Annotated in this window: 63 protein-coding genes and 1 riboswitch (2 of these 64 running past the window's edge); of the genes, 40 read left to right on the top strand and 23 right to left on the bottom strand. The window is 44.2% G+C overall.

Annotation, left to right across the window (positions count from 1 at the left end):
• A protein-coding gene (locus tag M1K46_RS17980) for a 4-hydroxyphenylacetate 3-hydroxylase family protein (RefSeq protein ID WP_256227114.1) crosses the window boundary here: on the bottom strand, positions 1-850 show its 5' portion. It extends 578 nt beyond the left edge of the window; 850 of the gene's 1,428 nt are visible here — the first part of the coding sequence; the start codon lies at positions 848-850; its stop codon lies beyond the left edge, outside the window.
• A 39-nt stretch (positions 851-889) separates the two neighbouring features.
• Positions 890-1,168 carry a hypothetical protein gene (locus M1K46_RS17975; protein WP_256227113.1) on the bottom strand — a complete coding sequence of 93 codons (279 nt, stop codon included), beginning with the start codon at positions 1,166-1,168 and terminating at the stop codon, positions 890-892.
• Positions 1,169-1,520: 352 nt separating this feature from the next.
• Between M1K46_RS17975 and pheA the strand changes: the two genes are divergently transcribed.
• The 3 genes from pheA (at position 1,521) to M1K46_RS17960 (ending at position 4,722) form a co-directional block, all read left to right on the top strand.
• On the top strand, positions 1,521-2,345 hold the full coding sequence (pheA, locus tag M1K46_RS17970; protein WP_256227112.1) for a prephenate dehydratase: 825 nt from the start codon (positions 1,521-1,523) through the stop codon (positions 2,343-2,345).
• Between the two features lie 33 nt (positions 2,346-2,378).
• Complete coding sequence (locus tag M1K46_RS17965; RefSeq protein ID WP_256227111.1) at positions 2,379-3,353, top strand: DUF1835 domain-containing protein; 975 nt, start codon at positions 2,379-2,381, stop codon at positions 3,351-3,353.
• A gap of 196 nt (positions 3,354-3,549) precedes the next feature.
• On the top strand, positions 3,550-4,722 hold the full coding sequence (locus tag M1K46_RS17960) for an endonuclease (protein WP_375162216.1): 1,173 nt from the start codon (positions 3,550-3,552) through the stop codon (positions 4,720-4,722).
• A 69-nt stretch (positions 4,723-4,791) separates the two neighbouring features.
• Here the strand turns inward: M1K46_RS17960 and M1K46_RS17955 are convergent, their stop codons facing one another.
• Positions 4,792-6,348 (bottom strand): ABC-F family ATP-binding cassette domain-containing protein, encoded by a 1,557-nt coding sequence (locus tag M1K46_RS17955; RefSeq protein ID WP_256227110.1) that lies wholly within the window; start codon positions 6,346-6,348, stop codon positions 4,792-4,794.
• Positions 6,349-6,505: 157 nt separating this feature from the next.
• Here M1K46_RS17955 and M1K46_RS17950 point away from each other — a divergent pair, with 157 nt between their 5' ends.
• Positions 6,506-6,703: a DUF2188 domain-containing protein gene (locus M1K46_RS17950; protein ID WP_091007802.1), complete on the top strand. Its 198-nt coding sequence runs from the start codon at positions 6,506-6,508 to the stop codon at positions 6,701-6,703.
• A 739-nt stretch (positions 6,704-7,442) separates the two neighbouring features.
• Here M1K46_RS17950 and M1K46_RS17945 read toward each other — a convergent pair.
• From M1K46_RS17945 to M1K46_RS17930, 4 genes are all read right to left on the bottom strand, one after another.
• Positions 7,443-8,054, bottom strand: coding sequence for a class I SAM-dependent methyltransferase (locus M1K46_RS17945; RefSeq protein WP_256227109.1), 612 nt, complete (start codon positions 8,052-8,054; stop codon positions 7,443-7,445).
• Between the two features lie 129 nt (positions 8,055-8,183).
• Entirely contained in the window at positions 8,184-8,834 is a 651-nt protein-coding gene (locus M1K46_RS17940) for an SdpI family protein (protein WP_053355741.1), read from the bottom strand.
• On the bottom strand, positions 8,831-9,118 hold the full coding sequence (locus tag M1K46_RS17935) for an autorepressor SdpR family transcription factor (protein ID WP_053355740.1): 288 nt from the start codon (positions 9,116-9,118) through the stop codon (positions 8,831-8,833). The genes M1K46_RS17940 and M1K46_RS17935 overlap by 4 nt, the downstream gene beginning before the upstream one ends.
• 142 nt (positions 9,119-9,260) lie before the next feature.
• On the bottom strand, positions 9,261-10,862 hold the full coding sequence (locus M1K46_RS17930; RefSeq protein ID WP_256227108.1) for an FMN-binding glutamate synthase family protein: 1,602 nt from the start codon (positions 10,860-10,862) through the stop codon (positions 9,261-9,263).
• Positions 10,863-11,158: 296 nt separating this feature from the next.
• Here M1K46_RS17930 and M1K46_RS17925 point away from each other — a divergent pair, with 296 nt between their 5' ends.
• Positions 11,159-11,383: a hypothetical protein gene (locus tag M1K46_RS17925; RefSeq protein WP_256227107.1), complete on the top strand. Its 225-nt coding sequence runs from the start codon at positions 11,159-11,161 to the stop codon at positions 11,381-11,383.
• A 516-nt stretch (positions 11,384-11,899) separates the two neighbouring features.
• Here M1K46_RS17925 and M1K46_RS17920 read toward each other — a convergent pair.
• Complete coding sequence (locus tag M1K46_RS17920) at positions 11,900-12,055, bottom strand: hypothetical protein (RefSeq protein WP_175501932.1); 156 nt, start codon at positions 12,053-12,055, stop codon at positions 11,900-11,902.
• Between the two features lie 67 nt (positions 12,056-12,122).
• Positions 12,123-12,407 carry a hypothetical protein gene (locus tag M1K46_RS17915; protein ID WP_053355737.1) on the bottom strand — a complete coding sequence of 95 codons (285 nt, stop codon included), beginning with the start codon at positions 12,405-12,407 and terminating at the stop codon, positions 12,123-12,125.
• Between the two features lie 182 nt (positions 12,408-12,589).
• Between M1K46_RS17915 and M1K46_RS17910 the strand changes: the two genes are divergently transcribed.
• On the top strand, positions 12,590-13,000 hold the full coding sequence (locus tag M1K46_RS17910) for an NUDIX domain-containing protein (RefSeq protein ID WP_256227171.1): 411 nt from the start codon (positions 12,590-12,592) through the stop codon (positions 12,998-13,000).
• A gap of 21 nt (positions 13,001-13,021) precedes the next feature.
• Here M1K46_RS17910 and M1K46_RS17905 read toward each other — a convergent pair whose 3' ends face one another.
• Positions 13,022-13,426 (bottom strand): hypothetical protein, encoded by a 405-nt coding sequence (locus M1K46_RS17905; protein WP_082316040.1) that lies wholly within the window; start codon positions 13,424-13,426, stop codon positions 13,022-13,024.
• Positions 13,427-13,540: 114 nt separating this feature from the next.
• Between M1K46_RS17905 and M1K46_RS17900 the strand changes: the two genes are divergently transcribed.
• Both M1K46_RS17900 and M1K46_RS17895 read left to right on the top strand, forming a co-directional pair.
• Complete coding sequence (locus M1K46_RS17900) at positions 13,541-13,909, top strand: DUF1992 domain-containing protein (RefSeq protein WP_053355735.1); 369 nt, start codon at positions 13,541-13,543, stop codon at positions 13,907-13,909.
• 83 nt (positions 13,910-13,992) lie between these two features.
• Positions 13,993-14,574 (top strand): GNAT family N-acetyltransferase, encoded by a 582-nt coding sequence (locus M1K46_RS17895; protein WP_256227098.1) that lies wholly within the window; start codon positions 13,993-13,995, stop codon positions 14,572-14,574.
• 202 nt (positions 14,575-14,776) lie between these two features.
• Here the strand turns inward: M1K46_RS17895 and bshB2 are convergent, their stop codons facing one another.
• From bshB2 to pdxK, 4 genes are all read right to left on the bottom strand, one after another.
• Positions 14,777-15,439, bottom strand: a complete 663-nt coding sequence (gene bshB2 / locus M1K46_RS17890) for a bacillithiol biosynthesis deacetylase BshB2 (protein WP_053355733.1) — start codon at positions 15,437-15,439, stop codon at positions 14,777-14,779.
• A gap of 11 nt (positions 15,440-15,450) precedes the next feature.
• Positions 15,451-15,801, bottom strand: coding sequence for a YojF family protein (locus M1K46_RS17885; RefSeq protein WP_062238658.1), 351 nt, complete (start codon positions 15,799-15,801; stop codon positions 15,451-15,453).
• A 140-nt stretch (positions 15,802-15,941) separates the two neighbouring features.
• Positions 15,942-16,139 (bottom strand): YfhD family protein, encoded by a 198-nt coding sequence (locus M1K46_RS17880; RefSeq protein WP_256227096.1) that lies wholly within the window; start codon positions 16,137-16,139, stop codon positions 15,942-15,944.
• 124 nt (positions 16,140-16,263) lie between these two features.
• Positions 16,264-17,076: a pyridoxine/pyridoxal/pyridoxamine kinase gene (gene pdxK, locus M1K46_RS17875; protein ID WP_256227094.1), complete on the bottom strand. Its 813-nt coding sequence runs from the start codon at positions 17,074-17,076 to the stop codon at positions 16,264-16,266.
• A gap of 214 nt (positions 17,077-17,290) precedes the next feature.
• Here pdxK and M1K46_RS17870 point away from each other — a divergent pair, with 214 nt between their 5' ends.
• Positions 17,291-17,797 (top strand): PTS sugar transporter subunit IIA, encoded by a 507-nt coding sequence (locus M1K46_RS17870; protein ID WP_256227093.1) that lies wholly within the window; start codon positions 17,291-17,293, stop codon positions 17,795-17,797.
• A 196-nt stretch (positions 17,798-17,993) separates the two neighbouring features.
• Here the strand turns inward: M1K46_RS17870 and metH are convergent, their stop codons facing one another.
• Positions 17,994-21,443, bottom strand: coding sequence for a methionine synthase (gene metH, locus M1K46_RS17865; RefSeq protein WP_256227091.1), 3,450 nt, complete (start codon positions 21,441-21,443; stop codon positions 17,994-17,996).
• The gene (locus tag M1K46_RS17860; protein WP_256227089.1) at positions 21,436-23,283 is read right to left on the bottom strand and encodes a bifunctional homocysteine S-methyltransferase/methylenetetrahydrofolate reductase; all 1,848 of its coding nucleotides are present in this window, start codon (positions 23,281-23,283) and stop codon (positions 21,436-21,438) included. The genes metH and M1K46_RS17860 overlap by 8 nt, the downstream gene beginning before the upstream one ends.
• A gap of 96 nt (positions 23,284-23,379) precedes the next feature.
• A riboswitch (SAM riboswitch) is annotated at positions 23,380-23,492 on the bottom strand.
• A 114-nt stretch (positions 23,493-23,606) separates the two neighbouring features.
• Between M1K46_RS17860 and M1K46_RS17855 the strand changes: the two genes are divergently transcribed.
• From M1K46_RS17855 to M1K46_RS17780, 16 genes are all read left to right on the top strand, one after another.
• A complete protein-coding gene (locus tag M1K46_RS17855) occupies positions 23,607-24,536 on the top strand; it encodes an MBL fold metallo-hydrolase (RefSeq protein ID WP_256227088.1) in 930 nt (309 codons plus the stop codon).
• A 74-nt stretch (positions 24,537-24,610) separates the two neighbouring features.
• Complete coding sequence (locus tag M1K46_RS17850) at positions 24,611-24,853, top strand: spore germination protein (protein WP_053355725.1); 243 nt, start codon at positions 24,611-24,613, stop codon at positions 24,851-24,853.
• A gap of 37 nt (positions 24,854-24,890) precedes the next feature.
• On the top strand, positions 24,891-25,133 hold the full coding sequence (locus M1K46_RS17845) for a spore germination protein (RefSeq protein ID WP_256227086.1): 243 nt from the start codon (positions 24,891-24,893) through the stop codon (positions 25,131-25,133).
• Between the two features lie 99 nt (positions 25,134-25,232).
• On the top strand, positions 25,233-25,466 hold the full coding sequence (locus M1K46_RS17840) for a spore germination protein (RefSeq protein ID WP_053355723.1): 234 nt from the start codon (positions 25,233-25,235) through the stop codon (positions 25,464-25,466).
• Between the two features lie 250 nt (positions 25,467-25,716).
• The gene (locus M1K46_RS17835; protein ID WP_256227085.1) at positions 25,717-26,511 is read left to right on the top strand and encodes a serine hydrolase; all 795 of its coding nucleotides are present in this window, start codon (positions 25,717-25,719) and stop codon (positions 26,509-26,511) included.
• Between the two features lie 90 nt (positions 26,512-26,601).
• A complete protein-coding gene (locus tag M1K46_RS17830; RefSeq protein WP_053355721.1) occupies positions 26,602-28,008 on the top strand; it encodes an amino acid permease in 1,407 nt (468 codons plus the stop codon).
• 329 nt (positions 28,009-28,337) lie between these two features.
• The gene (gene nhaC, locus M1K46_RS17825) at positions 28,338-29,735 is read left to right on the top strand and encodes a Na+/H+ antiporter NhaC (RefSeq protein WP_256227083.1); all 1,398 of its coding nucleotides are present in this window, start codon (positions 28,338-28,340) and stop codon (positions 29,733-29,735) included.
• 127 nt (positions 29,736-29,862) lie between these two features.
• Positions 29,863-30,915 carry a phosphotransferase gene (locus M1K46_RS17820; protein WP_256227081.1) on the top strand — a complete coding sequence of 351 codons (1,053 nt, stop codon included), beginning with the start codon at positions 29,863-29,865 and terminating at the stop codon, positions 30,913-30,915.
• Positions 30,912-31,562 carry a phosphatase PAP2 family protein gene (locus M1K46_RS25750; protein WP_256227079.1) on the top strand — a complete coding sequence of 217 codons (651 nt, stop codon included), beginning with the start codon at positions 30,912-30,914 and terminating at the stop codon, positions 31,560-31,562. The genes M1K46_RS17820 and M1K46_RS25750 overlap by 4 nt, the downstream gene beginning before the upstream one ends.
• A gap of 120 nt (positions 31,563-31,682) precedes the next feature.
• Positions 31,683-31,919 carry a hypothetical protein gene (locus tag M1K46_RS17810; RefSeq protein WP_256227078.1) on the top strand — a complete coding sequence of 79 codons (237 nt, stop codon included), beginning with the start codon at positions 31,683-31,685 and terminating at the stop codon, positions 31,917-31,919.
• Positions 31,919-32,188, top strand: coding sequence for a hypothetical protein (locus tag M1K46_RS17805; protein ID WP_256227076.1), 270 nt, complete (start codon positions 31,919-31,921; stop codon positions 32,186-32,188). Before M1K46_RS17810 ends, M1K46_RS17805 begins: the two co-directional genes overlap by 1 nt.
• 133 nt (positions 32,189-32,321) lie before the next feature.
• Positions 32,322-33,320: a LacI family DNA-binding transcriptional regulator gene (locus M1K46_RS17800; RefSeq protein ID WP_256227074.1), complete on the top strand. Its 999-nt coding sequence runs from the start codon at positions 32,322-32,324 to the stop codon at positions 33,318-33,320.
• Positions 33,321-33,399: 79 nt separating this feature from the next.
• Positions 33,400-34,629, top strand: a complete 1,230-nt coding sequence (locus M1K46_RS17795; RefSeq protein WP_256227073.1) for an ABC transporter substrate-binding protein — start codon at positions 33,400-33,402, stop codon at positions 34,627-34,629.
• Between the two features lie 25 nt (positions 34,630-34,654).
• On the top strand, positions 34,655-35,518 hold the full coding sequence (locus M1K46_RS17790) for a carbohydrate ABC transporter permease (protein ID WP_256227072.1): 864 nt from the start codon (positions 34,655-34,657) through the stop codon (positions 35,516-35,518).
• Positions 35,518-36,336, top strand: a complete 819-nt coding sequence (locus M1K46_RS17785; RefSeq protein WP_256227071.1) for a carbohydrate ABC transporter permease — start codon at positions 35,518-35,520, stop codon at positions 36,334-36,336. The genes M1K46_RS17790 and M1K46_RS17785 overlap by 1 nt, the downstream gene beginning before the upstream one ends.
• A gap of 41 nt (positions 36,337-36,377) precedes the next feature.
• On the top strand, positions 36,378-38,060 hold the full coding sequence (locus tag M1K46_RS17780; RefSeq protein ID WP_256227069.1) for a glycoside hydrolase family 13 protein: 1,683 nt from the start codon (positions 36,378-36,380) through the stop codon (positions 38,058-38,060).
• A 386-nt stretch (positions 38,061-38,446) separates the two neighbouring features.
• Here the strand turns inward: M1K46_RS17780 and M1K46_RS17775 are convergent, their stop codons facing one another.
• Positions 38,447-39,088 (bottom strand): peroxiredoxin, encoded by a 642-nt coding sequence (locus tag M1K46_RS17775; protein ID WP_256227068.1) that lies wholly within the window; start codon positions 39,086-39,088, stop codon positions 38,447-38,449.
• Positions 39,089-39,243: 155 nt separating this feature from the next.
• Between M1K46_RS17775 and M1K46_RS17770 the strand changes: the two genes are divergently transcribed.
• The gene (locus tag M1K46_RS17770; protein ID WP_256227067.1) at positions 39,244-40,053 is read left to right on the top strand and encodes an aminoglycoside N(3)-acetyltransferase; all 810 of its coding nucleotides are present in this window, start codon (positions 39,244-39,246) and stop codon (positions 40,051-40,053) included.
• A 33-nt stretch (positions 40,054-40,086) separates the two neighbouring features.
• Here the strand turns inward: M1K46_RS17770 and M1K46_RS17765 are convergent, their stop codons facing one another.
• The 3 genes from M1K46_RS17765 to M1K46_RS17755 form a co-directional block, all read right to left on the bottom strand.
• Positions 40,087-40,350, bottom strand: coding sequence for a hypothetical protein (locus M1K46_RS17765; protein ID WP_256227066.1), 264 nt, complete (start codon positions 40,348-40,350; stop codon positions 40,087-40,089).
• A 386-nt stretch (positions 40,351-40,736) separates the two neighbouring features.
• A complete protein-coding gene (locus M1K46_RS17760; RefSeq protein ID WP_053355711.1) occupies positions 40,737-41,198 on the bottom strand; it encodes an Hsp20/alpha crystallin family protein in 462 nt (153 codons plus the stop codon).
• Positions 41,199-41,223: 25 nt separating this feature from the next.
• Complete coding sequence (locus M1K46_RS17755) at positions 41,224-41,448, bottom strand: spore germination protein (RefSeq protein ID WP_053355710.1); 225 nt, start codon at positions 41,446-41,448, stop codon at positions 41,224-41,226.
• A 155-nt stretch (positions 41,449-41,603) separates the two neighbouring features.
• On the opposite strand from M1K46_RS17755, the gene M1K46_RS17750 reads away from it, so the two are divergent.
• From M1K46_RS17750 to abc-f, 7 genes are all read left to right on the top strand, one after another.
• Positions 41,604-41,825 (top strand): spore germination protein, encoded by a 222-nt coding sequence (locus tag M1K46_RS17750; RefSeq protein WP_053355709.1) that lies wholly within the window; start codon positions 41,604-41,606, stop codon positions 41,823-41,825.
• A gap of 65 nt (positions 41,826-41,890) precedes the next feature.
• A complete protein-coding gene (gene gerPC, locus M1K46_RS17745) occupies positions 41,891-42,529 on the top strand; it encodes a spore germination protein GerPC (protein ID WP_062238619.1) in 639 nt (212 codons plus the stop codon).
• Positions 42,504-42,680, top strand: coding sequence for a hypothetical protein (locus M1K46_RS17740; RefSeq protein ID WP_053355707.1), 177 nt, complete (start codon positions 42,504-42,506; stop codon positions 42,678-42,680). The genes gerPC and M1K46_RS17740 overlap by 26 nt, the downstream gene beginning before the upstream one ends.
• 1 nt (position 42,681) lies before the next feature.
• Entirely contained in the window at positions 42,682-43,140 is a 459-nt protein-coding gene (locus tag M1K46_RS17735; protein ID WP_091007890.1) for a spore germination protein GerPE, read from the top strand.
• 2 nt (positions 43,141-43,142) lie between these two features.
• Positions 43,143-43,337 carry a spore germination protein GerPB gene (locus M1K46_RS17730; RefSeq protein ID WP_062238614.1) on the top strand — a complete coding sequence of 65 codons (195 nt, stop codon included), beginning with the start codon at positions 43,143-43,145 and terminating at the stop codon, positions 43,335-43,337.
• A 38-nt stretch (positions 43,338-43,375) separates the two neighbouring features.
• Entirely contained in the window at positions 43,376-43,846 is a 471-nt protein-coding gene (locus M1K46_RS17725; protein WP_053355704.1) for an Hsp20/alpha crystallin family protein, read from the top strand.
• Between the two features lie 253 nt (positions 43,847-44,099).
• Positions 44,100-45,749, top strand: coding sequence for a ribosomal protection-like ABC-F family protein (gene abc-f, locus M1K46_RS17720; protein WP_256227059.1), 1,650 nt, complete (start codon positions 44,100-44,102; stop codon positions 45,747-45,749).
• A 250-nt stretch (positions 45,750-45,999) separates the two neighbouring features.
• Here abc-f and M1K46_RS17715 read toward each other — a convergent pair whose 3' ends face one another.
• Entirely contained in the window at positions 46,000-46,185 is a 186-nt protein-coding gene (locus tag M1K46_RS17715; RefSeq protein WP_053355702.1) for a hypothetical protein, read from the bottom strand.
• A gap of 116 nt (positions 46,186-46,301) precedes the next feature.
• Here M1K46_RS17715 and M1K46_RS17710 point away from each other — a divergent pair, with 116 nt between their 5' ends.
• Both M1K46_RS17710 and M1K46_RS17705 read left to right on the top strand, forming a co-directional pair.
• On the top strand, positions 46,302-46,466 hold the full coding sequence (locus tag M1K46_RS17710) for a hypothetical protein (RefSeq protein ID WP_156316262.1): 165 nt from the start codon (positions 46,302-46,304) through the stop codon (positions 46,464-46,466).
• A 169-nt stretch (positions 46,467-46,635) separates the two neighbouring features.
• The gene (locus M1K46_RS17705; protein WP_053355701.1) at positions 46,636-47,415 is read left to right on the top strand and encodes a TIGR00266 family protein; all 780 of its coding nucleotides are present in this window, start codon (positions 46,636-46,638) and stop codon (positions 47,413-47,415) included.
• Between the two features lie 66 nt (positions 47,416-47,481).
• Here M1K46_RS17705 and M1K46_RS17700 read toward each other — a convergent pair whose 3' ends face one another.
• Positions 47,482-47,709, bottom strand: coding sequence for a hypothetical protein (locus tag M1K46_RS17700; RefSeq protein WP_256227058.1), 228 nt, complete (start codon positions 47,707-47,709; stop codon positions 47,482-47,484).
• 181 nt (positions 47,710-47,890) lie between these two features.
• On the opposite strand from M1K46_RS17700, the gene M1K46_RS17695 reads away from it, so the two are divergent.
• A complete protein-coding gene (locus tag M1K46_RS17695) occupies positions 47,891-49,789 on the top strand; it encodes an ABC-F family ATP-binding cassette domain-containing protein (protein WP_256227170.1) in 1,899 nt (632 codons plus the stop codon).
• Positions 49,790-49,811: 22 nt separating this feature from the next.
• Here M1K46_RS17695 and M1K46_RS17690 read toward each other — a convergent pair whose 3' ends face one another.
• Positions 49,812-50,120 (bottom strand): Mpo1-like protein, encoded by a 309-nt coding sequence (locus tag M1K46_RS17690; protein WP_062238605.1) that lies wholly within the window; start codon positions 50,118-50,120, stop codon positions 49,812-49,814.
• Positions 50,121-50,281: 161 nt separating this feature from the next.
• Between M1K46_RS17690 and M1K46_RS17685 the strand changes: the two genes are divergently transcribed.
• The 4 genes from M1K46_RS17685 to M1K46_RS17670 all read left to right on the top strand — a co-directional run.
• Positions 50,282-51,148, top strand: a complete 867-nt coding sequence (locus M1K46_RS17685; protein WP_256227057.1) for a hypothetical protein — start codon at positions 50,282-50,284, stop codon at positions 51,146-51,148.
• Positions 51,149-51,190: 42 nt separating this feature from the next.
• The gene (locus M1K46_RS17680; RefSeq protein WP_256227055.1) at positions 51,191-52,096 is read left to right on the top strand and encodes a hypothetical protein; all 906 of its coding nucleotides are present in this window, start codon (positions 51,191-51,193) and stop codon (positions 52,094-52,096) included.
• 235 nt (positions 52,097-52,331) lie between these two features.
• On the top strand, positions 52,332-54,731 hold the full coding sequence (locus M1K46_RS17675) for an immune inhibitor A domain-containing protein (RefSeq protein WP_256227054.1): 2,400 nt from the start codon (positions 52,332-52,334) through the stop codon (positions 54,729-54,731).
• A gap of 251 nt (positions 54,732-54,982) precedes the next feature.
• Positions 54,983-56,928 carry the 5' portion of an immune inhibitor A domain-containing protein gene (locus tag M1K46_RS17670; RefSeq protein ID WP_256227169.1) on the top strand. It continues 412 nt past the right edge of the window, so 1,946 of the gene's 2,358 nt are visible here — the first part of the coding sequence; its start codon is at positions 54,983-54,985; its stop codon lies beyond the right edge, outside the window.

Raw genomic sequence — 56,928 nt, 5'->3', positions numbered from 1 at the left:
AAACGGGATCTGTATTAATCTTTGCGATGGCTTCAGGATTATCATAGAGCAGCACGCGCTCCCACGGTACAAACACGTTGTCAAAAAGCAGCAGGGCATCCATTTCGTCGTAACTTGCACTTAGCGGCGCATCTGCCTTGTTGAGCGGAGTGGCCGCATAGGATTCACGGCAGACCAGGTGCAGACCTGGGGAATGGGCGGCTACGATCAGCATATGGGCCAAAGGTTTATGCTCTTCTTTTAGATGTCCGACCGGATAAACAATGATGTCATTAGAATAAGGGGAGGCTGTACCAATCATTTTGGCACCGCTTAAAAAAACACCGTCGCTTGTCTTTTTAGTGATCCGAAGCAAGCCAAGATCTTCTATATTTTTGAGCTGTGAATCCGACCGGTTAATCTGCGGATCCCTCTGTACCAAACTTAAGAAAAGATGGCGGTCTCTTGCTTCTTCATAATAAGAACGGATCTTATCAGGGAAGGCTTTATTAAGCGCTCTGTAATCTTCCCTGGAAGCATACCAGCCTGTTAATCTCGATCGTGCATAATCGGACAGCCGGCTCATTACACCATCTGTAGATTGGCTCCATATTTCAAATGCGGTTCTCCGCTTTAGCAGGTCCTCATAGGATTCAGGGACATAGAAGGCCGAATGAACGTATTCCATTGTTTTAGGGCTTAAATAGCCCACCTTGTCCCTGAGCTTGGGATCACCGAACATGGCAAACAGTTCAGAAATGGCAGCCAGCGTCCCCGTGAAATTTTCGTCCTTTGTGATATCGATCTTTTTGCCGTCCAGCCATACGTTCCGGCCATCCTGCAAACTTTTAATGAACGGGTCTTTTTGCAAAGCATGATACTCTCCTTTGTGTTTAATAGGTTCAGCTTTTTATAAAGGGGAAACAATTCCTCCTCCCAGAGGCGGGGTATAGACATGGAATGTAACAACGGGAGAATCGGTAGGGTTGTACATCATATGAAAGGTGTCTCCTTCAATTGTAAAAAAATCCCCTTCTGAAATTTCCTCTAAGCCTTTATAAACAGGCTCAGCATCAGCGGATTCAAATGTGTATAAAAAATTGATCAAGCTGCCTTCTACAGCTAAGATGCATCCTTGTGATGTTCCATAATCATGGATGAGTGTTCTGGCCATGCTTGGCAGCATCAAAACAATAACTTCTACATGCTCGGACCTGTAGATCACGTTCCGGCCATATTCTAAATTCTTGGGTTCAGTAACAAAATCTGAGATCTTTTCGATCGTAACCTGCAGGGATTGCACCACTTGTACGAGGTGAATAACTCCATCATGTATACGGCTTTATCATTCCTATTAACCTTATGAATATCGTTAACTTTATAAAATATAGTATTAATAAAAGATAGAGATGTTCCGGCTGGAGAGCAAAATGGACAACATCCTATTCTTTATGCAGCTCCTATGGTTATTCTTTTTATGGCATGGTATAATCCTCAGAAAAGTTTCAGTAAGAGAAACGGCAAAAGAGGAGTTTTTGAACATGAAAGTGGCATATTTAGGACCTCATGGCACATTTTCAGAGGAAGCGGCTCACCGGTATTTTAGTGGACAAGAAATCGAATGGCATATGTGCGATTCAGTTCCTGAAGTGCTCGAAGCGGTGGGTGAGGGAATGGCTGATAAGGGGATTGCCCCAATTGAAAATGCAATTGAAGGAACCATTACGATGACTGTCGACAGCCTTCTTGTGCATGACCTTTATATCGATGGAGAAGCCATACTGCCAGTATCGCTTCATCTTCTCGCTGCTTCCGAGACACGCCTGGAAGACATTAAAGAGGTATGGTCGATTCCTCCGGCTCTTGCTCAGTGCAGGCAGTATCTCAGGGGATTAAAAGTAAAGAGCCGCCATTTTGACAGTACGGCTTCTGCTGCCGAGGCTATCAGGAATACCGATCGCCGCGATGTTGCTGCTGTAGCGTCCGAGTATGCGGGTAATCTGTTTGGCTTACAGCCGGTTAAGCGTAATATTGAGGAAAGCTTTGAGAACCAGACCAGGTTCGTTATCGTTTCAAAGGATAAAACACCCTCAGAAAACGCTCGAAAAACGATGCTGCAAGTCATACCGAGCGATGAATATACAGGGGTGCTTTCTGCGATCCTCAATGTTTTTTCGGCTTTGAATATTAACTTGACCTGGATCGAATCACGCCCAACAAAAAAGAAGCTGGGAACCTATCAATTTTTCCTTGAAGCGGGGCTGGGTGCTGTCCACCCGTCCATCGAAAAAGCGATTGCCGTCCTGCAGACCTATGGCCACGAAGTGAACGTATTAGGGAGTTTTACCGCAACAAAACTGGACTAAAAACGGAAACCACTTTGAGACAAGGGGGATTTCATGAAGGTTCATATTGTGAATGGAGATATAACTGGAAACAAGCTTCAAGATCTCGATGGAGAAGTGATTGTCTGGCGGGAGATGTATGATTTGGGTCCGGCAGCAGCAGATATGGATAGAAAAAGGATCAAGTCCAGAGCTGAATTCTTTGAGAAAAAGATGGGGATCCCGTCTGAGATCTTTCTTAAGAACTGCACGCTGCAGGAAAACCGGCTCCGTGCTCTGCCTAAGGACGCTGAGATTACACTTTGGTTTGAACATGACCGATACGACCAAACCATGCTTCTGTACTTGCTGAAATCTTTAGGGTCACATGAATTTAACAACCTGAATATGGTGACAGCCGATTCCTATCCGGGAATTGAGCCGTTCTTTGGGCTTGGCCAGCTTTCCGAATTACAGCTTATCGGCCTTTTAGAGCATCGGATTTCTATTAGGCGGGAGCAGGTTATGGAAGGAGCTGCAGGATGGAACGCCTATGCATCACCAAATCCCCGTGATCTTGAAGAGTGGCTCAAATGTGCTGAGTGCAGTCTGCCTTTTGCCAAAAGAGCCTTGTGGCATCATCTTGAATATTATCCTTCCGTAAAAAATGGTTTGAATCAGGTGGAAGAGCTGGCTTTCCAGTACCTGTATGACGGCATCACTTCGTTTCATGAACTGTTTCAAAAGGTCAGTGCCAAGCGTACGGATGACGGACTGAGTGACTTTCATTTTTCGGCCTTGCTGGATCAGCTGCAAAAAGGTCCGGTACCGCTTCTTAAAATGACAGAAGGATCATTACCGCACTATAATACCGAACCAGAGGATGCTGCTATCGAGCTAACGTATGAAGGAATTGAGGTCCTCATGGAAAGAGAAGACCGTTTTGATTACACTTCGGCTGATTGGTGGCTTGGCGGTGTTTACAACCATCGAGGAAAATGGCGCTGGAACGGAGAAAAATTAATAAATACGGAAGAGAGGCAGGGGTAATCCTGTCTTTTTTGCGGACATTGGAACAGCTGTACACCCTCATTTTTTACTACAAAATACTAAAAGATAAACCCTTCTTTGGTAACTGTGTGAATGTTTTACATTTCTGTAAGATGGAATTAACACATGCCTTTTAAGATCAAACTATATTCATTGTGCATCAGGGATGAAAAATATGGATGCGGGAGGGTTTATTATGAGAGGAAATCCGGTAAAAAGCTTCAAGCTGGTCTTTCTGTTTTCACTTGTTTTAACAATGGTGATTGGCAGTTTCGCATTTCTTCCATCTCTCAAGGCATCAGGAGACGGTTCGGCTTCATCACCGTACACTGTTTCACAGGCCATCTCCAATCAAAACAGCAGTTTAAAAACGATTCAGGGTTACATAACAGGCCAGCCGACAGCCGCAGCAACCGTAGTTACCAGCCATTATCCCAACGATTATGCGGTTGCACTGGCTGATACAGCAGGGGAAACTGACACTTCCAAAATGGTTTATGTGCAGATTCCAACTGACTACCGTCCGCAATATGGGCTGAAGTCCCATCCAGCCCTAAAAGGAACACTGGTTAAAGTAACAGGCAATTTAACGTCTTATTTCTCGCACGCGGGCATCAAAAATGTAACCAACATGACAAATGGAAGCGGAGGTGGTACTCCATCGGATCCGCCGGCTTCCGATACAGGCTCTTATTATGATAATGCCCAGGGAAAAACAGGGGCAGCGCTAAAAAGTGCGCTTCATAACATTATTGATGATCATACTGAGCTCTCCTATGATGCTGTTTGGGATGCTCTCCGCCATACGGATGAAGATCCGAACAACAAGAATGATGTTATCTTGTTGTACACCGGCCGTTCACAGAGCAAGACTGCGAACGGATCAGGCGTCAACGACTGGAACAGGGAGCATGTTTGGGCAAAATCCCACGGTGATTTTGGAACAGCAATGGGTCCAGGAACAGATTTACATCATTTGCGCCCGGCTGATGTTTCAGTGAACAGTGCTCGAGGGAACCTTGATTTTGATAACGGCGGTACTGAGAATTCTGAAGCAAAAGGCAATTACTCGGACAGTGATTCATGGGAACCGCGTGATGCGGTTAAAGGCGATGTTGCCCGTATGATCTTCTATATGGCGGTCCGTTACGAAGGAGACAGCGGCGAACCTGATCTCGAGATGAACAACAGCGTCAGCAATGGTTCAGCGCCTTATATCGGAAAAATGTCGGTACTCCTGCAGTGGAGCCAGCAGGACCCGGTCGACAGCTTCGAGCGCCACCGTAACGATGTGATCTACAATGACTATCAGCACAATCGGAATCCATTTATAGATCACCCGGAATACGCGGCAGCCATCTGGCGATAAATCATTGGGAATAGCAAGTGTGATATTAAAAAGAGCCTGCTGTATAGAACAGCAGGCTCTTTGGCATCATTAAAATACTTTTGTGGTCCAGTCTTCACAGTTCCAGACTTCGGTAACAACATCACGATAAAATTCAGGTTCATGTGAGATCAGCAGAATGCTTCCTTTATAGGCTTTTAATGCCCGTTTAAGTTCATCCTTAGCATCTACATCCAAGTGGTTTGTCGGCTCATCCAGAACAAGAAGGTTCGTCTCGTTGTTGATCAATTTGCAGAGGCGGACTTTTGCTTTTTCTCCTCCGCTGAGTACCTGCACCTTGCTTTCAATGTGCTTCGTTGTCAGGCCGCATTTCGCAAGTGCGGAACGGACTTCATGCATGTTGAAAGAAGGGAACTCGTTCCAAACTTCATCAATACACGTATTGTTATTATTGCTTTTAATCTCCTGCTCAAAGTATCCGATATGCAAAAATTCGCCTTGTTCCACAGAACCGGAGATCGGTTTGATTTCGCCAAGAATGCTGCGCAGCAATGTTGTTTTTCCGATTCCGTTCGCTCCGACAAGAGCGATCTTTTGTCCGCGTTCCATTCTGAGATCGAGTGGGCGGGAGAGTGGCTCGTCATATCCGATGACCAGGTTTTTCGTTTCAAAAATCATCTTTCCGGATGTGCGGGCTTCTTTAAAGTTGAATTCCGGCTTTGGTTTTTCTTTCGCCAGTTCAATAACATCCATTTTATCCAGCTTTTTTTGGCGGGACATGGCCATGTTTCGAGTGGAAACACGCGCTTTATTTCTGGCAACAAAATCCTTCAGCTCAGAAATTTCCTGCTGCTGGCGCTTAAAGGCAGCTTCAAGCTGCTGTTTTTTCGCTTCGTGAATATGCTGGAAGTAGTTATAGTCTCCTACATAGCGGTTAAGCTCTTGATTTTCCATGTGGTAGATCAAGTTGATGACACTGTTTAAGAATGGAATATCATGCGAGATCAAAATGAACGCATTCTCATATTCCTGCAGGTAGCGTCTCAGCCACTCAATATGCTGTTCATCCAAATAGTTGGTGGGCTCATCCAGCAAAAGGATTTCGGGCTTTTCAAGCAAAAGCTTCGCAAGGAGGACCTTCGTACGCTGACCGCCTGACAGCTCATGAACATCGCGGTCGAGGCCGATATCTTCCAGACCAAGTCCGCGGGCAATCTCTTCTACTTTTGCGTCTATAACATAAAAGTCGTTGTTCGTTAATGTATCTTGAAGAACCCCAACATCCACCAAAAGTTTTTCAAGTTCTTCCGGAGTAGCTTCCCCCATTTTTTCGTACATGCTGTTCATTTCGTTTTCAATATCAAAGAGGTATTGAAACGCACTCTTCAGCACATCGCGAATGGTCATTCCTTGCTGAAGGACTGTATGCTGATCGAGATACCCGACCCGCACTTTCTTTGCCCATTCTACTTTTCCTTCATCTGGCTGCAGTTTGCCGGTGATGATGTTCATAAAAGTGGATTTACCTTCACCGTTTGCTCCGATTAAGCCAATGTGCTCTCCTTTAAGGAGACGGAAGGAGACATCATTAAAAATCGCACGGTCACCAAAACCGTGGCTTAAGTTCTTTACTGTTAAAACACTCATCTATATGCACCTTTTCTTGTTTGTTAAGATTACCATTTGATTATAGTATTAATTGCAGGGAGAACTCAATCTTTCTGGTGGATTTTTCAAAGAATGTTTCGTATAGAGGCATGATGGGAAACTTTTCATGTAGAAGGGCTAAAAGGAGGGTTGCAGAATGAATGATTACAGTGTAGTTCCTGATCAAGGTGAAAATGGCTGGATCGTTAAAATTCAAGATGTAGCACCGACCGATACTTTTCCCAGCCGTGCTGAAGCGATTGCAAAGGCTGAAAAGCTGGCAAAGGAAGACAAACCAAGCCGGGTGCTTGTGTATGATGCCCAGCTGAGCGTGGAAGAGGAAAAGATGTTTTAACAAAATGATAAAATCCCTTCATCGGAAGGGATTTTTTATGCAAAAAAAGGAGCCTTGGGTCCAAGACTCCTTCAATGCTTTTCGTTGTTCAACTTACGTGGTTTTTCTTGCTTGTTCACGTGCATTTGATTCACGTACATTCTTTCGTACTACAAACTGCTATATTCTAATTCGCTTTCTCACTATTAGGTCCATCTCTCGGTTCTTCGCAAGTTTCGGAACAAAGGTCGTTCCGATTCATGACAAATCCCTCCATTTGGGTCTGAATAGTGTTTTCACTCATTTGTTAACAAACTAATTTCTAACTATCCTTTAAATCGCTCTTACACACGTGCATTCACTACTTGGTCCATCTCTCGGATCATTGCAGGTTTCGGAACTGTAAACGTCCTTACCCATTGCAAACCCTCCAGTATATGACTTATAGTGTTGCATCTTCATAAATCATAGAGCTGATCTTTACTGCTTTAAAACTTTGAAGCTTAACTTACGGTTCTAACACATCTTGCTTTGTTACTTCAAAACTGTCTTGCTTTACAAACATATGAACCTTGCTACTCTTTAATGCCTATTTCTGTGTTGCATTCACTATTCGGTCCATCTCTTGGCTCATTGGATGTTTCGGAACGATTGTTCTTTCTCATCACAATTCCCTCCATATGGTTGACATAGTGTTGCATGGTTTGTTTTCCCGGTATGAAAAATTCAAAACATCTTTTACAATAAAAATTTTTATTTTTTACGCTTCCTTGATGGCAGTTACGGTCACTGCATCAACAGGCTTCTTGTTCTTAATGCTATCGGAAATCTGAGAGAAGCCAGCTTGTTTTAAATAAAGCGAGATAATGGTTCCAATTTCTTTTGTGGTATCATCATCTGCTCCCTTTTCGTGGGGCTGCAGGGTAACCGCAATACGAGCCTTTTCTTTCATCAGACGTTTAATCTTTTTCAGATCTCCAATCGGATCTTTCCAGATCAAGATGGAATTGACGGTATACACGCCATCAAATTTCGGGGCGTCTTCATCGGCAGAAGTGATCGGACCCTCAAAAAGCTCCACACGCCCTTCTTTTATAAACGCTTCGTTTCTTGATTCCGCCTGTTCCTTCATCACTTCTGAAACATCATAGCCTACAATGTGGCAGGAGGGATAGTTGCTGCAGACATATTCAATGCCTACACCTGGACCATAACCCACTTCAAGGAGCCGATCATTCGCTCCGGGCTGTAGTGCGGAAATTGTCCATTCATTTAGTTCCTTGTTTTCGTTGGACATGATTTTTCCCGCCAGTTTACCGAGCAGACCCTCGGGTTTTTCAAACTGTTTGGAGATGTTTTTCCTAATGCTCATGCGGCACACTCCGATTTTTTATTATATATTTCAATGTACCCAAAAGGGAGGTGCTCAAAGCAAAAGGACAGCCAGGCGCTTGAAATAAAAAACGGCCGAATAATTTTTTCAGCCGTTCTTTGAACAAAATTACATTTTATTCGTAAACCCTGTATTCTTCCTGAAAAAATAGTAGGATGACCCAACGGATAGTATGGCTGCACCAAGGAGGGAAGGAAGAATAATATAATCTCTCCAGTCGGACGGTGCAAATAAAGAAAGCAGAACAATTATACCTGCTGCGACAAACACTTTGGAGCTGAAACGGTGGGTTTGCCGCCAAACGTTCTCATCAGCCAGCGTCCATGGAGTCTTGATTCCAACAAAATAGTTCGGTTTTACCTGCTGCATATAGTTTCCTAGAACGATAAACAGTCCTCCGAGAATGAGGGGCATGAACGAGTTCATCGGAAGTTCGTAGCCAAGTCCGATCAGAATAACCATAAGATTGATCAGGAAAAAAAAGATGAACAGGGAAGAGTTAATCATGGAATAGCTGCGCGAGAAGCTTTTATAATTTTCTTTTTTGGGATCGATTTTCGGCAAGAATTGGAGCAGGAGATACATAAGAATCATAATACCAAGATTTGTGAGCATGGCCCCCAGTTTGGAAGAATACCCGTTGATTTCGCCTTTCGCATTCCAGTGGATAGGCAGTTCAGCCGGCAGCTTGGAGTAAAACACGAGCCAAAGAGCCGCTGTCGCAAGAATGAGCAACACAGGAAATACATGTTTTTTCATTTTTCGTTCTCTCCTTTGTCCTTATAATCGGCTTGCATGACACCCATGAACCAGTTCATGACATCGTGAAAAACGGTTGTATTGAGAGAGTAGATGACGAACTGGCCTTGCTTCACATCTTGTATGAGTCCGGTTTTCTTTAAGGTGTTTAAGTGATGGGAGATGGTAGGTTTGGTCATTTGAAAATGATCCGCAATTTCGCCTGCGCTTAAGTCCTGATTCTTTAGCAAATCAAGAATTTTACGGCGGGTGGGGTCGGCTAATGCCTTAAATACTTCATTCAATAAAATCCACTCCAATTGGAAGAAAAAGTATTTAGATATTTATCTAAATACTACACAGAAAAGAAGGTGTTGTAAATAGGCAGCTTATTCAATTCCAAAAAATAAATCGACAGCTATTGAGCTGTCAAAGTAATAAGGATATTCAGGTTTGCTGCTGTGTTTTCTTGGCAGAATGAAGAATTTCCTCAAGAGGGAAAATCCTGCCGAGTTCATCTTTATGAACAACATGTTTCCGTTCAAATTTGGTCGGTGAATCAATGCCTGCAGCAGCAGCCAGATTATAAAGACCTTCCCGAAGTGAAACTAAATAGTTGCAGACTCTATAGTGTTTTTCCTCGACACTTAAGCCGTCCTGCAGTTTCTTATTCGTAGTCGCTACCCCCACAGGACAGTTGTTCGTGTGGCAGACCTGTGCCATGATGCATCCTACACTGATCATAAATCCGCGTGCAATGTTGACGAGGTCAGCTCCCATTGCAAGAGCAATGGCAATTTTGTCAGGAGTGATCAGTTTTCCTGAAGCAATGAGCTTCACCCTGTCCCGGATGCCATATTCTTTCAGCATTTCATCAACAACCGGAAGTGCAGATTGTATGGGCAGCCCGACAGTATCGGCTAACTCCTGGAACGTTGCACCTGTTCCGCCTTCTCCGCCGTCAATGGTAATAAAATCAGGGCCTTTTCCGCTTTCTTTCATGCAGGAAACCAAATTCTCCAGCGCATCCAAATCCCCGACAACAATTTTGATGCCGATGGGTTTTCCGGACACGTTTCTCATCTCTTCCACAAAGTGAAGTAGAGAAGAGACATTATCAAATTCTTTAAACCGATTAGGGCTGTTGATCGTTTTGCCAGGTTCCACGAGCCGGATTTTAGCAATCTCTTCTGTTACTTTTTCACCTTCAACGTGGCCTCCGCGTGTTTTTGCGCCTTGTGCGAGCTTCAGTTCAAATGCCTTAATTTCTTCCATTTCACTTTTTTTCTTAAACTCTTCCCATGAAAACTCTCCGTTCTTTTTTCTTACACCAAACAAGTCAGGACCGATCTGCAGGATGATATCCGGCTTGCCGGCCAGGTGATATTGAGAGAGTCCGCCTTCTCCTGTATTCATCCAGGTCCCTCCGGCAAGGCCTAGCCCTTTGGATAATGCGGTTATCGCATTTTCTCCCAATGCGCCAAAACTCATGCCGGATTGTCCGATGAGGCCTTTGAGTTTGAAAGGCTGGCGGCAAGTATGTTCACCGAGGATGACGGCGTCTTCGTCTTGCAGGTATACGGGATTAATCAGCCGATCCTCGCTATGTTCCTTGCGGGCAAAGAGATTATCTCCGTCCAATTTATACACCTTGGTTTTTATCTTGCTGGCATTGTCCACTTTCATTTCTTCACGCAATTTGGGGAATAAGGTGTTGCGGATATAAAACCCTTCAGCAGTAAAATCCCTGAGTGAACCGAATCCTATTAATCTTTCTTTATATTTTCCTGCCTTTACAACATCCTCGAATTCTTTTCGGGAGAAGGGCTTGCCTTCATTATCGTTAAGAAACAAATACTGACGGAGCTCGGGACCGATTTTCTCGGTAAAATATCTCACCTTTCCGAGTACAGGGAAGTTTCTTAGGATCGAGTGCTGTTTTTGGCGGTCGTCTTTTAAGTATAAAAAGATGAAAAAGACGATGGGAATTACGAGAATGAAACCGATGAGTACGATTAATCCAATAACTAGATCAAAAATGGTTGTCATCACAATCCTCCTTAATGAATGGGGCTGGTGTACACTGAGGTTCTCACCTATTTCTTTTCCACCAACAAGTGAGATAGAAACCAGCAGGGTATAAAGTCCCGTTGGCCGGAAAAAACGCTTGTTTACAAGACTATATTAATGAAAATCAAAAGGTATGAAAGAACTGTTTTTCCAAAGGTATTCATAATTTACAAATAATTAAATTTCAGTATGTATTTACTTATTCTATTGATCATCAGGCAGTTTTACCGACAAGCTGTATTTTCCAAATAAGGATAACCGATCAGGCACATAGATTGCCAAGGTCCAAAATGCGGATGGAAGCTGGCCTTTCTGCCTATGGATACAGCAGCAACTTTTCCATTACCACGGATGCATCCGGCAACGGACAGAAGGTAATGAATGTTCAATTAAACTCAGGTTCAACAGGAAATGCAAATTTGCGTTTGCGCCAAAGCAGTACCAATGTCTATACTGAGGCTGTAACGGTAGGAAATGTAGCCGTCGAGCCGCTTCCTTAAGTTGATTGCATATGAGAAGTAAGCACCTTTTGAAGGTGTTTCTTCTTTTTTAATGAAAATCACACAATCAACCAGCCATAGAGGCACTTTTTAAGAGGAAAATGAATGATTTTGAGTAAATTTTCAAGTTGTGCTCCTTAGGCAGCTTGTTAAAAGGGGATTTTAGCTTTTTCAATTACTTTTGTAAGTGAAATTTGGTGCAGAAACTAGCTCTTTTACCCGCAAAATCGCTCTTTCAGATTTTTATTATCGAAAACTTAGAATTTATTATCGGAAAGCAGATTTTATTATCGAAACAGCCGATTTATTATTGAAAAGCCTTCTTTTATTATCGAACGGTTTATGTTCGACCCCATACGACAAAATCAGACTCATTTATTTCAAACGGCCGATCGAGCCGGGTCCCATAGAGAAAGCCGCCGGTATCTGTACCAGCGGCTTTCTCAAGTTGAGCATTGAAGTGGTGTCTAGTTCCAGCGCTTGTCGGACCTTAGCAGGCCGCTTTCGCTTTTTTAATTACTCTTCTTCTTTTCGGTTCTTAAACGCCTCGTTTGTTACGATATATGGATCGACTTCTGCTTTTTCTTTTCCTTGCTTAGCGGTCATGCTGCCTTCGGGAAAATTCCCGGGATGTCCTTTTTTCTTCTGTTCAAACTCTTTACCTCGAGACATAGTTGTTCTTCCTTTCTTTTGGCTGAAAATGGTGTTACCTAAAAATTATGTTCTGTTTGGCGAGGTTTTAAACCATACCGACAAGTTCAACAGTGACATCATTAAATAATCCGTTGCCGATGTAATTCCCATCCAGGTCGAATTGCCAGTCATGAGGTCCGGCTTCAATGTGTATAATGCCTGGCATGATATCCATCTTAATGGAAGTAATCAAAGAGACATCGATCTGGTCTTTCGTAAAATCATCCGCTACTTTATAGGCAATCTTCATTAAATGCTCATCTATAATATTTAAATCCTTCTCTTCAAAGGCCATCACAACATTCATCACCGTATATTCATAAATGTTCATCCGCTCATCCCCTTAAGCTTATTTAAAACTATCATTTCCAAAAAACTATGAAACTATTCATTTATACTAAAATTCATCTTTGAACGGTGCCTGGCACCGCTTTTTACATTCAGGTGCCTGGCACTAAATAAAAGGAGCGAGGAGAGAATGAATGATCAAAACCATTTTTCGGCAGGAAAGAAATTGGGAAGCAATACACACGGAGAAAAGGCGTCTATGCCATTATCTTTGATGAACAGAGGGAAATGCTTGCCGTGATGAAAACGCCGAAGGGCTATTTTCTTGCAGGCGGCGGAATGGAAGGAGAAGAGTCGTTAGAAGAATGCTTGCAGCGTGAAGCTCTTGAAGAGTTGGGGCATGATATTCTCATCAAGAAGTACATAGGAAATGCAGAAAAATATTACATCACTCAGCAGGACCAGACCCCAATGATTGCTGACAGTTATTTTTATCTCGCGGAGCTGGCGGAATGGAAGCTCGATCCGATTGAAGAGGATCACGAGCTGGAGTGGATTCCTATTTCAGAAGCCCAGGAGCTTTTGCATCATGAGCATCAGGCATGGGCGGTCGCACAGGCTTTTGAGCCAAAATAAAAAGAGCCCAGCCGGCTCTTTTCATTTTACGCTTGGCATTTCTTTTACAACAATGACCGGTGTTATTTTCCGCAGTAAGCAATCATCCAGTTCACCTTGAGGAATAAGGCCGAGTGTCATGGCCGCTTCAATCTTTTGTTTGTCAGGCTGCTTCGTTATAATGATACAGTCCTGAAGGTTGAGTTCTTCGAGTTTTTGAACCGTTTTTTCCGTATGAAAACTTTCTGATTTACGGATCTGCCGCTGAAGTTTATAACTGCCATACAAAACTTCGCCTTTTTCACTTTCGCCGCACATATAATCAAAATGACTGTTAAATTTCTTCTTTAGTTCTGAAAGCTCGGCATCGATCGCTTTTGCCTGCTGGTTCAGCTCGTGAAAGCGGGAAACCATCTCTTCGGTAACTTGTCCACTTTTTGTTTTCACAGTTCTAAGCCCCCTCTTATTTCCTTACTTCATCCTATGGCGGGAGGGGAGGAGATAGTACTGTGTAGTATAATGAAAATAGGTTAAACACTCGTAGGAAAGGAGCCTTTACCTATGGATTTTGCATTTTTGATGGCGGAACAGCGCATCAAAGAGGCGATTGATAACGGAGACTTCGATCATTTGCCGGGAAAAGGGAAGCCGCTGGAGTTAGAAGACCTGTCCTCTGTTCCTCCAGAATTGAGGATTGGCTATAAGATCTTAAAAAACGCCAACATTTTGCCAGAGGAAGTACAGCTCAAAAAAGAGATGATGACGCTGCAGGATTTGATCGATTGCTGTATGGACCCCAGCGAAAAAGAAAAGTTGAAGAAAAAGTGGAATGAAAAATCGCTGCGTTTCAACAGTTTGATGGAAAAGCGAAGCCTCACCAGATCATCAGTGTTCGGTGCCTATAAAGATAAAATTTATAAAAAGTTTTAAAAGCCTTCCATAATTATGGGAGGTTTTTCATCTGTTTTGTAGAATTTTACAGTTGGGAATTTGATAAATAGGATGGTATAAATATGAAAATCAGGTTAACAGGCGAAAAGGTCATTCTCAGAGATCTGGAGGAGAGCGATATTCCAACCCTTTATTATTGGAATTATGAAGCAGAGGACCGAGAGCATCTCAACTGGAACGGGCCTTATAAGGACGTAGAAGAGAAAACCTACGAGGAATTTTATAAAGAACATTTACCGCTGCTGGAAACGGCAAAGTCAAGCGAGATCAGGAATAAACTTGTGATTGAAGTCAACGGAGCATTGATAGGAACAGTAGGCTGGTACTGGGTCGATCAGGATACGAACTGGCTAGAGAACGGCATTGTCATCTATGATTCAGAATATTGGTCGGGTGGATACGGTACAGAAGCTTTCCGGCTCTGGACCGATTACATTTTCGAGCAATCTGATGTGGAACGTGTCGGCATTGCTACCTGGTCAGGAAACGAACGCATGATGCGCCTGGCCTCCAAAACCGGTATGAAAGAAGAAGGCCGAATTCGAAAGGCAAGAATTGTGAAAGGCGCGTATTACGATTCCATTAAGATGGGGATGCTGCGAGAAGAGTGGGCACAGCTGCGAAAAGCGATATCTGCACATTAAAATAACGTCCTTTATGCGCATTCTGGCGGCTGCTGAGACAGATAATTTGGCGGCTAAAGCAAATAATTCGGCGCCTGAGGCAAATAATCGGGCGGCATCGTCTTCGTACGTTCATTCACTACGCTTACTTATATACTCAATACAAAAAAAGCTGACCAGGAAGTACACGTAAAAGTGTCTTTCTGGCGTCAGCCTTTTTCTTTTAGAATTTATAGGTCCAAAACTGTTCTCTGTTGATTCGTTTTAACACTTCTGGAACTTTGTCTTTGTTTTCTTCCGCCATGGCGGCAATGATCCATTCGGTTTGGGAACGGTGGGCTTTAATCGCTTCAAGCTTTTGATCGGAAACGGAACTCACGTCATTGATCACATCGGGCTCACCGAGCATTTCATAGCAATCATTCGAGAATGCGACACAATGAACGTCCGGCCGCTGATCTTCAGGAAGCTGTTCAACCGCTCGGATGACAGCGGCCCCGGTAGCTTCATGGTCAGGATGGACGCTATAGCCGGGATAAAACGTAATGATGAGTGAAGGCTTCAGTTCATCGATCACGTTTCCGATTCGTGCGGCCAACGTTTTCGGATCTTCAAACTCAACCGTTTTATCCCGCAGCCCCCACATTCTTAAATCGTCGATGTTCAAGACATTAGCGGCTTGTTCCAGCTCTTTTTTTCTGATCTTTGGCAAGGATTCTCTGGTGGCAAACGGTGGATTCCCCATATTTCGCCCCATCTCGCCAAGAGTCAGGCAGACATAGGTGACTGGGACTCCCTTTTTTGTATTCATCGCAATGGTGCCTGAGACGCCGAAAGCTTCATCATCAGGATGTGGAAAAACGACTAAAACATGTTCGTGTGACATACGTTTACCTCCTATTCAAACGGATGAGGGCTGAGCTGAAGAGCGACGGCTAATTTACCTTCTGCATCGTGCCCTGCAAGCAGGAGCTGTCCGTCTTCGTTGACTTCCCAATGCGTCAAACCTTCAGCGTAAACCCACCCGATGTTAATTTTTAATCCTGCACGATAAGGAGATTTTTCTCCCGTAATCACTCCGCGCTCAAAATTTATTTTCGCGTTGCGTATATAAGCGCCCACTGAAAAAAAAGACTGATTAAAATGAGAGGCGTATGCTCCATTTGTTGTTTCCAAATGCAAATAAACGTCCCGGTTCAAGAATTGATCAATCTCATTTTGAACCGTTTCTGGTGTGATCGGCTGCAAGGTTTTCCCTCCTCAAAAAGCTTCATTTCAATCATTATACTTTAAGGATGGCAAAGCGTTAAATAAACTGCTTAGCAAAGAGATCGAAATACTAAGCATAAAAAAGAGGCATTAAAAAGTTTAATCCCTCTTTCAGCTTTCTATTTCTTTTTTTCATCCTTACGCACCACTTCTGTCGGATCAAAGCCTGGAGGTGATTTCAATTCATAGTGTGAAGTCAGTTCTTTTGCCAGTTCCACTTCCTGATTGTCGTGCACGATTTCATTTTTCGGAACTTGAGGAAGTTTGGCTTTGTTTTTATCACGTGCCGGCTGTTTATGGCTGTTGTCTCTGCCCATGGTTAACCCACCTTTTTCTTAAAATGGTATGTGAGTAGAATCCCAAGTTCAGGATGTTTTTATTCAGGATAAATCTCATGAATAAAAAAAGAGCAAAACAAATGATGTCTGCTCTCTGTATGGTTTATTTAATTTTGGAGTTGCGGTATGCACTGTGGTCGGTCGGCCCGACATATTGATTCAGCGGGAACGAGTTGCGGATTGCTTCTGTAATAAAGTCTTTTGCAACGGTGATCGCTGCTTTTACTGATTTTCCCTTGGCTAATTCTGCAGCGACTGCAGAAGAATACGTACAGCCTGCTCCATGTGTATAGGTAGTATCGATTCGTTCAGATTCAAGAATATCGAAATTATCGCCATCAAACAAAACGTCGACTGCTTTTTCGTGAGCAAGCTTGCCGCCGCCTTTAACAATGACATATTTAGCGCCGGCAGACTGGATCTTTTGAGCGGCTTCCTTCATTTGATCAACAGTTGTAATCGGAGCCATTCCACTAAGCTGGGCAGCTTCAAAAAGGTTCGGAGTGACGACGGTGGCCTTCGGTACAAGAACATTCTGAAGCGTGTCTGCGAGTTCCGGCTGAAGCGGTTCTGCCCCTTTACATACCATTACTGGGTCAACGACCACATTTTTTATATCATATTTATCAATAGCTTCTGCAGTGGCCTTAATAACATCAACAGAAGCAAGCATACCGGTTTTTACAGCATCCACTCCGATTCCTGCCAGAACGGTTTCAAGCTGTGCTTTGAACAAATCAAGAGGAAGTAAAAATACTTCATGGTACCAGTCTCTGTGAGGATCCTGGGCCACAACGACATTGATGGCTGTCATGCCGTAAACTCCGAGCTCCTGGAATGTCTTTAAATCCGCCTGAATACCAGCTCCGCCGCTTGTGTCAGAACCGGCAATGGTTAATGCTTTAAACTTACTCATTGTCCAATCTCCTTTTATGCCTGTCTTTTAAATTTCATCTATGTATTCTATTATAACAATGATTGCCAGCGAGACAAAATTCATGATTTCCTATAATATTCGTTTAACCTGACCTGAAAAAGTGAAAAGTAACAGCAGACAGATTTTCTTTGCCTCGTACGGTCAACCTATGTTTTACTATGTAACAAACAAATTAAATGAAGAAGGTGATCTCATGCTGAAAAAATTATTTGGTAAAAAAGAAAATGAAGCGCCTACAGAAGAAATCATTGTTTCACCATTAAACGGGGAGATCATAGGCCTAGAAGATGTGCCGGATCCTGTTTTCTCTGAAAAAATGATGGGTGATGGCATCGCGATTTTGCCGGAAGACGGTGAGCTGTTGTCTCCCGTTGATGGTGAAATCCTTCAGGTGTTCCCGACCAAGCATGCTGTCGGCATTAAAACAAAATCAGGAATGGAGATTCTTATTCATATCGGTCTTGAAACGGTCATGATGAAAGGGGAAGGCTTCACGTCTCTTGTTAAAGAAGGAGACCGTGTAAGAACGGGACAGCCGCTGATCTCGTTTAATGTTGATCTCGTCAAGGAAAAAGCGAAAAGCACCGTTACGCCAGTTATCATTACGAATGGTGATAAGGCAGGGGCGATTGAGAAGTTCCAAAGCGAACATGCCCAAGCCGGCACCACTAAGATTATGCAAATCAGTGACATTAAATAATAAAAGAGACCGATCAAAAGCATAAGAAACTTTTGATCGGTCTCTTTATTTTGGAGTAGAAACCTGCCGGCGCCCGAAAAATGACGATATACGCCAGTAAATTTCGCGGACGCGCCAGTAAAATCCTGAAACGCGCCCGTATTTTCCCCGAATCCGCCCGTAATTCTTCCGAATGCGCCCGTAAGCAAAAATTCCTTTAAACCAGCACATTGAAGTAGCGGGCTTCAGGGTGGGAGAAAACCAGAGCTGTGACGGAGGCTTCGGGCTCCATCATGAATCCTTCTGTCAGCTGAATGCCGATTTCTTCAGGCTGAAGAAGTTTGAACAGCTTTGCTTGATCTTCAAGATCCGGGCATGCTGGATAACCGAACGAGAAGCGCTGGCCTTGGTATCGCGCGGAAAAACGATCCTGCATCGAAAGGGTAACAGGGTCAGGGAACCCCCATTTATCCCTCATCTGGCGGTGAATGAGTTCAGCCAATCCTTCCGCAGTTTCAAGAGCAAGCGATTGAAGCGCAAAGCTTTCCAGGAAACGGCCTTCGGCTTTAAGCTGCTGTGCCCGTTCGCGGATGCCGCTTCCAGCAGTTACCGCAAAAAAACCGACATAATCCATTTCGCCGCTGCCGACGGGCTTGGCGTAGTCTGCCAAGCAGAGGTTCGGTTCTCTTGTCTGGCGTGGAAACTCAAACGTCTCAATGATATGGGATGTATCGTTTGGATCATAAATATAAAGTTTCTGCCCATCCGACTGTGAAGGGAAAAACTGATACAGTGCTGCTGGATCGATTAGTTTTTTCTCCTGGCTCTCCCGAAGCAGCTCATCGACGATTCCTTTTATTTCCAGTGTCCGTTCGTCTTTCTCGGCGAGCAGCCGTGAAACCTTTCCTTTCACTCCTAAATGGTGTCCGAGCAGCATCTGCAGATTAATGTACGGAACTACAGAAGAGAGCGGGAAAGACTTAAACACATGGCGTTCCGTATCTTTTGGAACAAATACTTTTAAACTCTGATTAACGGAAGGTCGAACTCTGACGGCCTCAGCAACAGCGGTGCCGGTACCTCCTCCGGACGGTGTGGCTTCTGTAACAGGTGCGGCAGGTGTTTTCGCCACAGGCTTTTCAAAAACTTCTCCTTTTTGAAGCTTGTTTGCAAGGCTCAATCCGTCCATCGCATCCTTGGCGTAAAGCACAGTCCCCTGATATTCCTGAGCAATCCGGTTTTCTGTAAACTTACGGGTCAAGGCGGCGCCTCCTACAAGAATTGGGACGGAAATACCCGACTCTCTCAGGTCGGAAGCGGTAAGCACCATTTGCTGAGCAGATTTTACAAGCAATCCTGAAAGGCCGACCACATCGGGCTTCTCCCTCTGAATGGCCTGAATCAGTTCTTGCGGCGTAACTTTAATTCCGAGATCCACCACTTCAAATCCATTATTGCCAAGGATAATATCTACAAGGTTTTTGCCGATATCATGGACGTCCCCTTTAACCGTGGCCAAAACGACCTTACCTTTCGTGCTGACCGCACCGCTGCTCTCCATATGGGGCTCTAGGTGGGCGACGGCAGCCTTCATCACCTCAGCGCTCTGGAGGACTTCAGCTACGATGAGCTGGTTATCGTTAAAGAGCCGGCCGACTTCTTCCATCCCGGCCATAAGAGGTCCATTTATAATTTCCAAAGGCGCATCATACTGTGCCAGAGCAAGGTCAAGATCCGGAATGAGTCCTTCTTTCGTTCCTTCGACCACGTAAAAGGCGAGGCGCTCAGCAAGAGGCAGTTCCAAGACCGGAGTTTTTGCCTCCTTTTTCTTGCCTCGGTAGAACTCTGTAAAGGCTGCCAGATTCTCGTCGTTCGTCTCAAACAGCAAGGCTTTTGCCATCTCTACTTCCTTTTCTGGGATAGAAGCATAGCGTTCCAGCTTTTCAGTGTTGACGATCGCGTAGTCGAGCCCAGCCTGTGTACAGGCATATAGATATACCGCGTTTAAGATTTCCCGGCCGACCGGCGGGAGACCGAACGATACGTTGCTGATGCCAAGGATCGTCTGGCATTCAGGAAGTGTTTCTTTCAGCTTTCTCAAACTTTCCACTGTCGCATTGGCAGAACCGATGTATTGTTCATCTCCTGTTCCGACAGGGAAGACGAGAGGATCAAAAATAATATCGCTCGGAGAGATTCCGTATTTGTTCACAAGCAGATCGTAGGATCGTTTGGCGATCTCGAGCTTTCGGTCTGTTGTGACCCCCATGCCTTTTTCATCGATCGTACCGACAACAACGGCTGCTCCGTAACGGGAGATGATAGGGGCAACTTTCTCAAACCGCTCCTCGCCGTCCTCTAGGTTAATAGAGTTGATAATGGCTTTTCCCTGCGAGTATTTCAGGGCTATCTCCAGCACCTCGTCGTCCGTTGAATCAATAACAAGAGGCACTTTCACTTTTTTTACAGCTTCCTTAATAAAATTTTCCATATCCTGAAGCTCTTCACGGTCAGGATCCGCAAGGCAGATATCTATGACATGCGCGCCTTTCTTAACTTGCGCGCGGGCGATCTCTGCCGCTTCTTCAAACTTGCCTTCGGCGATCAGCCGCTTAAATTTTCGTGAACCGATAACATTGGTACGTTCGCCGACCATCAATGGGCGCATGGATGGATCATCATAGATCAGCGGCTCAATCCCCGACACGGCATGGGAATGGCTTTCTGGGACAGTACGCGGCTTCAGCGGTTTTAACGCTTCTGCGATGGCCCTTATATGGTCTGGTGTCGTGCCGCAGCAGCCGCCGGCGATGTTGAGCCAGCCTTCTGCGGCAAAGGCGCTGATTTTCTTTGCGAGAGTTTCTGGTGTTTCATGATAGTTCCCGTCTTCATCCGGAAGGCCGGCATTCGGATAACAGCTTACCGCTGAAAGAGACAGTGCGGATAAGGAGCGGATGTGGTCGGTCATAAATTCCGGCCCCGTTGCACAGTTGAGCCCTACAGCCAAAGGTTTCATGTGCTCAAGCGAGATGTAAAAGGCTTCAATCGATTGGCCGGCCAGTGTCGTACCCATCGGCTCAATCGTGCCTGACACCATGAGCGGGACTTCCTTTCCGGCTGATTTAAACGCCCGTTTAATGCCGATAAAACCTGCTTTAACATTGAGCATATCCTGGCTGGTCTCGAGGAGAAGCAAATCAACCCCGCCGTCCAGAAGGCCTTTTGCCTGTTCTTCATAGGAAGAGGTCAGCCCTTCAAATGTTGCGCCTCCTGTAACGCTCAACGTTTTTGTTGTTGGTCCCATTGATCCGGCAACGAAGCGGGGCCAATCAGGAGTGGAGACCTTATCGGCAGCTTCCCGCGCGATCTCTGCTGCTATTTTGTTCGTTTCATATGCTTTATAGCCGAGGCCGTATTCGTCGAGCACAATATCAGTGGCCCCGAACGTATTGGTTTCAACGATATCAGCACCTGCTTCTAAATATTGCAAATGGACATCCAGAATTACATCAGGACGGGTAAAGTTCAGGTTTTCATTGCAGCCGTCCAGGTCTTCGCCGCCAAAGTCTTCGGCAGTCAGATTGGCTTGCTGGAGGATGGTGCCCATTGCCCCGTCCATGATCAGTATTTTATTCTTAAGCTGTTGTTGAAGGGTTTGATTAGACATTCTGAATCCTCCTTGTTTTTTTGCGGTCAATTTCGTAGGCATACTCCGTCAGTTCAGCCGTCAATTCATATCGCATGAATGGAGTGATCAGATAGAGGCCATTAAACAGTTCAGAAGCGGCATCTATCAGAGATTTTGAGATGGCAAGGCCTTCCCTTGCTGCGGAAACTGGGTCGTCTTTAAACTTCGCCATACGGTCACGCACGTCGTCTGTCAGTTTGATGCCCGGCACCTCATAATGAAGAAAGTCAGCATTGCGGCTTGAGGTGAGCGGCATAATCCCAACGTAGAAAGGAACCGGCAGATCTTTTACAGCTTCGTGGAACTCCAGCAGTTTCTCTTCAGAGTACACCGGCTGGCTGATAAAGTAGTCCGCGCCGCTTTCTATTTTTTTCTCTGCCCTCTGAACCGCTCTTTCCAGTGACTTCACATTTGGATTAAAGGCGGCACCGACGGTAAATTGCGTTTTTTGTCCCAAGTCTTTTCCGGAAAGTGAAACCCCTTCGTTAAACTGTTTGATCATTTTGATCAGTTCTATGGAGGTAACATCATAGACGCTTGAAGCTCCCGGAAAATCGCCTACCTTTGCCGGATCCCCGGTAATTGCCAAAATATCGTGAAGTCCGAGTGTATGCAGCCCCATGAGATGAGACTGCAGACCGATAATATTCCGGTCTCGGCAAGCGAGATGAACGATCGGCTGGACTCCAGTCCGTGCCTTAGCCAAAGAAGATAGGGAGGTATTGCAGATTCTTGGTGATGCCAACGAGTTGTCTGCAAGCGTAATGGCATCTGCCCCGGCTTCTTTCAATGCCTTTGCTCCTTCAAAAAAACGGGAGGTATCAAGCTTGCGGGGAGGATCAAGCTCAACAATGACCGATCGCCTTTCTTTTAGAATATCAGGCAGGGAAATCCCAGGTTGCTGCCTCGTTTCAACAACGGCAATAGGCTCTGGGCGCTGTCTGACTTCCTTTTCGGTAACAGGCTTCAGTCCATGAAGCTCTTCAGCGAAAGCCTCAATATGAGCAGGAGTTGTTCCGCAGCAGCCTCCGAGCAGGCGGATGCCTTGGTTTCTGAAAAGTGAAGCACTGTTCTTGAAATACTCCGCATCCCCTTCATACTGAAATTTTCCGTCCAAATAGGAAGGAAGACTTGCATTCGGATAAGAGGAAAGATAGGCATGCTTGGGAATTTCCACTTCCTCAAGTGTCTTGATCATATGAAAGGGCCCAAGACGGCAATTCAGCCCTACGACATCCGCTCCTAAATCTTCAAGGCGTCTAATCGCTGTATTGATGGGTGTTCTGTCGTTTAGAATACCGACTTCCTGCAAAGAAATCTGCGAGATGATCGGAATGCTGGTCTGGCTGCGTGCAATTTCAAGAACGGTTTCCAATTCTTCCAAATCGTAAAAGGTCTCAAGAAGAAGGCCATCCACTCCTTCCAACAGAAGACAGTAGAGCTGTTCCCTAAAGCTTCTCTTTATTTCTTCAATCGTAAGTGAGCTTGGGCCCGTTCCACGGATTCCTCCGATGGTTCCCAGTACATACGCTTCATTGGCAGCTGCTTTTTTTGCAAGTCTTACAGCCGCACTATTCAGCTCTTTGACTTGCTCCTCCAATCCATATCTTTGCAGTTTAATATAGTTGGCGCTGTACGTATTGGTCTGAATGACATCTGCACCGGCCTGTATGTAAGCCTGGTGGATGGACTGAATCTGATCAGGGTGCGTCAGATTCAGCTGCTCAAAACAGCAATCCGTTCCATACGAGTAGAGAAGTGTTCCCATTGCCCCATCGGCAATCAAGATTTTGTCTTCAAGATCTTTCAATAATCCCATTATGCGGTCCTCCCGTTAGTTCGGTATCTTCCAGCGGCCCAATAAAATAAAAAAAGCCTTCTTAAAGAAGAAGACTTTGAAAGTTCGAGGTCATTCTTCTTATCTTCCAAGTTCGATTCGAACTTGTTGGACTTAGCACCTTTTCAGCTGCAGAGCTGAAGGTTGCTGAGGTGTCAACGGGCCATTCCCTTAACCTCTCTGGATAAGAAACCAAATCGCTATAAAATTAATTCTCTATACCTTACAATAATTGTTGGAAGATTTCAATAGCTTTTTCAAATGAAAAAAATGGTTGAGTTTTTATCACAGGGGGACTCCTATAAATGAAGAATAAGTATACCAACCTTGACGGGATACAAAACACACATACATTTAAAGATTTGCTGCGGTGGAGAAGAGAAAGGCGCGGCAACAAAAAAGATTTAGCTCAGCAGATTCCGCAAAGCCCGAAAAAGGAGATCAGCAGATTAAAAGAAAACCGGCAGCATCATTCCATCACATGGATCGGCCATTCTACTTTTCTCATTCAGATGGGCGGATGCAATATTCTGACCGATCCTGTCTGGGCAAAAAAGATGGGGCTGCAAAAGCGGCTGACTGATCCCGGAATTCCCATCAGCCACCTGCCAGAGATCGATCTCGTCCTCATCTCCCATGGCCACTACGACCACCTTGACTTTCCAAGTATTAAAAATCTGACAGGAGATATTTCCTTTTACGTGCCAGCAGGTTTGAAATCAATGTTTCAGAAAAAAGGATATGAGAAGGTATTCGAAGCCAATTGGTGGGATAAATTTACTGAAAAGGGGCTGTCGCTCACGTTCGTCCCTGCTCAGCATTGGACCAGGAGGACGGCATTTGATATGAATACTTCTCACTGGGGAGGATGGGTCATTCAAGACATGAAGACAGGTTTTGCAGGAGATACCGGGTATTTCAGAGGCTTTAAGGAGATTGGAGATCAATTTGAACTCGATACCGTTCTTATGCCGATAGGGGCTTATGAACCGGAGTGGTTTATGAAAATATCGCATATTAATCCTGAAGATGCTGTGAAAGCTTTTCAGGAAACAAAGGGAGCCTACTGTATTCCAATGCATTACGGAGCTTACAGGCTGGCGGATGATACAGGGCCTGAAGCCTTGGAGCGTTTGCATAAAGAATGGGGAAGAAAAGAACTGAAAGATCACAGGCTTAAGGTACTGTTGCTCGGGGAGACATGGTGGAAAAGTGGAAAGGAGCAGCCGCAATAGCCTGATTCCCGTTTTTCACCTTTAAGGGACATTTATCATACACTACACTAACACTTTTAAAGGTGGAGATAGCAATGGGGTGCATGGTTAATATTTACTATCTGAAGATAAATAGTCTGGCGAGCAACAGTTCATTGAATCTGGGATCAACCTTTCATAATAGCCATACAGCAAATACAAAATCTACAGGCGACAATAGTTCTGTAGGAGATCATTCACCAGCAGAAGCCATGATGAAAAACATGGTCTTTGATCCGGATGTTAATGATCAAAATGAATACGGAAATGCAGATACTTCGGTTGCAAACCAGCCTTAATGAAATGGAGCAATAAAAGAAGAAGGGGGGTCACTTCATGCCATATTTGTTTAATATTTTTAATATCAAAACGAATGGTGTGACCATGAACGGTAATATCGATATCGGCCCGACCGTCCATAACAGCCATACAGCCAATACAAAGTCAGTTGGTTCTACGATCTCTCTTGGAGACTTTTCTCCTTCTACCGGATTCATGGTGAACAGCAACATCGATCCGGATGTCTCCGACCAAGGCCAGGTAGCGAACCCGTCCGCTCCAGTCACTGCCCAGCCTTAACGTTCACCCGCCTGTTTTTACCGAAAGAGGGAGTCTGTCCAATCAGCTTTTTGTTCAAGCCATACACTGTAGGTAAAGAGCGAAAAGGATGGAACAGATTTGCGTTTTTCTTTCAGAATAGGAAAAATCATCACAAATGGTGTGACTCAAAATGGAAACATCGATATTGGAAGTACCGTCCAGAACAGCCATACAGCCAATACCAAATCGGTAGGGGCGGTTGTGGCGTTCGGTGACTGCTCAGATGCCTGCGCGTATATGATCAACTTCAACGAAGACAACGACGAAAATGATATGGGTCAAAGCGAAGGACAGGACGATCAGCAGAAATAATGAAGGAGCGCTTAATGGTAGCGCTCTTTTTCTTTGTCCGAGAAGGAGTTCTTTGCCCTAAAAAAGAAGCCTAGTGGTAGTGGTGGAGAATAATCTTTAAGGAGTTGCCATCGGATCTGAAAGAATACGCGCCGATCTCGTGAAAATACGATCCAATCTCAAAGAAATACAATCCAATCTCAATGAAATACGATCCGATTTCTGCAAAATACAGATAAAATGCAATGCACGTACTAGAAAGGAGCACGTAATGAAGTTAAATGAACTGAATAACAGGGTAAACGACATTATTAGCGGCCAAAATGGAGATTATGCTTACTGGATTGAAACGGAGGATGGCCACATTGAGTTTCAGGCAGATGAGGTATTCCCAGCCGCAAGCCTTATCAAGATACCCATTTTAATTGAAGCCTTTCGGCAGACAGAAGCAGGTCAAATCGATCTCGCTTCCCGTATTTCATTAAAACAGGAGGTAAGGGTTGGCGGTGCCGGGGTTCTCCAGCTTTTTTCTGATGAATCAGCTGTTACTGTAGCAGATATACTCACGTTGATGATCACTGTTTCTGATAACATGGCAGCCAACATTATGATTGAAAAAACAGGCATGGAGAGAATTAATGATCTCCTGGCTGAATTGGGCTGCAGCCAGACAGTGCTCCAACGCAAGCTGATGGATTTCGAAGCTGTTAAGCAAGGAAAGAACAACTATACTTCCGCAAGAGATGTTATTCTTCAGCTGAAGGAGATTGACAGGGGAGGCAGGTTAAAGGACAAGAGCAGCCAAACCATACTTCATATTCTTCAAAATCAGCAGTTTCGCTATAAGCTTCCCGCCTATATGGATGAAGAAAAGATAACCATCGCGAATAAAACCGGAGAATTGGACGGAGTAGAGCACGACGCAGGCATTTTCACGTTTAAGAGAGAAAAGCTGTTTGCAGCGGTTCTAACGAAAAATTTACCGAGTGAAGCAGAAGGAAGACAAGCCCTGGCGCTTATTGGGAAAGCGTTGAATGACTATCTATTGAGTTATCAAAAAAATTAGAAAAAATTGTTTTTGGCTTCTTCGACAAAAAATGATAAAATTATGAATACTTAATGAAAACGCATACATAACAACAACAGAGGTGAACAGATGATTACGAATCAAAATGATCAAGGTCTCAAGCGAGGCATGAAAGCACGGCATTTATTTATGATCTCCCTGGGTGGTGTAATCGGAACCGGATTCTTTCTCGGTTCGGGGATGACCATTCATGATGCCGGTCCGGCAGGCGCGGTGATTTCTTATCTCGTTGGCGGATTTATCATGTACTTGACGATGCTCTGTCTTGGTGAGCTTTCAGTTGCTATGCCTGTATCCGGTTCTTTCCAAACATATACGACTAAATTTATCGGGCCTGGAACAGGTTTTGCCGTCGGATGGCTCTACTGGCTAGGATGGGCGGTTACCGTAGCCCTGGAATTTTTCTCAGCTTCAGCTTTAATGCAGAGATGGTTCCCTCATTCCGAACTTTGGATGTGGAGCTTAATTTTTGCAGGTATATTATTTTCTTTGAACGCACTCTCTGCGAAAGCTTTCGGAGAATCAGAATTTTGGTTTGCGAGCATAAAGGTTCTTGCCATTATTTTATTTATTATACTTGGCGGAGCGGTGATTTTTGGTCTGGTTGATATGAAAGGCGCCAGCTCAGCTCCAGGCTTCACAAATTTTGTTTCAGCGGGATGGTTTCCGAATGGATTCAGTGCTCTGTTTGTCACCATGATTGCTGTTAACTTCTCTTTCCAGGGAACCGAGCTGATTGGAATAGCTTCTGGAGAAAGTGAAAATCCTGAAAAAACCATTCCACGTTCCATTCGTCAAACGGTTTGGAGAACACTTTTCTTTTTTGTTCTTGCGATTGGTGTGCTTGCCGCATTAATGCCAATGTCTAAAGCAGGAAAAGTGGAAAGCCCGTTTGTCGTGGTCTTTGACAGCATCGGCATCCCGTATGCTGCGGATATTATGAACTTCGTTATCTTAACCGCGCTGCTGTCTGTTGCCAACTCAGGTTTGTATGCGGCAACTCGTATGCTCTACTCGCTTTCAAAAGAAGGAATGGCCAGTCCGGCTCTGGGAAGAGTAAACAAACGCGGTATTCCGATGAACGCGCTGTATATCACAATTGGCGTTGCCTTGCTTTCATTATTGTCTGCATTTAAAGCGGAAAAAACAGTGTTTGAATGGCTTCTGTCATTGGCAGGTTTGGGTGCGCAAGTGGGCTGGATTGCCATTACCGCTTCACAGTTCGCCTTTAGAAGAAAGTTCATCCGTGACGGAGGAAAGGTTGAGGATTTGAAGTTTAAGGTACCGTTGTTTCCAATCCTTCCGCTTTTCGCCACTACGCTGAACCTTGGTGTTTTGATCAGTATGGCCTTTGATCCTGCACAGCGTCTCGCTCTTTATTTAGGTGTTCCTTTCTTTATTGGCTGTTACCTGTATTATTACTTGGTCATTAAGAAAAGAGAAAAAACAGCAGCACTGCAGCGTAAAGCTATATAATGAAAAACAGCATCTCCACAGGGATGCTGTTTTTTTGTTTGGCTCTTTTCTAAAAGGTTGTTGCTTTGGGGACATTTATGTATAGAAACTTCATTGATCAATTGATTGGAGTGCAAGGTGCGAGACTCCTCGAAAATGAATTTCACATTTTCTTCGTGCGATATAACGCTGCCACAGCCTTTTGTTTTCATTTTCCAATTATTGTTTTTCGGTTGACAGAATAAAGAAAGTCCATTACTATTGGTTATTGTACAACAATGCTTCAACGCATAAAAGCGTTTAAGTATTTAAGTAAAACAAAAGAGTATTGCATCAGGGAGAGGTCAAGCATGAACAGTAAAATCAAACCTTCAGGAGTCATCCTGTTATTTTTATTAATTGTAGCAACAATGTTTACAAGCCTTGTCGTTCTTAAGGTAGAACCCCATATTCCGTTATTTTTCTGTGTTATACTTACCGGTATTTTTGCCGTGTTCTGGGGAACAGATTGGAAAACGATTGAGAAGGGGCTCATCTCAGGAGTAGTAAGCGGCATACAGCCGCTGCTGCTTCTGATCATGATCAGCTTTGTTATCGCAAGCTGGATGATGAGCGGATCCGTTCCAACGCTTTTATTTTACGGCATGAATATCATTCAGCCCGAATGGTTCGCGCTGAGTGCTTTGTTTATTACCATATTGGTATCAACGTTTACGGGCAGCAGTTTTACGACCGCTAGTACGGTAGGAGTAGCTCTCATGGGAATTGCTCATGTGCTGAACGTGAATCCTGGCTTAGCTGCCGGAGCAATCGTGTGTGGTGCGTGTTTTGGAGATAAGATGTCACCGCTGTCTGATTCCACTAATCTGGCTTCGGGTACGGTAGGTGTCAATTTATTTGAACACATTCGCCATATGATGTGGACCACTGTACCTGCACTAATCATTACAGCAGTCATCTTTTTCTTTGCCGGCCATCAGCCGTCAGGAACGTCGATTGCACAGTTGGCTGAAATGAAAAAGACGTTGGGTGAACACTTTACCATTACACCGTTCACGCTTATTTCACCGTTAATCGTAATGGTGATGGCGTTCCGAAAGATGCCGATCATTCCAACGCTGCTTACAGGAGTGGTGACGGCTGTCCTCACGACCCTCTTCCTCAATCCGGCCTTTACGATCGCTCATATGATCAATGCGCTGGAAAATGGATTGAATATGAAGACAGGAAGCGATGCGGTTGATGCGATTGTAAACAAGGGCGGTCTTATCCCGATGATGTGGTCGGTTTCACTGATCATCATCGCCCTGTCACTAGGCGGACTTCTTCAGGAACTAGGAATTATCGATATCATGATTCGTTCATTTGAAAACTCGCTTAAGAAAACAGGCCATCTGATTGCAGCAACGGCTGCGTCAGGGCTGGGAGTGAACCTTTTGACAGGGGAAATGTATCTTTCTATCATTCTGCCGGGGCAGGCCTTTAAAAAGCATTATGAAAAAAACGGAGTCCCGTTAATAAATCTTACAAGAACGATGGAGGATGCGGGTACACTGATCAATCCTCTCATTCCGTGGAGTGTGAGCGGTGCCTTTTTTGCAGCTACCCTCGGAGTATCTGCTCTTGATTACATCCCGTTCGCCTTTTTACTGTACTTGTCACCGCTGTTTACCCTGTTTTACGGGTACACAGGAATTGGATTAGCCAAGAAAAAAGGGCATGCAGAAACACTATCTAAAGCTTCATAAAAAAGTTGCATCAGGATATCCTCCTGATGCTTTTTTTATTTGGGTGAATGCAGGCTTCCTTTTGTTCATATGATGAAACGATAGATGTAAAATAAGCAGATCTTTAGGAAGAAGGGAGGCGGGAGTGATGAAACAGGATCGGGGTCAGAAAGTCTTTTTATCTGATGCTGTGCTGTCATCCCTGATCTACACTCACTATGGATTGACGGTTCAGTCCATTGAGCGCGTACTCGCCATTCCAAAGGTGCATACAGATCAAGGGATCTTTGGTTTTAAGAATGCCAATGAACTCAATGATCTGCCGTTTGTCGCCCATTGTATAGAGTGGATGAAACAAAACCATTTTTCTTTTATTCCGAGCGTCCTGCCTTGTCATAATGGACAGGTATATTTTGAACATGGGAATGAACTGTACTATATGGAAGAGTGGGCGAAGGGAAGGGATATCCTGTTTGCTGACCTTTCATTGTGTGAGAGGATAGGGGCAACACTCGCTCATTTTCACCATGCAGCTGATGGGGCTGTACCCCCGCCGGACAGCTCCCGGATGGAGTACGGCAGCCGGGTCCATAAACTGATTGGTGTTTATCAGGATATTCAAAAATGGAAGACAGAATATAAGCCTGTCCCGGAATGGACCTTCGAGCCGTGGATGCTGGATGTGCTTGAAACCAGATGCAGGCTGGCCTATTCTTATATCCACCGCCTTGAAGAAGAGCATGGAGAAGTGAAAGGAGCGCTATGCCACGGCAGTCTTCATCAAAGGAACATCCTGCTGGATGGGGATCAAAAGATTTATTTCATTGATGTGGAATCTTTGGTTTTTGCCGAACGGCCTTATGATCTGGCATCGTTCATCCATTATTATGCACCGTCCTACAATTGGAATCCTGCAGTGATCCACCGGTTTATTAAAGGATATCAGGAACATTCCGTCCAGTCTCTCTCGTTTAATGAATGGAAGTTTTTATTCTCCTTTCTTGCTTTTCCGAGGAGAGTTGAAAGCTGGTGCTATCGCCATTTCGGGAGCCAAACACCTTCAGAATCAACTTATTTTAAACTTCTGGGCATCCTTGTTCACGATCAGCCTAAGGAAAGCCTGTTTACACAGTTTCATCCAGAAACTCTTGAGTCATCATTTCATTTGTTTCATGAAATGGTAAAGGGGAGGATGGGGTGAGAAGGCAAGCTATTGCAAGAGGCTGCTCGAAGCCTTTTTATTTTCTTCTTTTCGCGCTGGTTTTTTGCGGGGCCTTTCTTGTTTTTTCCGTCTTTATTCATACACATCTGCTAAAAGAGTTCGACCGGTGGACGATGGCTGCAGTCTTATCGTTACGCACACCCAAATGGACGTCATTCTTTTTATTTATTCAGCAGCTGGGGTATAGGAAGTTCATCTTCCCGATGATTACTGTCATGGGGCTGTATCTTACGTTGTTTAAAAAGTTCAATGAATGCTTGTTTCTCTTTTCTACAGCGGCAGGGGCTTTTATTTTGAACGGATGGCTAAAAACCTATTTTCACCGGCCCCGGCCTTCTGTTCCTATTCTTATTACAGAAAATGGGTTCGGCTATCCGAGCAGACATACCATGCTGGCCCTTGCTCTTTACGGAAGCATCAGCTTTTTATTGTGGAGAAAATTCCAGGGGGAAGGCGCTCATTTGGCAAAAAAGCTGCTTTCGTTAACAATTGGACTGGTACTGCTGGTTGGACTCAGTATGATTTATCTTGGAGTCCACTATCCGACAGATATTTTCGGCGGTCTGTTAGCCGGAGCGGCCTGGCTCTGTTTATGCTGTGCATGGTATCTGCACATAAAAGAATAATGGCTTAGTAGGCATTGGCATAAGCAAACAGCGCCTGTTTGGACATACAATACAAAGGAAAACTGCAAGGAAACCAGGAATTAAACGGTTAAATCTCATGAAAGGAGCCATCAGCAGAGAATGAGCCATGGTCATAACCCTCAGAATAAAATGGATTACTACTACCAGCACTATCAATACCATGCAGAGATGTGTAAATATTATTATCAGCTCATGTTTGGCGAACAGAAAGAAACAGCAGAATATATGCTGCCTCCCAATATTGAGGTAAAAGAAAAATGGAAAACAAAAACATCCTATGAAAAGACCTATGCCCCGATTCAAAACCTGCCTGATCCGGATCAGCAGAAAGAATGATGACGTATGACGATTATATATCTGCCCTGCTGATCTGGTGTGTTCAACTAAAAAGGGATGCCACGATGGCTGCAGAAGGGTGCCGTTTATTTCGAAACAGAGAGATGATAAAGGTCTATGAAAACCGGATTAGCTCCTTTATCAGCGGACTCTATAGACTTCAGGAACTGAAAACAGCCTTTAAAATGAAAGAAATAGAGTCTGAAGCATGCTCTATATATCGGGAAGGATGCAGGATATGGCGGGTACTCGGAAAAAGCGCTCTGTAAAAGGGCTGTTTTTTTTTTTGCTTTTTGCAAGGAGATTTTCTTTTTCCGTTTTCAGCATTGAAAGTGCTTTCATGAGGTGGTATAGTAATTGTAATAAGTTTACGAAAACGTTTACGTAGAAAGAAGGCTGTAAATGTCTTATACGATTAAAGATGTGGCAAAAAAGGCTAACGTCTCGGTTGCTACGGTTTCCAGAATCCTGAACAATCTTCCAGGCTACTCAGAGAAAACAAAGGAAAAGGTGCTTCAGGTTATCGCGGAAATGGGGTATCAGCCCAATGCGATCGCAAGAGGTTTAATCAATAAAAAGACAAAGACGCTGGGTGTGCTGCTGCCGGCTGTTTCGGACACCTTCGCTTCCGTCGTGTTAAGCGGCATAGAAGATATGGCTCATGATCTTGATTACAGCGTAATGGTCTGCAATACGGATAAAGACGGAATTCGAACAATGAAATATTTGCAGGCACTGCGGGAAAAACAGGTGGACGGTATCATTTTTATCAGTGAATTTTTTAAGGATGAGTACTATAACGCCATTACAGCTATGAAACTTCCAATCGTGCTCGTATCGACCAAGTCTCCATACGACATTCCGTTCATTAAAGTGGATGATGAGAAGGCCGTTTTTGATGGGGTGACCTATCTTCTCGAAAGGGGACACCGTTCCATAGGGATGATCGCCGGAACAAAAGGAGATACGATTGCCACCTTACCGAGGATTGAAGGCTACAAAAAGGCACTAAAAGAACAGAACATTGCATTTGAAACAAAGAAGGTCGTCTATGGTGACTTTGGTTTTGACAGCGGCATTGCAGCTGCTGAAGAACTTCTGGAACAGAACAAGGATCTCACCGCTATTTTTTGTTCAAGTGATGAGATGGCTGCAGGTGCTTTATCTTATTTATACCGCATGTCCATCCGTGTCCCAGATGAGATCTCACTGATCGGCTATGATAATACGAAAGTGGCAGAAATGGCCATCCCGCCTTTGACTACAGTAGGACAGCCGCTCTATGAAATGGGGAAAAACTCTGTACGCATGCTTCTGGAATTGGAAGAGGGAAAAACGGAAAGCATGATCATGCCCCATAAAATAGCAGAAAGAGAAACGGTAAAATCCATTCGTAAATAAACAACAGAGTAAACGAAGGTTTACTCTTTATTTTAAAGGTTTTACGTAAACGTTTACTTAAAAAATGAGGTGAAATTAGATGAAGAAAATGATGGTGATGGTAAGTGCTTTTTCTCTTTCAGTCTCGCTCCTTTCAGGCTGTTCCGGCAAAGAATCAGACGATGGAAAAATTCATCTTGAATTTTTTCAAAACAAATCGGAAGCTGTGGGTACTTTTGATAAGCTGATCGCCAAGTTTGAAAAAGAACATCCCAATATTGATATTGAACAGAATAACGTCCCAGACTCTGAAACCGTTTTGAGAACAAGGCTGGTAAAAGAAGACGTTCCTGATATTCTTGGGATCGGCGGAAATGCGACATACGGGGATATTGCTGAAGCAGATGTGTTTTATAACTTCACGAAAGACCCGGCCGTGGACAAGGTTATTCCAAACTATGTTCAGGCATTGAATCAGCTGGCTGGCAAAAAAAATGAAGTGAATGGAATTCCATTCGCGACCAATGCCAATATGGTGCTGTACAACAAAGCCAAGTTCAGGAAACTTGGGCTTCAGGTGCCGCAAACATGGGACGAGCTGATCAGCACGGCGCAAAAGATTAAAAAGGAGGGACAGGTTCCCTTTTATCTTACTTTAAAGGATGCATGGACGGCGATGGTGCCGTTCAATTCACTAATAGCCAACACGCAGGGGGAGAACTTCTTCAAAGAAAGGGATGCTGATCGGACAACGTTTCAGAAACGGTACGGTGAAGCGTCAGAAAAGATGCTCACTCTCCTGAAATATGGCCACAAAGATAATTTCGGCAGGGACTACAACTCAGGGAATAAGGCATTCGCCAACGGGGAGTCGTTTATGTACCTGCAGGGAAACTGGGCCATTTCATCTATTAAATCACTCAACAAGAATATTGACATCGGAACGTTCCCGCTGCCTGCGACCAACGATCCTGCAAAGAACAAATTGGTTTCCGGAGTAGACACCGTATTGACCATGTCCAAAGATAATCCGCATAAAAAAGAATCACTCATGTTTATTAACTTTCTGCTTAAACCGGAGAACACAAAAATGTACATGAAAGAGCAGAACAGCTTTTCAGCTGTCAAAGGTGTATACCAGGACGATCCTGCGCTTGCCAACTTGAATCCTTATTTTAAGAAACAGCAGATCACGGGGTTCCCAGAACATTTCTTCCCGGCGGGCATCCCGATCGCCAACCTTTTGCAAGGCTTTCTGATTCAAAAGGAAGAAAAACCATTCCTGAAAAAACTTGACCGTGAATGGGACAAAGTAAAAGCCCGGCAATAGAAAGGGTAAAAAGGAGGAGAATTTAATGAAAAAGAACAGCAAGGCTTTTTACTGGATGGCTCTGCCGGCGGTCTGTTTGTTTTTTATCTTCCATACGATCCCTGTCATCCAAGGGATCATCTACAGCTTCACCAATTATAAAGGCTATGGAGATTATGAGTTTATCGGATTGAAAAATTACTTGAACCTGTTTCAGGATGACCGTGTGTTCGCTTCTTACGGATTTACGTTTAAATTTGCAATCATCGCTACGATTCTAGTAAACGTCATCAGCCTGATGATCGCGATGGGATTGAACGCCAAGATTAAGTACAGGAATACACTGAGAGGGATTTTCTTTATCCCCAACATTTTAAGCATCTTGATTGTCGGTTATATTTTTAACTACATTTTTGCTTTCTTTGTGCCTCAGATCGCGGAAAAGGCAGGCATTAATTCACTCACTGAAAATATACTCGGAAATCCCGACCTGGCTTGGATCGGAATCGTGATTGTAGCCGTCTGGCAGGCAGTAGCTTTCAATACAATTTTGTATCTGGCAGGCTTACAGACGATTCCCTCTGATCTGTACGAAGCAGCGAGCCTTGATGGGGCAGGGAAATGGCATTCGTTCCGCCATATCACCTTCCCGCTCATAGCGTCCTTTTTCACCATTAACATGGTGCTTGCGATGAAAAACTTCTTAATGGTGTTCGACCATATTATCGCACTGACTGGGGGAGGCCCTGGCCAGGCAACAGAAGCTATCTCAATCCTCATCTATAAAGGCGGCTTCCAGGGAGGAGAGTTTGCTTACCAGGCTGCGAACTCTGTCATTTATTTCATCATCATCGTTGCTGTTTCCATTATTCAAATTAAGTTTCTGCAGAAAAGAGAGGTGACCATGTAATGAGCCGAAAAGTGAATTGGCCGCTGACCATTTTGTTGATCATCTTTTCACTGTTCATTTTATTTCCGCTGTATCTGACGGTGGTGACGGCATTAAAAACACCGGAGGAAATGGGGCAGTCTCTGCTCGCCCTGCCTGAGAGCTTTCATTGGCAGAACTTTAAGGAAGCGATCCGGCTCACCAACTTCTTCCATGCGTTCCGGAACAGTGCACTTGTTACGGTGTTTACGGTCGCCTTCACGCTTTTGACCAATTCCATGGTCGCTTATGCGATTGCAAGGAACATGCACCGCAAGTTTTTCAAAATGCTGTACTACTATTTTGTCAGCGCGATGTTCGTCCCGTTCCCGATCATTATGCTGCCGGTTGTAAAGGAAACGAGTTTCTTAGGTTTGAACAACATGGCGGGACTTATCTTTTTGTACATCGTGTACGGGCTTGCTTTTAACATTTTTATTTATGTCGGCTATATCAGGTCCATTCCCTATTCCCTTGAGGAAGCAGCCTATGTGGATGGCGCAAGCACGTGGAAGGTCTTTTGGAAAGTTATCTTTCCTCTCCTTGCCCCCATCAATGCGACGGTCGGCATCTTGACTTGTCTATGGGCTTGGAACGACTTCCTGCTGCCGCTCGTTATTCTAAACAATCGGGATTCGATGACACTGCCGCTCGTGCAGTATGTGTTTCAATCTCAGTTCACAACGAACTATAACCTAGCGTTTGCCTCGTATTTAATGGCGCTCTCGCCGATGATCATCGTTTACCTTTTTGCGCAAAAATGGATCATCAGCGGTGTGACCCGCGGAGCTGTGAAATAAGTTTTGCTAGTTTTATTCTATAAAATGGAGTGGGTCTACTAATGAAAAAGACATGGTGGAAAGATAGTACGGTCTATCAAATTTACCCTAGAAGTTTTAATGATTCGAATGGCGACGGGATTGGAGACATCAACGGAATTATTGAAAAGCTGGATTATTTAAAGGATCTTGGCATCGATGTAATCTGGCTGTCGCCAGTCTATAAAAGCCCGAACGATGATAATGGCTATGATATCAGTGATTACAAAAAGATTATGGATGAATTTGGTACGATGGAGGATTGGGAGCGGCTGCTCGATGAAATGCATCAACGCGGCCTCAAGCTCATCATGGATCTTGTCGTCAATCATTCTTCCGACGAACATCCGTGGTTCCAGGAATCCCGAAAGTCAAAAGACAACCCTTACCGCGACTACTTTATCTGGCGTCCCGGCAAAGACGGTGCTGAACCGAACAACTGGGAATCATGTTTCAGCGGATCGGCCTGGCAGTATAATGAAGCGACAGGAGAGTACTACCTGCACCTTTTCAGTAAGAAGCAGCCTGATCTCAACTGGGAGAATCCAAAGCTGCGTGAAGAAGTATATGACATGATGAAGTTCTGGCTCGACAAAGGGATCGATGGCTTCCGCATGGATGTGATCAACTTCATTTCTAAAGTGCCAGGACTTCCTGAAGCACATAATCCAAGCGGGAAAACATACGCCTGGGGCGGTGACTATTTTATGAACGGACCGCGCATCCATGAATATATGCAGGAAATGAACAAAGAGGTGCTTTCCCATTATGACGTAATGACCGTAGGAGAGATGCCGGGCGTTGATACAGAAGAAGCAGCGCTCTATACCGCAGACGAGCGGGACGAGCTGAATATGGTGTTCCAGTTCGAGCATGTGGACCTTGATGCAGGCCCGGGTGGAAAGTGGGACTTGAAGCCTCTTGAACTGAAAGACTTAAAAGCTACGTTTACGAAATGGCAAAAAGGACTCGAAGGAAAGGGCTGGAACAGTTTATACCTGAATAACCATGACCAGCCGCGCATGGTTTCCCGTTTCGGCAACGACAAAGAATACCGTGTAGAATCGGCAAAAATGCTTGCGACTTTCCTTCATATGATGCAGGGAACGCCTTATGTGTATCAAGGGGAAGAGATCGGTATGACCAACGTTCAATTTGAGACGATAGAGGAGTACCAGGACATTGAAACACTCAATATGTACCATGAAAAAGTGATAGATGGCGGTGAGGACCCAGGCCAGGTCATGAAATCCATCTATGTTAAAGGACGAGACAATGCCCGTACGCCCATCCAATGGGATGACAGTGAAAATGCAGGTTTCACGGAAGGAACACCTTGGCTTAAGGTGAATCCGAACTACAAAGAGATCAACGCGAAGCAAGCGGTAGAAGATCCTGTTTCTGTCTACCACTACTATAAGAAGCTGATCCAGCTGCGCAAAGAAAACGAGATTATCGTTTATGGCAGCTATGACCTCATCTTAGAGGATCATCCTCAAATCTATGCGTATACGAGAACACTTGGTGATGAGAAGCTAGTAGTGATCCTGAACTTCTCTGGAGACGGCCCGGTGTTTGAGATGCCGGAGCATGTGGCGTATGAAGCACATGAACTTTTGATCAACAACTATGAGGTCGATGATCAAGAGCAGATTCAGTCCATTGAGTTGAAACCATATGAAGCCCGCGTCTACCGATTGAAGTAATGGTAGGGAGCTGACTCTTGCACGCCGTTTATCCGGCTGGCGGGTCAGCTTTTTTTTGGTAGTTGAGGTGGATCGGGTGATACCATTTAGTTTACATAATATCCGTTTGGCGGGTAAAGCTGTAATTTCGGCGGGTATTTTATGATTTTGGACAGTATTTTCTTCATTTCGGCTTGTAAATTATTCATTTCCGCTTGTAAATGAAAATCCAGCGGCTGTTCCTTACCTTTGGACAGGCTATTTAGCAAAAAAAAGCTCCGATTTCCCAAACAACAGCGTTTTTACAAGAAAAACAGAGGGAAATCAGAGCGGAAAAGACTAAGTACTTCCTTTATTTTACGTAATCAGACGCTTGTCGGGTCATAACGGTCCCTTCAGGATTTCTGTTAAAACCTTCCAATATCCTCTGTGTTCATGTTGAGGCCGGGCATGCCGGGAACCCAGTTTGCCGGAATACTGGTTTGAGAGTGTTCACCATATTGGAGGGCTTGAATAAGCCGCAGAATTTCGTAGGCGTTCCGTCCGACTTCGGAAGGATAGATGAGTTTGCTGGCAATATAACCATCGGGGCCGACGATGATTGTAGCCCTTACTGCGGCACCGCTGTGGGCGTCCAATACTCTATAGGCGCGGCTGATGAGGTGGTTTCGGTCGCTGACCAGCGGATATTGGACCTTACCAGCAAGAGGTGAGACTTCTTTAAATACTTTATGAGAAAACACGCTGTCCGTACTGATGCCGAGCACTTCAGTGTTCAGTTTCTTGAGCTCACCGTATAAAGCGGCGACCGCCGCTAGTTCTGTCGGTCAGACAAAGGTGAAATCACTGCCGTAAAAAAACAAAATTACCCATTTGCTGTGAAAATCTTCCAGGCGAACATCCTTGATCTCCCCGTCCTGAATCGATGGTGCGGTAAATACGGGAGCGATATCGCCAAGCCCCGCACAATAAGGCTGAGGACCGCAGGTGTTGAACTGTTCTACGGATGGTTTTGGGTAAGGCTGATTCCCATCATTGGGCATGCTCATTCCAATCCCTCCTTTCCGTATAGGTGTATGCTGTGTCTATCTATCGTATGAAGAGAAGGAAGAGAAGTGTTTTTTATCGATTGTCTTTCAAATAGAAAGGAAACTGGTAAAATTAAGGGTATGAGCAAAATGGGAAGATAAAGGCGGAGAAGTAAATGATAAATGAATCGTATCCGAGAACTCGGACTTCTTTAAGGGAAGATTTTAAGCAATTGGGACTGAAAAAAGGAATGACCGTGATCGTTCATTCTTCTTTACGCAAGATCGGATGGGTTTGCGGTGGGCCTGTAGCAGTCGTTCAGGCATTAATGGATGTCATAACAGAGGAAGGTAATCTGGTGATGCCCACCCAGTCCGTGGATTATTCTGATCCTTCCGAATGGGAAAACCCGCCGGTACCTCAGGATTGGTGGCAAACGATCCGTGACGAAATGCCAGCCTATGAACCTTCCATTACTCCAACGTTTTCGATGGGGGCCATTGTGGATGCCTTCCGGTCGTTTCCCGGTGTCATAAGAAGCGGACATCCGACCGTTTCCTTTGCGGCTTGGGGGAAAGACAAAGAAATACTTATGGAAAATCACGCATTAGATGAAGGGTTTGGTGAAAGTTCCCCCCTGGCAGGAATCTATAACCGTGATGGTTATGTTCTGCTGATTGGTGTCGGCTATGGCAGCAATACATCGATGCATCTGGCCGAATACCGCATTCCCGGACAAAAGGGATTGGAAACGGGGAGCCCTGTTATGGAATCAGGACAAAGAGTTTGGAAGACTTATAAAAAAATAGAAACCAGGGAAGAACTGTTTGACCAGATCGGCCATGAATTTGAGAGTCATCACGGCTCTGAGGTTAATAAAGGACTTGCAGGGTCTGCTGAAACCCGTCTGATTCGGCAAAAGCCACTCGTGGACTTTACGGAAAAATGGTTTTTAGAGAGCCTTAACTCACAAATAACCATGTAAAAAAACAACCGGAGGTGTCTCCGGTTGTTTTTTTTATCTGCCGCCGCAGCCGCATCCTCCGCCGCCTTGAGGCGGTTTTGTATACTGCTGAGGGTATGCAGGATTCTGTATAGGATAGCCTCCGTAAACACCTTGGCCAAAACCCGGGACCATCCCATGGTAACCTGCTCCCATATATCCGCCCTGGCCGTAAGCTTGGCCAGGGTAACCAGGATAGCCTGGCTGTCCATAGCCCATTCCAGGCTGCATGCCGTACTGCGGATACTGTCCGTACCCGTAAGGATTCATCTGGTGCATGAAATCGTTCCAATCTATTTAAATTTTATTTCTGTAGTTACAGCATATGTAGGTCTGGCAAGAGTGTACAAGATATTCAACCTAGTAAAATGTAATTTATTTTATGTAAGGATGAGTAAGCTGGGGATGATAAAAGCCGGTTGATTTTGCAGGTGTGAAGAGCTTGAATTTTAGTTAGGCTCATTTATTTCGGGTTAGGCTCAATTCCTGATCAGTTTGGCTCAATTATCTCTGTCTTTCGCTCAATTATGTCTTCCTACCGCTCTTTTATGAAAAAAGAACCCTCCCGGATCTCCTTCCACTGTAAAAAACCTAAAAAGCAGAGGGGCACAAGCGCAATCTCGCGGATTCCCTCTGCTTTTCAGATGGCGGTTCAATCACAATTGTTATCCTTCAATTTCAGGCTGAATATCAATATAGTGTGCAGAAGGCTTTCTTTTCTTAACACGGATTTTTAAGACACCGTTCCCGTACGTGGCTCGCACGTCTTCCTGTTTTACAGCAAAAGGCAGCGGGACAAGTCGCTCGACTCGTTTATTCGCCTGTTTGAATTGAGTGATATTGTTTTTATCATCGGCAAAGCGATTGGATTCAGAAGCAAATGCAATAATTTTAAGTGCGCGTTCCAGCACCTCGATTTGAATTTGGCTTTGATCATAGTTTTCGAGGTTGGCGTAGGCGATAAACTCATTTTTGGTCTCCTGAATCTCTAAGGGGAACGATAGATGGTCAACCATTGTCTGGTAATGCTCAAAGCTTTTATCAATGAATTGTTCTAAAGATTTTACCCACGTTCCCAATGACTTCTCATTAAAGAATGGCATGATGGGTCCGCCATTTTCAGGCATGATTTACCCCTCCTTATTCAGTAAATTAGGCGTTGCCGGCAACGTTCGAATCAACAGCATCTGTATCTAATGTGTTGGTTGAACTGATAAATGTAACGGTTTGCAGGAAATTGCCTGTATTTCCGCCTCCAGAGCCGCTATACCCTTTGCTTGTGCTTTTAGGGTTAATGACAAGGGTGTCACCAAAGTTAACTACTCCATCGGCTTGCACAGAGGAAATGGTTACAGGCCCCACGATCAGTGATGGCAAGAGAACGAACCTCCCTTTTAGAAGTACCGTATAGATTGCATGCTGCTCTTATTAATGTATGTGCAAATTCTTAAAGGGTGAGCAGATAAGAGGGTGAACACCTAGGAAAAAGTGACATATGATATGAGGAGACTGTTGGCAGGGGGTGGTTTGAAGTGCCTGGAATCGTAGGGAGTATAAATATTGCCTCTGTATCGAGCAGCTCCATTGTCCATATCGGGGATGTTCAGGCCATCAATCCTATCAGCAATGCGAAGACCTTTGCAGGCGCAGGGTCGTTTAACACGGGTGATAACATAAGGACGAACACGGGCTACAACCTTACAAATACGTACGATATGGATCAGTTCGATAATACGAATATTGCAAATAACTAGAAGTGTTGATTTTAAAAGCAAATTTACAGCAGATCCGGCATAAAACTAAGTAAGGAGATGATGTTATGTCGGATAGCTATAATCAATACTATTATATCCAGCAGATGCAGGGGCAGCTTCAATGCCTGCAAGATAAAGTATGTGAACTGGAAAAGCAGATTGAAGAATTGACCAAGGATATGAAGAAAGTAAAAGACCAGCCGACCACACAAATCCAATATTCTTTTGATCAGCTGAAAATTGAGAGGCTTGACGGAACGCTGAACATTGGGCTGAGCTCTGAAAGTGACGGCAAAAACATGGTGGATGATTTTACAGTGGGCGGAGAATCCATCGCAGTTGGCGGCAGTAAACCACCCCCGGGCGCCATGAGTTCAAGCCGGGAATATACAGCAATCATGGCAAACCTTGAAGAATATATGAACATTGAGGCACCGGAAGACATAACCAAAATAGAAGAGGAACAAGAACATAAACTGGATGAATCTTATCGTGAACTGATTTTGAATGATATCCGGACACAGCTTCCGGGCAGGCTGGAGCATTACCTTCAAAAATATCCTCCCCATAACCAAGAGGGCATATTGCTCGTTGAGAATAAAGTGAAAGGTGATGTGTACAAAGGAATTGAGCATTTCATCTTAAGCTTAAAGAACAATAACATCGGGGGTGAGAACCATGAGATTCCAGGTGATCAATCATGAACTGTCTGTGGGCTCTCTTAAAATTGTAGGGGTGAGTATCTCTTCGCTCGTTTTGGTTGGCGATGCCGGGCATATTTGTCTGGCTTCCATATTTGATACACCACCGGAAGCCCTGGTGGTCGGAACCTCACTCGTTCCTCTAGCACTATAATATGATACCGAGAACATCGGAGGTCAATCATATTCACATCCGTTCAATGTTATTTTCATCCATCGTAAATATCGGGGATACAGACCAGTTTGCTGCCTTTTCACAGGCACTGGCCATCCAGAAGTATGAGCCGACTTTTGATTTGGCGTTAAGCGGACTCATTAATTTTCCGAACTACCAGGCGTTTACTATACCGCGCCCAAGGCCTACGCCGCCGAAAGAAGTCACTATGGAATCATATAATGATCCTGCCTATATCCGAGTAGGGGTTATTGATATTTTGGGTATATCAACAGCTGCCATGCTTCATATTGGAGGTATTCAAAACATCGACCTCGAGTCGAGGGTTAAGCATATAAGGGATTATCGAACCAATCCCGATCCGAAAAACCTGGCGATCGTTCCAGTATCACCGGTATCAAGGCACAAGCAAGACCATGGACAAATGAGGGAGGAATAATCTTGAATCTGTTTGTTAACCAGACCATTACCATCTATCAGTTAAAGGTACAGGGGATTCAGAATTCATCCGTCATGCAAATCGGCAGTGCGGGCATGATCCGGCCTGTTTCTAACTTGTACAATACAGGAGGCTTCACCGGGGAAGCTCCTCCGCTTGCCGCGGTCCCAGCTGTCGAACTCCCTGCACCTTCATAAATGTTTACAGCTAATAAACAAAGAAAGGAGGGATACCATTGGATTCATGGAAACAGATGATGGAGTGGAAGAAGTTTGCTGATCAGTACCTTGGCCAAAATTTCTTTTCTCCTTACCAGCAGCAGGAAGACACACAGAGGGAGCAACAGCAGTCCCAGCCGCAAGAAGAGCGGGGATTTCCGGCTGTTAATATTTATGAATCTGAGAATGAGCTCTTATGCATTGCTGCCATTCCAGGCCTTGAGAAAGCGGAAGATGTGGATGTGTATGTGGATGACAGGAGCGTTCATATCAAAGGGAAAACCAACTTGATCGGAGGAAAATATAGAATAGCCAAGGAAGAGTTCGGTTCAGGAGCCTTTAGCAGAGAAGTGGAACTGCCGTATCGGGTCCGCAGTGACGCCATTCATGCGACGTATAAGAAAGGATTCTTGTACATTAAGCTTTATCGGCTGCCCGCTGATCGTCAAAAACCAAAAAAAGTAGACATCCGAAGATTTGATGATTGACCGATTGACATTTTTGGGAAATTCGACTAAACTGATGGTGATAAAACTAGAAAGGAACAGGTGTATCGTCCAATGCGTAACTAACTCCTATTTTAATTGAACTTTATATTCATTTTTGAATCTAAACTTCGGATAGGATTAGTTTGCCCATTTTTCATACCTGTTTTTTTTACGTGATACCCGGTTTTACGGGACAGGTATCGTTATTTTTGTGCGAATTTTTCCTCTCTGATCAAAACAGGGAGGTTTTTTTATGCTTTTATTAGAAGCCGCAAATATTGAAAAGTCATACAGTAACCTCTTGATTATAAAACTCTCAGAACCGCTGAAAATCAACAGAGGGGACAGGATTGGCATCGTAGGATTGAACGGAGCCGGAAAATCAACGCTGATGAACATTTTAGCAAAGGAAGAAGCTGCAGATACAGGCAGTGTTCATGTCTTTGGAAGAATTTCTTCAGTTTTGCAATTTGGAGATGAGCTGGAAGAGAGCCCTTCGGAAGCTTTGCAAAGAATCTGGGGAATTCAGGACAAGGAATGGCTGACCATGAGTGGAGGCGAGAAAACACGGTTGAAAATTGCCTCCGCCCTGCAGCAGAACCCTGACCTTTTATTTCTGGATGAACCGACAAGCCATCTGGATCTGCAGGGAATTCAGCAGCTGGAGAATGAATTGAAGAGCTTTCCTGGGGGCGTTGTGCTGATTTCGCATGACCGGGCGTTTCTTGATGAAATCTGCACGAAGATCCTGGAGATCGAAAATACAGTTCCAACCTTCTATTCAGGAAACTACTCAGCATACCGTAAACAAAAAGAACATGAGCGAACCCGTCAATTTTTTGAGTATGGGGAGTATACGAAAGAAAAGCAAAGACTGCTTGAAGCTGCACGGGAAAAGACACAAAAAGTAAAGAGCATGAAGAAAAAGCCGAGCCGGATGAGCTATAAAGAAGCCAATCTCGGCAGGGGAAGGGTTAAAAGCAAGCAAGCGGCGATGATGAAGAACGTCAAAGCGATGGAAAAACGGGTAGAACAGCTGGAGAAAAAGGAAAAGCCGAGAGAAACGGAAGCCGTTCAGTTTGATATCCAGCAATTTACGCCAGTGCATGCTAAACAGGCGATCCAGGTAAAAGACGCTTCAAGGTCTTTTGGAGACCAGTTATTGTTTGCTGGCATTTCATTTATTGTAAAGACCGGGAGCAGAACAGCCCTTATTGGTCCGAACGGCTGCGGAAAGTCCACCCTGATCAGCATGATCCAATCTGCACACCCGGCAGTATCTTTGTCAAAGGCCTTGAAGATTGGATATTTTAATCAGCAGCTCAACATCCTGAATGAAGATCTTTCTATTCTGGAGAACGTTTCTGAAAATAGCCCGTATTCCGAGGAATTCATTCGGACTGTACTCGCACGGCTGTTATTTAAAAGAGAAGATGTTCACAAAAAGGTAAGTGTGCTGAGCGGGGGGGAACGGGTAAAAACAGCATTGACGAAGGTTTTTCTTGGAGATTATAATCTTCTGCTGCTCGATGAGCCGACGAATTATCTGGACGTTTTTACCAGAGAGGCGCTGGAAACGGTTTTAAAAGCTTATCCGGGCACCATCTTGTTCTCGACACATGACCGCCACCTTATGAATGCATTGGCAGATCATGTCCTTGTCTTTCAGGATCATCAGAGTGCGTTATTTTCGGAAGGGAATTATGATGCTTTTCAGCAGCGGGCTCTAAAGCCGGATAAAGCTCCATCGATCAACCAAGGTGAACTATTGGCTCTGGAACTGGAGCTTGCTGATATTGTGGGGCGCTTGTCCATACCGCGGAAAGGCGACCAAAAAGAGGTGCTTGAAGAACGGTATAACGAGCTCATCAAAACTGTGAATGAATTGAGAAAGATAACTTAATACGAAGAAAGGGGCTGTCCAGAAAGTCGAAAATTGTCCTTCAGGCAGCCCCTTTTTGGCTTGAAAAATCTTCAATGAAAAGTTAATTGAAGTGGAAGATGCGAGACTCCTGCGGGACTAGCGTGACAGGTGAGACTCCCGCCGGTGCTTGCACCAAGAGGCTCACCGCACGCCCCGCGGAAAGCGAGCAGCCTGGAACGGAAATCACAGCTTACAGACTTCTTGGACAGCCCCTTTTCAGATTGTTTTTTTACTTGTTTTCTTCATCCTGTCTTATTGGGGGTTCTTCTGCATCACCGATTTCAGTTGAATAACTTATCTGTTTTAAGTCGTATTCATGAGCGACAGAACCGCCAGCCATGCCTTCGTTAATCATCCGGTCGATATCAAGGTAGAGTTCTTTTCGGCCTTCATAATCTGTTTCTTTTTCTGACATAACGACATGATCCCTCCTTTTTCAATAGTCTGCCCCAATTTGCGGAAAACGAGCTTAGAAAAAAACGATAAAGGGTATAGAAGACTATTAATTGTAACTTTGAGGAGGAGCATCACATGGATTACAGCCAGGTTGTCGAGAGGTACTTTTTTCTGATTCGAAAAAGACACCTGAAAGGCGCTTTGAACATGAAAGAGTACAATAAGAAAGTGGAACTGATTAATTTATGGTTTATTCGTCATACCTTGCGTTCCGGTCTCGCAAAAAAGGGAGCGCAGTAAGACTCATTCATATAGGGATACATATGGAAGCTTCCGATTATTAATTTCGGAAGTTTTTTTATAAACAGGAAAACAGGAGGAGAATGAAGTATTCTTAAAGTGAAACTTAATAAGTCATCAGCCGTATAAGAGGCAGTAACTTTTTTACATACTTTAGGAGGAAGACAAAATGAACAATCATGAGATCGATTATAAGATTCATGGAGATGACATGCAGTTTGTTGAGGTGGAACTTGATCCGAGTGAAACCGTGGTCGCTGAGGCAGGCGCCTTGATGATGATGGAAGACGGCATCAGCATGGAAACCATTTTTGGCGATGGATCAAGCCAAGGGTCTGGGTTAATGGGCAAGCTGTTTAATGCCGGTAAACGGATGCTGACAGGTGAAAGTCTGTTTATGACCACCTTTACGAATGAAGGTTCAGGCAAAAAGCATGTTTCCTTCGCTTCACCTTACCCGGGGAAAATTATTTCGATGGATTTGAGCGAACATGGCGGTAAGATCATTTGCCAGAAGGATGCTTTTTTGGCTGCTGCTAAAGGTGTCTCAGTAGGAATTGAACTTCAGCGCAAGCTTGGTACAGGTTTTTTCGGCGGTGAAGGATTTATCATGCAGAAGCTGGAAGGCGATGGAATGGCTTTCGTTCATGCCGGCGGAACCATTCATGAAAAAACACTGGAGCCTGGAGAAGTGCTGCGTGTGGATACAGGCTGTCTTGTTGCGATGACGAAGGACGTAGACTATAGCATTGAGATGGTAAAGGGAGTAAAAACCGCATTATTCGGCGGTGAAGGGTTATTCTTTGCTACCTTAAGAGGTCCCGGGAAAGTGTGGATTCAGTCCTTGCCGTTCAGCAGACTCGCGAGCAGGGTATTCGCGGCGATTCCTCAGTCCAAAGATGAAGGAAGCCTCGCCAAAGGTCTCTTTAATATTTTTGATGGTGATTGATTTACTGAAAATGAAGAAGGGATTGTGCAAAACGCGCAATCCCTTCTTTATGCTGTACCCTATGTATTAGTCCTGAACATTATAAGGATCAATTTCCCTTTTTGATTGAAGCTGAATCAAACGTTCAAGCCTTTCATTGGTAAGGCGGTCCGCTTCGTTTTTTCGTTTCATAAAGCCCATGGCTTTAAAGATAAAAACGATCGTTAATACAACCATAAATAAAGCCACTAACACATAAAGAACACCAAACAAGCCGAAAAACATACCGACCGCATCAAATGGATCATTCCTCATCACATTTCTCCCCCCCTTTCGCCATAATCGGACAATAGATTAATTGCCGTGATCTCTTTACATTAAACCATATTTTTGAAATTGTTTCCTTTCACCCGATAAAATTCCTTTAGTTGGAGCCATCTTGTTAATCTTTGATACAATAGAGGCAGATAACTAATGATATGAGGTATGAGTGAAAATGAGTATACTATCGGTTGAAAATATATCAAAAAGCTATGGGGACAAAACCCTTTTTAATGAGATATCCTTTACGGTCAGCGAAAAACAAAGAATTGGTATCATTGGAGTTAACGGAACCGGGAAATCCACTCTCCTTAAAATTATTGCAGGAATGGAGACCGCAGATACAGGGGAAATAGTACACGCTAATGAATTTCATATTGAATACCTGCCGCAGTCTCCGGTCTTTGAAGAGGGAGTGACGGTACTTGAAGCTGTTTTTTATGGAAGTTCTCCGTTAATGCAGCTTCTCAGGGAATATGAAACGGCGATTAAAAAGCTGGAAAGCGACCCGCAAAACGAAAAATTCCAAAAGCAGCTGTTTTCTCTTCAGCAGAAGATGGATGCCATGGATGCATGGGACACGAATACAACAGCAAAAACGGTCCTCAACAGGCTTGGAATTGCCTCTTTGGAGCAACAGGTGAGCACCCTTTCAGGCGGCCAGCAAAAACGGGTAGCCATTGCACGGGCGCTCATTCAGCCTGCCGATCTGCTGATTTTGGATGAGCCGACCAACCATATTGATAATGAAACGGTAGAGTGGCTGGAGGATTTCCTGGCCAAATATCGTGGCGCTCTGCTGATGGTGACACATGACCGCTACTTTTTGAACCGGGTAACGAACCGCATGATCGAGCTCGATGAAGGAAACCTTTACAGCTATGAAGGAAACTATGAAATGTTTCTGGAGAAAAAAGCAGAGCGAGAGGAGCGGGAGACTTCCTCGGAACAGAAAAGGCAGAACCTGCTTCGCCGTGAGCTGGCTTGGCTGAGAAGAGGAGCGAAAGCACGCACAACGAAACAGAAAGCGAGAATACAACGCGCGGAAACTCTTCAGGAGCATTCGGGCCCTGCACAGAAGGGCCAGATGGAAATGGCCATAGGCTCAGCCAGGCTTGGCAAAAAAGTCATGGAGATTGAAGGAATTTCAAAATCGTTCGGAGAGAAAACTCTCTTTACTGATTTCAGCTATCTTATGATGCCTGATGACCGGCTTGGAATCATCGGTAAGAACGGTAGCGGGAAAACAACACTGTTGAACATCCTGGCCGGCAAGATTCTTCCGGATTCGGGCCAAGTTGAAACCGGTCCGACTGTTAAACTGGGGTTCTATACCCAAAACCATGAAGAAATGGATGAGAATCTGAGGGTGATTGAGTATATTCGTGAAGCTGCAGATGTCATTTATACGAAAGACGGGCAGTCCATTACCGCCTCGCAAATGCTCGAACGGTTCTTATTTTCGCCTAGCGCACAGTGGACCTACATCTCCCGATTATCTGGAGGGGAAAGACGGCGACTCTATTTGCTGCGTGTTCTGATGGGAGAGCCGAATGTCCTGTTCCTGGATGAGCCGACGAACGATCTGGACATAGAAACATTATCAGTATTAGAGGACTATCTTGAGCATTTCCCCGGTGCCGTCATTACCGTTTCCCATGACCGTTATTTCCTTGACCGTACGATGGAACATCTCTTTGCACTTGAGGGCAACGGAGAGGTGCGGCGCTTTGATGGAGATTACTCGGCTTATTTGGAGCAGAAGAGGCAGGAAGAGGAACAGGCATCTTCTGTAAGAGTCGAGACTCCGACAGAGGCTAAACCGAAAAAAGAAAAAGCACGCCGGCTCTCCTATAAAGAACAAAAGGAATGGGAGACCATCGAGAACGTCATTGCTGAATTAGAAGAGAAACACGAAGAAATCGAATCTCAGATTGCTTCAGCAGGAAGCGATTTCGGCAAGATTGATGGTTTGTTCCGTGAGCAGCAGGAAGTTGCGGATAAGCTGGAACAAGCGATGAACCGCTGGGAAGAGCTTTCAGAGATTGTAGAAGAAATCGAACGAAATAAATAAGTATGAGAAAAACCGCTCCTTTTTACAGGTGCGGTTTTTCTGTTTGATCTTTTTTAAAGGCTTTTCCTGTAAGAATATTTTTAACGTACCAGACCGGCCCGACAAGAAGATAGACAGGGTTGCTGAGAAAAGAGGGTTTTTTGCCCTCAAAGAGGTGTCCGATAAATTGAAGCACCCAGCCGAGGATAAATAAAGCGAGCGCTGTTTTCCACATCCAGAAAAAGAGCGGAAGCGAAACAACGATCATTGGTATACCGATGGTGTGTGTAAGTTTATTCATGGGATGCTGATGATCTTCTTTATACTTTTCAACGAAAGATTTTGCAGCCATCTTTCATCCCTCCTTTTCTAAGTTTCTATTCTTGTTACTGGCTTCCCATTCCTTCTAATGGAGTCATTTATAGGAATATTCGACTATTTTTTCAAGTTACCGACATAAAACGCACATATCGACAGTATCTTTTATATAGACAAAGGAAGGGGGGTGAAACGATGAAAAGAATAAGCTATTTTTTCGCAGGAGCAGCTGCCGCGGCTCTTCTCTTCCTTCCGCAGCAAGTATCAGCGGCGAAAGAAAATCAACATTCCTTACAGCAGCCTCAGCAAAAACTGGAAAAGGTGCAAAAGGTAAATCGAACGGCAGAGGAAAAAGATCAACAAACGAAGAACAGCAGAAAAACGGTTAAAAACATTCCTCATCTGAAAGAAAAGACGACTCCTGCAAAACCAATACGGAACCATAAGGAAAAGGTTAATAAGAGGGCCGTGCCTTCTCACCGTCCTGTAAAGGCGGAAAAAGCTCCTCAAAAAACCAAAATCCTTCCTCCAACTCCTGCAGCCAGCCGTCAGCCGGAACGAAATAAAGGGGATTTCAAGAAGGCTGTTCAACCGGTCAAACCCATACAGCAAAAAAAGAAAGACATGAAACCTGCTGTTACGAGACCGTCTGGCGAAGAAAAGATTGAAGTACAAAAGGAAGTCAGTCCTGTTTCTTCTATAAAAAAGGAAAGCCGTCAAGCAACAAAGGCTGCCGAACATAAAGAACCCAGGAATCATCTGGAGAAAGTGCCGAGCAGCCCTTTGAAACCGTTATCAAAGAAGATTCCTGTAAACCCATCTTCTAAGTTGATTTTACCGGGTGCTTCGCCTTCTTCCGGCCACTCTGGCAGCAACCGGGACAGCGGAGGACAATCATCCACTCTTTTTACTTTTAAAGCATACATAATGGACAGTGATCGAATAACTGGCTCTTCAGTAAAGCTGCTGGGTGCGTCAAATAGGGATTTTCTTAAAAGCCAATGGGTGAATGCTCCTCCATCTCAGCCGCCCAAAATGCTCTTTCAACTCTTTTATAAATAAATCAATCAAAAAATAAAAAAAGAATTGAAGGAGCAAACAATCATGAAAAAAATGAACGGTATGTTAATTAAATCTTTCGTATTTGCAGGAACACTTTCTATTGCAGCATTAGCTGGGGGAGAAGCAACTTCGGCAGCACCAGGCCATCACAGTGAAAAAGCAGTAAAAACACATGTGACAACTCACGTTAAAACTCATGCAGCAACACCTCAAGCACCGCAAAAAGCGAGTGAGAAAGCAAAAGAAGCAAACAAACACTCCGCAGTCCATGGTGTTAAACATGAAGAAAAAGTGAAAAAGCCAAACGTGCACAAGTCCGAAGAAAAAGAAGTAAAAGCAGAAAAAGTAAAAGTAAAAAAAGTGAAGCCTGTAAAAGAAGTAAAAGTAAAGAAAGAAAAGAAAGAAAAAACAAACCCTTCTTCTGAAAATAAAGCTCATTCTCAAGCCTATCATGCAAGTGAGAATGCGAAAAAAAATGCAGCCCCTAACTCAGCAGTACATGCTGCTGTGCCTGCAGTGAAACCGTCTGAACCAGTGAAACAAGAAGATCAAATCAAAGATCAAGAAGAAGCTGATACAGAGATTGTTGTGACTGTTCCGGAAGATCTTAAAGACGAAAAAGAAGTCAAAGATGAAGATCAAAAGGTTACAGAGCCAGTAAAAGATGAAGACGAAGATGCAGTGAAAGAGGAAGAAACAGAGAAGGAAGACGCTGTTAAAGTTGAAGACGAAGAAAAGGCGTGTACATCTGACAAGGAAAGCGAAAAAGCCGAAAAATCAGATGATACTGTAGCGCCTGCAACTAATCAGCAAGAAGATGAAGACCAAGACTATGATCAAGATCAAAACAATGAAGACGATGATAATAAGTCAGAAGATGTAAACAAGAATGTTATTCTGCCAACTGTTCGCATTTCTACTGAAGATCAAGATTCTTCAGACGAGTAATTAGCAGCCAGGGGATTATCCCCTGGTTTTTTCTTTTCAATAATACGTCATAAGAAGCTTGTGGACTTTTGCCTATGAGGCAGGAGTCCTTTCTATATGTACAAGTGTATTTTCAAACTAGTAAAAATATTCTAATAATAGTAAATTAGTAGCATTTCAAAATACTGGGGATGTGATACTTTTATATAGCAAGAAATAACAAAATATTCATTATTTTCTATCAGGAGGGGTACATTTGGGAAAGTGGAGTAAGAGATTGGGAGCATCACTGGCGATTACTGGGCTATCATTAGGTTTAGTTTCCACATCCGTGTTTACAGGGTCTTTAGACGCAAAAGCAAAAACGGCGATGCAGGAAACGGTTGCAAATCATTACGGCAATAGTCATTCCGCACTAGACCTGGCTATTGTAAACGATGATAAATTAATAGATTTGCTCATTAGAGAAGGAGTCATCTCCAAGGATGCTTCTGAAAAGGAAAAACAAAAGGCGCTTCATGCTTACCTTGAGCTAAAAGGAAAACCGGATGCTGTGAAAGAGAAGGATCCGCTTGCTCCAAAAGCAAAGGCAGCAGCTGCTGAAAAACAGCGTGAGTTCAAAGGGTTCACGAACGGCCTCCTTCATGGAAACGGCAAAAAGAAAGGGCAATATAAGAAACAGCCAGATCCCGTGGATGACCAAGGACCAGGTGAGGTTATTAAAAAAGGAAAACTATTAACACTGACCGTTGAATACGCAGATACGCCTCATAACAACATTAAACCGAACGAGACGGATAACTACTATAAAGATTATAACCTTCAGCATTACGAGGATATGATCTTCGGTGAAGACGGAGTTAAAGGGCCTAACGGTGAAAAATTTAATTCACAAAAACAATACTATGAACAGCAATCTGGCGGTTCTTACACTGTTGAAGGAAAAGCGTACGGATGGCTGAAGGTTCCAGGAACCGCGGCTTTCTATGGTGCTGATAGAGCTTCCGGCGGCCATGACAACGTCACACCTGGCGGCTCCAAGCAGCTTGTAGTAGATGTGTATAAGGCAGCTCTAGATGCTGGGATACCTCTTGGTGACTACGATCTTGAGGATCCGCATGATTTAGATGGAGACGGTAAGTATTGGGAGAAGGATGGCCTCGTTGACCACCTGCAAATCATCCATGCCGGAATGGGACAGGAAGCTGGTGGCGGTTCACTAGGTAACAATGCAATTTGGTCACACCGTTCTGCTAAATTTTTTGATCCGGATGGACTTGGCAATGGTCTTCCTGGATTCTACGATTACACAATGATGCCTGAAGATGGGGCCACTGGTGTTTTCGCACATGAATACGGCCATGACCTTGGTCTTCCGGATGAATATGACACGATTTACTCCGGAACAGGCGAAGCAGTTGGATACTGGTCCATCATGTCAGGCGGATCTTGGGCAGGTAAAGTACCAGGGGCAGAACCAACTGGATTCTCTCCTTGGGCGAAATCTTATTTTCAAACTACACTTGGCGGAAACTGGACAACTCCTACTATTGTTGACTGGAAAGATGTATCGACTAAAGGAGCACAATTCCTTTTAGACCAGGCCAATACACCGAATGGCCTAAACCATCAAGCCATTCAAGTGAATCTGCCGAAGAAAAAGACCGCAATCAACACCCCTAAAACCGGCACTTACCAGTACTGGGGCGGACAAGCAGATGAAATGGACAACTCTATGGTTACTAACGTAGATCTAACAGGCAAACAGTCTGCTACTCTTACTTTTGATGCATGGTATGACATGGAAGAACAATGGGACTTTGCTTTTGTGCAAGTGTCTACTGACAATGGTGCTACATGGAAGTCTCTAGGAAACAGTCATACTCGTTCTGACGTGGTTCCTGAAGGCTACCCGACCATCCTTAATTCTATGCCTGGATTTACAGGGAACTCAAACGGATGGCAGGCTCAATCGTTTGATCTGTCTGCTTACAAAGGGCAAAAGATCCAGCTGCGCCTTCGTTCTGCAACAGATTGGGGGACAAGCCAGGCAGGTTTCTTCGCAGATAACATTAAAATCGTGGCAGACGGCACAACTTTAGTAGATGATGGAGCTGAAAAGGATCCTTCTGCATTTACGTTAAAAGGCTTTGAGAAGTCAGACGGCAATAAATACAGCGATCATTACTACTTGCTCGAATGGAGAAATCAACAAGGTGTTGATGAAGGGCTTGCCCACATTAAACGCGGAAGTTCTCTAATGAGCTATGATGGCGGTTTAGTCGTATGGTATGTGGATCCGACGTATACTGACAACTGGACAGGCGTTCACCCTGGAGACGGATTCCTAGGGGTAGTAGATTCTCATATCAACGATTTGAAATGGAACACTGGAGCAGAAGCAAGCACTCGCTTCCATATTGCAGATGCAGCCTTTGGATTGGATAAAACATCCGGTCTGAATATTGATTATCCAGGTGTTCAAACTTTGACTGAGTCAAGTCAATCAGCAGTATCACTGTTTGACGACAGCAAATCATTTGCGAATCCATTCATGCCGGACGCAGGCCGCAACACAGGAAACTACGGTCTGAAGGTTCGTGTGAACGGAGAAGCTTCTGATGATTCAGTAGGAGCAATTGTAATCTATAAGTAATTCATAATTAATCTATAAAGCTCTTCTATTTTTAAATAGAAGAGCTTTATAGTTCTTTAGTCCTATTAAGCTATGAGAAAAATTTGCCATTTTAGTAATATAGTACATCCTCTTTACCTAAGTAATATGGTAGATTTAGAAAGAAAGAATACAGAAAATTCATGCTGTTCAAAACAGGAGGGGTTACATTGGGAAATTGGTCTAAGAAATTAGGCTCATCGCTCTTGATCACAGGGCTTTCATTGAGTCTAATGTCACCTGCAGCATTTGCTAGCAATTCACAGCCGGAAAAAGGAAAATCGACGCAGTTTGCACCAATCGATATGAACGTGGTGGATCAGGACAGGCTTGCCAAAGCTTTGAAAGACCGAGGGATTATCTCAAAGAATGCTTCAAAAGTTGATACTGCCAAAGCCGTTCAAAAGTACATAGCACGAAAAAATGAAAAAGTGGGCGGAGTTCAAGTAAATGCTTCCTCAGCATCAAGCAAGAAAAATTTTGACCTTAAAGCAAAAGATTTCCTTTATAAACAGAAACAGAAGCTATCAAAAAAATTAAATAAAAGCCAATCCAAAATGCAAAAAGGTCTTCCGAATGGGTTCGTAAAAGTAGACCCTGCAAAAGGAAAAAAATATGATGGCCCTGTCCGCAAAGATAAGGTGCTTGTCCTTTTGGCCGAGTATTCTGATTTTAAACATAATAACATCGACCAGGAACCTGGCTATATGTATTCCAAGGATTTCAACCAGCAGCATTACCAAGATATGCTGTTCGGGGACAAGCCTTTTGAGTTGTTTGATGGCTCAAAGGTAGAAACCTTTAAGCAATATTACGAAGAGCAATCCGGAGGAAGCTATACAGTTGAAGGAACAGTTTCACCGTGGTTGACTGTCCCTGGTAAAGCAGCTGATTATGGAGATGATTCTCCAAAAGGCGGTAACGATAACCAGGCACCACTAGGGCCTCGTGATTTTATTAAGGATTCTTTAAATGCAGCAGCGGCAAGCGGAATTAACCTTGCTGACTATGATAATTTGGATATTTATGATCTTGATGGCGATGGAAATATTAATGAGCCAGACGGATTAGTTGACCACTTGATGGTTATCCATGCAGGCAGTGGACAGGAAGCAGGCGGCGGAAAGCTTGGAGACAATGCGATCTGGTCCCACCGCTGGACGATTGGAAATGCACCTTACAAAGTTCCAGGAACAACTGCAACTGTACCTTATTGGGGCGGACAAATGGCTGCTTTCGACTACACGGTTGAACCTGAAGATGGGGCAGTTGGTGTATTTGCCCACGAATTCGGACATGATCTAGGTCTGCCGGATGAGTATGACACTCAATATACAGGTGACGGTGAACCGGTTGCTTCCTGGTCCATCATGAGCGGCGGAAGCTGGAACGGTAATATTGCAGGAACAACGCCAACAAGCTTTTCACCGCAAAACAAAAATTTCTTCCAGAACACAATTGGCGGGAATTGGGCGAACGTACAGGAAGTAGATTACAGCAAAATCAATAAAATTGGTCTTCTCACAAAAGTTGACCAGTCTGTAACCAAATCGAACAACCCGGGTATTGTTAAAGTAAATCTGCCGGATAAAAAGGTTCAAGGCATTAAGCCAGCTTTCGGTGAGAAATACTTTTACAGTACAAAAGGTGATGACCTGCATACTACGATGACCACACCGGAGATTGATTTGACTAATGCATCAAATGCAAAAATCGACTTTAAAACACTTTATGAAATTGAAGCAGATTATGACTACCTATATGTTAAAGTAGTGAAAGCTGACGGAACTAACGAAACGATTGATACATTTGGTGATGAGGTTGTAGATGAAGACAAAGGCGCAGATACAACTAAGGACCAATGGATAGACAAATCTTATGACCTTTCTGCTTATAAAGGCCAAAAAGTAAAAGTTCAATTTGAGTATGTTACAGATGGTGGTCTTGCGATGAACGGCTTTGCAATGGATAACTTATCTGTAACTGTGGATGGAAATGTTGTACTATCCGATGATGCTGAAGGAACTCCAAAATTAACATTCTCTGGTGGTGCTAAGACTTCTGATGGAATCGACTTTAAGAAAAACAACTACTACATCGAATGGAGAAACTACGCTGGTGCAGATAAGGCCCTTCAATTTGCGCGCGGAGTAAAATACAACACTGGTATGCTCGTATG

This window comes from Fictibacillus sp. WQ 8-8, from assembly GCF_024494405.1.
In the GTDB taxonomy this organism is placed as follows: Bacteria; Bacillota; Bacilli; order Bacillales; family Fictibacillaceae; genus Fictibacillus_C; species Fictibacillus_C marinisediminis.
This window is presented reverse-complemented; position numbering and strand designations above follow the sequence as displayed.

Bases quoted from the DNA above. Each gene is read 5' to 3' on its own strand.
- M1K46_RS17735 (WP_091007890.1), top strand. From the start codon at position 42,682: ATGATACCGAGAACATCGGAGGTCAATCATATTCACATCCGTTCAATG.
- M1K46_RS17940 (WP_053355741.1), bottom strand. From the start codon at position 8,834: ATGAAAAAACATGTATTTCCTGTGTTGCTCATTCTTGCGACAGCGGCT.
- M1K46_RS17955 (WP_256227110.1), bottom strand. From the start codon at position 6,348: ATGAGTGTTTTAACAGTAAAGAACTTAAGCCACGGTTTTGGTGACCGT.
- M1K46_RS17760 (WP_053355711.1), bottom strand. From the start codon at position 41,198: ATGCCTGAAAATGGCGGACCCATCATGCCATTCTTTAATGAGAAGTCA.
- M1K46_RS17930 (WP_256227108.1), bottom strand. From the start codon at position 10,862: ATGACAACCATTTTTGATCTAGTTATTGGATTAATCGTACTCATCGGT.
- M1K46_RS17855 (WP_256227088.1), top strand. From the start codon at position 23,607: ATGAAGAATAAGTATACCAACCTTGACGGGATACAAAACACACATACA.
- M1K46_RS17835 (WP_256227085.1), top strand. From the start codon at position 25,717: ATGAAGTTAAATGAACTGAATAACAGGGTAAACGACATTATTAGCGGC.
- M1K46_RS17695 (WP_256227170.1), top strand. From the start codon at position 47,891: ATGAGTATACTATCGGTTGAAAATATATCAAAAAGCTATGGGGACAAA.
- M1K46_RS17805 (WP_256227076.1), top strand. From the start codon at position 31,919: ATGACGTATGACGATTATATATCTGCCCTGCTGATCTGGTGTGTTCAA.
- M1K46_RS17965 (WP_256227111.1), top strand. From the start codon at position 2,379: ATGAAGGTTCATATTGTGAATGGAGATATAACTGGAAACAAGCTTCAA.
- M1K46_RS17795 (WP_256227073.1), top strand. From the start codon at position 33,400: ATGAAGAAAATGATGGTGATGGTAAGTGCTTTTTCTCTTTCAGTCTCG.
- M1K46_RS17710 (WP_156316262.1), top strand. From the start codon at position 46,302: ATGGATTACAGCCAGGTTGTCGAGAGGTACTTTTTTCTGATTCGAAAA.
- M1K46_RS17785 (WP_256227071.1), top strand. From the start codon at position 35,518: ATGAGCCGAAAAGTGAATTGGCCGCTGACCATTTTGTTGATCATCTTT.
- M1K46_RS17690 (WP_062238605.1), bottom strand. From the start codon at position 50,120: ATGGCTGCAAAATCTTTCGTTGAAAAGTATAAAGAAGATCATCAGCAT.
- M1K46_RS17830 (WP_053355721.1), top strand. From the start codon at position 26,602: ATGATTACGAATCAAAATGATCAAGGTCTCAAGCGAGGCATGAAAGCA.
- M1K46_RS17800 (WP_256227074.1), top strand. From the start codon at position 32,322: ATGTCTTATACGATTAAAGATGTGGCAAAAAAGGCTAACGTCTCGGTT.
- M1K46_RS17845 (WP_256227086.1), top strand. From the start codon at position 24,891: ATGCCATATTTGTTTAATATTTTTAATATCAAAACGAATGGTGTGACC.
- M1K46_RS17780 (WP_256227069.1), top strand. From the start codon at position 36,378: ATGAAAAAGACATGGTGGAAAGATAGTACGGTCTATCAAATTTACCCT.
- pdxK (WP_256227094.1), bottom strand. From the start codon at position 17,076: ATGAGTAAGTTTAAAGCATTAACCATTGCCGGTTCTGACACAAGCGGC.
- M1K46_RS17950 (WP_091007802.1), top strand. From the start codon at position 6,506: ATGAATGATTACAGTGTAGTTCCTGATCAAGGTGAAAATGGCTGGATC.
- M1K46_RS17715 (WP_053355702.1), bottom strand. From the start codon at position 46,185: ATGTCAGAAAAAGAAACAGATTATGAAGGCCGAAAAGAACTCTACCTT.
- M1K46_RS17820 (WP_256227081.1), top strand. From the start codon at position 29,863: ATGAAACAGGATCGGGGTCAGAAAGTCTTTTTATCTGATGCTGTGCTG.
- M1K46_RS17870 (WP_256227093.1), top strand. From the start codon at position 17,291: ATGCTGAAAAAATTATTTGGTAAAAAAGAAAATGAAGCGCCTACAGAA.
- M1K46_RS17915 (WP_053355737.1), bottom strand. From the start codon at position 12,407: ATGAACATTTATGAATATACGGTGATGAATGTTGTGATGGCCTTTGAA.
- M1K46_RS17920 (WP_175501932.1), bottom strand. From the start codon at position 12,055: ATGTCTCGAGGTAAAGAGTTTGAACAGAAGAAAAAAGGACATCCCGGG.
- nhaC (WP_256227083.1), top strand. From the start codon at position 28,338: ATGAACAGTAAAATCAAACCTTCAGGAGTCATCCTGTTATTTTTATTA.
- M1K46_RS17740 (WP_053355707.1), top strand. From the start codon at position 42,504: ATGAGATTCCAGGTGATCAATCATGAACTGTCTGTGGGCTCTCTTAAA.
- M1K46_RS17860 (WP_256227089.1), bottom strand. From the start codon at position 23,283: ATGGGATTATTGAAAGATCTTGAAGACAAAATCTTGATTGCCGATGGG.
- M1K46_RS17900 (WP_053355735.1), top strand. From the start codon at position 13,541: ATGGATTTTGCATTTTTGATGGCGGAACAGCGCATCAAAGAGGCGATT.
- M1K46_RS17945 (WP_256227109.1), bottom strand. From the start codon at position 8,054: ATGAGCATTAGGAAAAACATCTCCAAACAGTTTGAAAAACCCGAGGGT.
- M1K46_RS17960 (WP_375162216.1), top strand. From the start codon at position 3,550: ATGAGAGGAAATCCGGTAAAAAGCTTCAAGCTGGTCTTTCTGTTTTCA.
- abc-f (WP_256227059.1), top strand. From the start codon at position 44,100: ATGCTTTTATTAGAAGCCGCAAATATTGAAAAGTCATACAGTAACCTC.
- metH (WP_256227091.1), bottom strand. From the start codon at position 21,443: ATGTCTAATCAAACCCTTCAACAACAGCTTAAGAATAAAATACTGATC.
- gerPC (WP_062238619.1), top strand. From the start codon at position 41,891: ATGTCGGATAGCTATAATCAATACTATTATATCCAGCAGATGCAGGGG.
- M1K46_RS17770 (WP_256227067.1), top strand. From the start codon at position 39,244: ATGATAAATGAATCGTATCCGAGAACTCGGACTTCTTTAAGGGAAGAT.
- M1K46_RS17850 (WP_053355725.1), top strand. From the start codon at position 24,611: ATGGGGTGCATGGTTAATATTTACTATCTGAAGATAAATAGTCTGGCG.
- M1K46_RS17765 (WP_256227066.1), bottom strand. From the start codon at position 40,350: ATGCACCAGATGAATCCTTACGGGTACGGACAGTATCCGCAGTACGGC.
- M1K46_RS17700 (WP_256227058.1), bottom strand. From the start codon at position 47,709: ATGAGGAATGATCCATTTGATGCGGTCGGTATGTTTTTCGGCTTGTTT.
- M1K46_RS17790 (WP_256227072.1), top strand. From the start codon at position 34,655: ATGAAAAAGAACAGCAAGGCTTTTTACTGGATGGCTCTGCCGGCGGTC.
- M1K46_RS17880 (WP_256227096.1), bottom strand. From the start codon at position 16,139: ATGGGCAGAGACAACAGCCATAAACAGCCGGCACGTGATAAAAACAAA.
- M1K46_RS17705 (WP_053355701.1), top strand. From the start codon at position 46,636: ATGAACAATCATGAGATCGATTATAAGATTCATGGAGATGACATGCAG.
- M1K46_RS17685 (WP_256227057.1), top strand. From the start codon at position 50,282: ATGAAAAGAATAAGCTATTTTTTCGCAGGAGCAGCTGCCGCGGCTCTT.
- pheA (WP_256227112.1), top strand. From the start codon at position 1,521: ATGAAAGTGGCATATTTAGGACCTCATGGCACATTTTCAGAGGAAGCG.
- M1K46_RS17810 (WP_256227078.1), top strand. From the start codon at position 31,683: ATGAGCCATGGTCATAACCCTCAGAATAAAATGGATTACTACTACCAG.
- M1K46_RS17895 (WP_256227098.1), top strand. From the start codon at position 13,993: ATGAAAATCAGGTTAACAGGCGAAAAGGTCATTCTCAGAGATCTGGAG.
- bshB2 (WP_053355733.1), bottom strand. From the start codon at position 15,439: ATGTCACACGAACATGTTTTAGTCGTTTTTCCACATCCTGATGATGAA.
- M1K46_RS17680 (WP_256227055.1), top strand. From the start codon at position 51,191: ATGAAAAAAATGAACGGTATGTTAATTAAATCTTTCGTATTTGCAGGA.